Annotated in this window: 52 protein-coding genes, 4 tRNA genes and 1 rRNA gene (2 of these 57 only partly in view); 28 read left to right on the top strand and 29 right to left on the bottom strand. The window is 52.7% G+C overall.

Annotated features, from left to right (window positions below; genetic code table 11):
- From K3T83_RS16360 to K3T83_RS16395, 8 genes are all read left to right on the top strand, one after another.
- A protein-coding gene (locus K3T83_RS16360; protein WP_236064913.1) for a dTMP kinase crosses the window boundary here: on the top strand, window positions 1-83 show its final stretch. Its footprint begins 613 nt before the window's first position; only the last 83 of its 696 coding nucleotides appear in the window; its start codon lies off the left edge, out of view; its stop codon occupies window positions 81-83.
- Window positions 84-804: 721 nt separating this feature from the next.
- Window positions 805-2,757, top strand: coding sequence for a magnesium transporter (gene mgtE, locus K3T83_RS16365; protein ID WP_220204032.1), 1,953 nt, complete (start codon window positions 805-807; stop codon window positions 2,755-2,757).
- Between the two features lie 241 nt (window positions 2,758-2,998).
- Window positions 2,999-3,070 (top strand) — tRNA-Asn (locus tag K3T83_RS16370).
- 184 nt (window positions 3,071-3,254) lie between these two features.
- Window positions 3,255-4,394 carry a sensor histidine kinase gene (locus tag K3T83_RS16375; protein ID WP_220204033.1) on the top strand — a complete coding sequence of 380 codons (1,140 nt, stop codon included), beginning with the start codon at window positions 3,255-3,257 and terminating at the stop codon, window positions 4,392-4,394.
- A 55-nt stretch (window positions 4,395-4,449) separates the two neighbouring features.
- The gene (locus K3T83_RS16380; RefSeq protein ID WP_220204034.1) at window positions 4,450-5,280 is read left to right on the top strand and encodes a hypothetical protein; all 831 of its coding nucleotides are present in this window, start codon (window positions 4,450-4,452) and stop codon (window positions 5,278-5,280) included.
- 477 nt (window positions 5,281-5,757) lie between these two features.
- Window positions 5,758-6,150 (top strand): response regulator, encoded by a 393-nt coding sequence (locus K3T83_RS16385; RefSeq protein WP_220204035.1) that lies wholly within the window; start codon window positions 5,758-5,760, stop codon window positions 6,148-6,150.
- Window positions 6,151-6,167: 17 nt separating this feature from the next.
- Window positions 6,168-6,788, top strand: a complete 621-nt coding sequence (locus tag K3T83_RS16390) for a chemotaxis protein CheW (protein WP_220204036.1) — start codon at window positions 6,168-6,170, stop codon at window positions 6,786-6,788.
- Between the two features lie 18 nt (window positions 6,789-6,806).
- Window positions 6,807-9,212, top strand: coding sequence for an ATP-binding response regulator (locus tag K3T83_RS16395; protein WP_220204037.1), 2,406 nt, complete (start codon window positions 6,807-6,809; stop codon window positions 9,210-9,212).
- Between the two features lie 38 nt (window positions 9,213-9,250).
- Here K3T83_RS16395 and K3T83_RS16400 read toward each other — a convergent pair whose 3' ends face one another.
- From K3T83_RS16400 to K3T83_RS16415, 4 genes are all read right to left on the bottom strand, one after another.
- Window positions 9,251-9,640: a cupin domain-containing protein gene (locus tag K3T83_RS16400; RefSeq protein WP_220204038.1), complete on the bottom strand. Its 390-nt coding sequence runs from the start codon at window positions 9,638-9,640 to the stop codon at window positions 9,251-9,253.
- A gap of 81 nt (window positions 9,641-9,721) precedes the next feature.
- Entirely contained in the window at window positions 9,722-10,330 is a 609-nt protein-coding gene (locus K3T83_RS16405) for a TlpA family protein disulfide reductase (RefSeq protein WP_220204039.1), read from the bottom strand.
- A 61-nt stretch (window positions 10,331-10,391) separates the two neighbouring features.
- Window positions 10,392-11,039, bottom strand: a complete 648-nt coding sequence (locus K3T83_RS16410; protein WP_220204040.1) for an alpha/beta hydrolase — start codon at window positions 11,037-11,039, stop codon at window positions 10,392-10,394.
- A 15-nt stretch (window positions 11,040-11,054) separates the two neighbouring features.
- Complete coding sequence (locus K3T83_RS16415) at window positions 11,055-12,017, bottom strand: ring-cleaving dioxygenase (protein ID WP_220204041.1); 963 nt, start codon at window positions 12,015-12,017, stop codon at window positions 11,055-11,057.
- A 115-nt stretch (window positions 12,018-12,132) separates the two neighbouring features.
- Here K3T83_RS16415 and K3T83_RS16420 point away from each other — a divergent pair, with 115 nt between their 5' ends.
- From K3T83_RS16420 to K3T83_RS16435, 4 genes are all read left to right on the top strand, one after another.
- Complete coding sequence (locus K3T83_RS16420) at window positions 12,133-12,633, top strand: Lrp/AsnC family transcriptional regulator (RefSeq protein WP_220204042.1); 501 nt, start codon at window positions 12,133-12,135, stop codon at window positions 12,631-12,633.
- 125 nt (window positions 12,634-12,758) lie between these two features.
- Window positions 12,759-13,520, top strand: coding sequence for a RadC family protein (gene radC / locus K3T83_RS16425; protein ID WP_220204043.1), 762 nt, complete (start codon window positions 12,759-12,761; stop codon window positions 13,518-13,520).
- A gap of 137 nt (window positions 13,521-13,657) precedes the next feature.
- Window positions 13,658-15,007 carry an MFS transporter gene (locus K3T83_RS16430; protein WP_220204044.1) on the top strand — a complete coding sequence of 450 codons (1,350 nt, stop codon included), beginning with the start codon at window positions 13,658-13,660 and terminating at the stop codon, window positions 15,005-15,007.
- A gap of 128 nt (window positions 15,008-15,135) precedes the next feature.
- Window positions 15,136-16,782, top strand: coding sequence for a molybdopterin-dependent oxidoreductase (locus tag K3T83_RS16435; protein ID WP_220204045.1), 1,647 nt, complete (start codon window positions 15,136-15,138; stop codon window positions 16,780-16,782).
- Between the two features lie 164 nt (window positions 16,783-16,946).
- Here K3T83_RS16435 and K3T83_RS16440 read toward each other — a convergent pair whose 3' ends face one another.
- The 6 genes from K3T83_RS16440 to K3T83_RS16465 form a co-directional block, all read right to left on the bottom strand.
- Window positions 16,947-17,807 (bottom strand): alpha/beta fold hydrolase, encoded by an 861-nt coding sequence (locus tag K3T83_RS16440; protein WP_220204046.1) that lies wholly within the window; start codon window positions 17,805-17,807, stop codon window positions 16,947-16,949.
- 179 nt (window positions 17,808-17,986) lie between these two features.
- Window positions 17,987-18,697, bottom strand: a complete 711-nt coding sequence (locus K3T83_RS16445) for a succinate dehydrogenase iron-sulfur subunit (protein ID WP_220204047.1) — start codon at window positions 18,695-18,697, stop codon at window positions 17,987-17,989.
- Window positions 18,698-18,709: 12 nt separating this feature from the next.
- Window positions 18,710-20,446 carry a succinate dehydrogenase flavoprotein subunit gene (sdhA, locus tag K3T83_RS16450; RefSeq protein WP_220204048.1) on the bottom strand — a complete coding sequence of 579 codons (1,737 nt, stop codon included), beginning with the start codon at window positions 20,444-20,446 and terminating at the stop codon, window positions 18,710-18,712.
- Between the two features lie 28 nt (window positions 20,447-20,474).
- On the bottom strand, window positions 20,475-20,882 hold the full coding sequence (gene sdhD / locus K3T83_RS16455) for a succinate dehydrogenase, hydrophobic membrane anchor protein (protein ID WP_220204049.1): 408 nt from the start codon (window positions 20,880-20,882) through the stop codon (window positions 20,475-20,477).
- 52 nt (window positions 20,883-20,934) lie between these two features.
- Window positions 20,935-21,333: a succinate dehydrogenase, cytochrome b556 subunit gene (gene sdhC / locus K3T83_RS16460; RefSeq protein ID WP_220204050.1), complete on the bottom strand. Its 399-nt coding sequence runs from the start codon at window positions 21,331-21,333 to the stop codon at window positions 20,935-20,937.
- A gap of 154 nt (window positions 21,334-21,487) precedes the next feature.
- Window positions 21,488-21,643 carry a hypothetical protein gene (locus K3T83_RS16465; RefSeq protein ID WP_220204051.1) on the bottom strand — a complete coding sequence of 52 codons (156 nt, stop codon included), beginning with the start codon at window positions 21,641-21,643 and terminating at the stop codon, window positions 21,488-21,490.
- A 95-nt stretch (window positions 21,644-21,738) separates the two neighbouring features.
- On the opposite strand from K3T83_RS16465, the gene K3T83_RS16470 reads away from it, so the two are divergent.
- Window positions 21,739-22,605, top strand: coding sequence for a class I SAM-dependent methyltransferase (locus K3T83_RS16470; RefSeq protein WP_220204052.1), 867 nt, complete (start codon window positions 21,739-21,741; stop codon window positions 22,603-22,605).
- A gap of 68 nt (window positions 22,606-22,673) precedes the next feature.
- Window positions 22,674-23,696 (top strand): hypothetical protein, encoded by a 1,023-nt coding sequence (locus K3T83_RS16475; protein WP_220204053.1) that lies wholly within the window; start codon window positions 22,674-22,676, stop codon window positions 23,694-23,696.
- Window positions 23,697-23,799: 103 nt separating this feature from the next.
- Here K3T83_RS16475 and K3T83_RS16480 read toward each other — a convergent pair whose 3' ends face one another.
- A complete protein-coding gene (locus K3T83_RS16480) occupies window positions 23,800-24,474 on the bottom strand; it encodes a polysaccharide deacetylase family protein (protein WP_220204054.1) in 675 nt (224 codons plus the stop codon).
- A gap of 476 nt (window positions 24,475-24,950) precedes the next feature.
- Between K3T83_RS16480 and K3T83_RS16485 the strand changes: the two genes are divergently transcribed.
- The 5 genes from K3T83_RS16485 to K3T83_RS16505 all read left to right on the top strand — a co-directional run bounded on the left by K3T83_RS16485 (window position 24,951) and on the right by K3T83_RS16505 (window position 29,657).
- Window positions 24,951-26,036, top strand: coding sequence for a glycoside hydrolase family 10 protein (locus K3T83_RS16485; RefSeq protein ID WP_220204055.1), 1,086 nt, complete (start codon window positions 24,951-24,953; stop codon window positions 26,034-26,036).
- A gap of 471 nt (window positions 26,037-26,507) precedes the next feature.
- Window positions 26,508-27,113, top strand: coding sequence for an RNA polymerase sigma factor (locus K3T83_RS16490; protein WP_220204056.1), 606 nt, complete (start codon window positions 26,508-26,510; stop codon window positions 27,111-27,113).
- A gap of 30 nt (window positions 27,114-27,143) precedes the next feature.
- Window positions 27,144-28,061, top strand: a complete 918-nt coding sequence (locus K3T83_RS16495) for a Rieske (2Fe-2S) protein (protein WP_220204057.1) — start codon at window positions 27,144-27,146, stop codon at window positions 28,059-28,061.
- Entirely contained in the window at window positions 28,058-28,489 is a 432-nt protein-coding gene (locus K3T83_RS16500) for a FixH family protein (RefSeq protein ID WP_220204058.1), read from the top strand. Before K3T83_RS16495 ends, K3T83_RS16500 begins: the two co-directional genes overlap by 4 nt.
- Window positions 28,490-28,523: 34 nt before the next feature.
- Window positions 28,524-29,657 carry a LolA family protein gene (locus K3T83_RS16505; protein ID WP_220204059.1) on the top strand — a complete coding sequence of 378 codons (1,134 nt, stop codon included), beginning with the start codon at window positions 28,524-28,526 and terminating at the stop codon, window positions 29,655-29,657.
- Window positions 29,658-29,738: 81 nt separating this feature from the next.
- On the opposite strand, the gene K3T83_RS16510 is transcribed toward K3T83_RS16505, so the two are convergent.
- Complete coding sequence (locus K3T83_RS16510) at window positions 29,739-30,251, bottom strand: NUDIX hydrolase (protein WP_236064914.1); 513 nt, start codon at window positions 30,249-30,251, stop codon at window positions 29,739-29,741.
- A 225-nt stretch (window positions 30,252-30,476) separates the two neighbouring features.
- Window positions 30,477-30,548 (bottom strand) — tRNA-Lys (locus tag K3T83_RS16515).
- Window positions 30,549-30,835: 287 nt separating this feature from the next.
- Between K3T83_RS16515 and K3T83_RS16520 the strand changes: the two genes are divergently transcribed.
- The 3 genes from K3T83_RS16520 to rrf all read left to right on the top strand — a co-directional run bounded on the left by K3T83_RS16520 (window position 30,836) and on the right by rrf (window position 32,128).
- Window positions 30,836-31,321 carry a nucleotide triphosphate diphosphatase NUDT15 gene (locus K3T83_RS16520; RefSeq protein ID WP_236064915.1) on the top strand — a complete coding sequence of 162 codons (486 nt, stop codon included), beginning with the start codon at window positions 30,836-30,838 and terminating at the stop codon, window positions 31,319-31,321.
- A 126-nt stretch (window positions 31,322-31,447) separates the two neighbouring features.
- A complete protein-coding gene (locus tag K3T83_RS16525) occupies window positions 31,448-31,798 on the top strand; it encodes a four-helix bundle copper-binding protein (protein WP_220204060.1) in 351 nt (116 codons plus the stop codon).
- Window positions 31,799-32,011: 213 nt separating this feature from the next.
- Window positions 32,012-32,128 (top strand): 5S ribosomal RNA (rrf, locus tag K3T83_RS16530).
- 115 nt (window positions 32,129-32,243) lie between these two features.
- Here the strand turns inward: rrf and K3T83_RS16535 are convergent.
- The 6 genes from K3T83_RS16535 to K3T83_RS16560 all read right to left on the bottom strand — a co-directional run bounded on the left by K3T83_RS16535 (window position 32,244) and on the right by K3T83_RS16560 (window position 39,192).
- On the bottom strand, window positions 32,244-32,918 hold the full coding sequence (locus K3T83_RS16535; RefSeq protein WP_220204061.1) for a DUF4870 domain-containing protein: 675 nt from the start codon (window positions 32,916-32,918) through the stop codon (window positions 32,244-32,246).
- Window positions 32,919-33,120: 202 nt separating this feature from the next.
- Complete coding sequence (gene lon / locus K3T83_RS16540) at window positions 33,121-35,706, bottom strand: endopeptidase La (RefSeq protein WP_220204062.1); 2,586 nt, start codon at window positions 35,704-35,706, stop codon at window positions 33,121-33,123.
- Window positions 35,707-35,786: 80 nt separating this feature from the next.
- A complete protein-coding gene (gene clpX / locus K3T83_RS16545; RefSeq protein ID WP_308441683.1) occupies window positions 35,787-37,076 on the bottom strand; it encodes an ATP-dependent Clp protease ATP-binding subunit ClpX in 1,290 nt (429 codons plus the stop codon).
- Window positions 37,077-37,125: 49 nt separating this feature from the next.
- Window positions 37,126-38,568, bottom strand: coding sequence for a trigger factor (tig, locus tag K3T83_RS16550; protein WP_220204063.1), 1,443 nt, complete (start codon window positions 38,566-38,568; stop codon window positions 37,126-37,128).
- Window positions 38,569-38,910: 342 nt separating this feature from the next.
- Window positions 38,911-38,982 (bottom strand) — tRNA-Gly (locus tag K3T83_RS16555).
- A 127-nt stretch (window positions 38,983-39,109) separates the two neighbouring features.
- A tRNA-Leu gene (locus K3T83_RS16560) sits at window positions 39,110-39,192 on the bottom strand.
- Window positions 39,193-39,630: 438 nt separating this feature from the next.
- Between K3T83_RS16560 and ppk1 the strand changes: the two genes are divergently transcribed.
- Window positions 39,631-41,811, top strand: a complete 2,181-nt coding sequence (gene ppk1 / locus K3T83_RS16565; protein ID WP_220204064.1) for a polyphosphate kinase 1 — start codon at window positions 39,631-39,633, stop codon at window positions 41,809-41,811.
- Window positions 41,812-42,034: 223 nt separating this feature from the next.
- On the opposite strand, the gene K3T83_RS16570 is transcribed toward ppk1, so the two are convergent.
- The 7 genes from K3T83_RS16570 to K3T83_RS16600 form a co-directional block, all read right to left on the bottom strand.
- Window positions 42,035-42,754: a CHAP domain-containing protein gene (locus tag K3T83_RS16570; RefSeq protein WP_220204065.1), complete on the bottom strand. Its 720-nt coding sequence runs from the start codon at window positions 42,752-42,754 to the stop codon at window positions 42,035-42,037.
- A 418-nt stretch (window positions 42,755-43,172) separates the two neighbouring features.
- A complete protein-coding gene (locus K3T83_RS16575) occupies window positions 43,173-44,747 on the bottom strand; it encodes an amidohydrolase (RefSeq protein ID WP_220204066.1) in 1,575 nt (524 codons plus the stop codon).
- 175 nt (window positions 44,748-44,922) lie between these two features.
- On the bottom strand, window positions 44,923-45,858 hold the full coding sequence (locus tag K3T83_RS16580; protein ID WP_220204067.1) for an alpha/beta fold hydrolase: 936 nt from the start codon (window positions 45,856-45,858) through the stop codon (window positions 44,923-44,925).
- A 377-nt stretch (window positions 45,859-46,235) separates the two neighbouring features.
- Window positions 46,236-47,294: a methyltransferase gene (locus K3T83_RS16585; RefSeq protein WP_220204068.1), complete on the bottom strand. Its 1,059-nt coding sequence runs from the start codon at window positions 47,292-47,294 to the stop codon at window positions 46,236-46,238.
- Window positions 47,295-47,479: 185 nt separating this feature from the next.
- Window positions 47,480-48,145 (bottom strand): ATP-dependent Clp protease proteolytic subunit, encoded by a 666-nt coding sequence (locus K3T83_RS16590; protein ID WP_220204069.1) that lies wholly within the window; start codon window positions 48,143-48,145, stop codon window positions 47,480-47,482.
- A gap of 77 nt (window positions 48,146-48,222) precedes the next feature.
- The gene (locus tag K3T83_RS16595) at window positions 48,223-48,942 is read right to left on the bottom strand and encodes a metal-dependent hydrolase (protein ID WP_220204070.1); all 720 of its coding nucleotides are present in this window, start codon (window positions 48,940-48,942) and stop codon (window positions 48,223-48,225) included.
- 23 nt (window positions 48,943-48,965) lie between these two features.
- Window positions 48,966-49,463, bottom strand: coding sequence for a MaoC family dehydratase (locus tag K3T83_RS16600; RefSeq protein ID WP_220204071.1), 498 nt, complete (start codon window positions 49,461-49,463; stop codon window positions 48,966-48,968).
- 120 nt (window positions 49,464-49,583) lie between these two features.
- On the opposite strand from K3T83_RS16600, the gene K3T83_RS16605 reads away from it, so the two are divergent.
- The 3 genes from K3T83_RS16605 (at window position 49,584) to K3T83_RS16615 (ending at window position 53,347) form a co-directional block, all read left to right on the top strand.
- Window positions 49,584-50,249, top strand: a complete 666-nt coding sequence (locus K3T83_RS16605; RefSeq protein ID WP_220204072.1) for a transaldolase family protein — start codon at window positions 49,584-49,586, stop codon at window positions 50,247-50,249.
- A 744-nt stretch (window positions 50,250-50,993) separates the two neighbouring features.
- Window positions 50,994-52,502: an ATP-binding protein gene (locus K3T83_RS16610; RefSeq protein WP_220204073.1), complete on the top strand. Its 1,509-nt coding sequence runs from the start codon at window positions 50,994-50,996 to the stop codon at window positions 52,500-52,502.
- 110 nt (window positions 52,503-52,612) lie between these two features.
- A complete protein-coding gene (locus tag K3T83_RS16615) occupies window positions 52,613-53,347 on the top strand; it encodes a response regulator transcription factor (protein ID WP_220204074.1) in 735 nt (244 codons plus the stop codon).
- On the opposite strand, the gene K3T83_RS16620 is transcribed toward K3T83_RS16615, so the two are convergent.
- The 3 genes from K3T83_RS16620 to K3T83_RS16630 all read right to left on the bottom strand — a co-directional run bounded on the left by K3T83_RS16620 (window position 53,340) and on the right by K3T83_RS16630 (window position 55,734).
- Window positions 53,340-54,275 carry a metallophosphoesterase family protein gene (locus tag K3T83_RS16620; protein ID WP_220204075.1) on the bottom strand — a complete coding sequence of 312 codons (936 nt, stop codon included), beginning with the start codon at window positions 54,273-54,275 and terminating at the stop codon, window positions 53,340-53,342. The genes K3T83_RS16615 and K3T83_RS16620 overlap by 8 nt on opposite strands.
- Window positions 54,276-54,480: 205 nt before the next feature.
- On the bottom strand, window positions 54,481-55,143 hold the full coding sequence (locus tag K3T83_RS16625; protein ID WP_220204076.1) for a hypothetical protein: 663 nt from the start codon (window positions 55,141-55,143) through the stop codon (window positions 54,481-54,483).
- Window positions 55,144-55,398: 255 nt separating this feature from the next.
- Window positions 55,399-55,734 (bottom strand): hypothetical protein, encoded by a 336-nt coding sequence (locus K3T83_RS16630; protein ID WP_220204077.1) that lies wholly within the window; start codon window positions 55,732-55,734, stop codon window positions 55,399-55,401.
- A 615-nt stretch (window positions 55,735-56,349) separates the two neighbouring features.
- Here K3T83_RS16630 and K3T83_RS16635 point away from each other — a divergent pair.
- A complete protein-coding gene (locus K3T83_RS16635) occupies window positions 56,350-57,168 on the top strand; it encodes a hypothetical protein (protein WP_220204078.1) in 819 nt (272 codons plus the stop codon).
- 223 nt (window positions 57,169-57,391) lie between these two features.
- Window positions 57,392-57,671, top strand: the 5' portion of a protein-coding gene (locus K3T83_RS16640; protein ID WP_220204079.1) for a hypothetical protein. It continues 44 nt past the right edge of the window; only the first 280 of its 324 coding nucleotides appear in the window; its start codon is at window positions 57,392-57,394; the stop codon falls past the right edge of the window.

Raw genomic sequence — 57,671 nt, forward strand, 5'->3', positions numbered from 1 at the left:
ACGTCATCGATGCATCTCTCCCCGCCGAACAGATGCTCGAACAGATCAAACACCAGATCATTCCTCTGTTGCCACATGGGTAAACCACTCATAACATGTAGCTTCTAGCGTTCTTGGGTGCAGTTTCTTCTGCACTCAGGCTTCTCCAGTACAGATCATAAAAACCTATCCTTTATGTGGTAGTAATTAGATTGATATTTTGAGGATTGTGTGGGATTAAGCTAAAGGTACTGTGTACACTATGTCCCTTGTCGATTGGATGACTGCGTGCTATACTTCCACAAGAAGTAAAAATCTTGTTACAAACCCGCTGATATGAACGTGTTCCTTTTGTGGTCTCAGGCATCGTTGATGATGTCGCCCTGGAGTACGCGCTTATCTGTTTTCGGGCAAAGGAGGTGAGGGACATGGACGCTGGCCCCAGTCATAGTAGGCGTATGTTTTTCTCGTGCCTGCTGTTGGGACTGTTCTGCTCCTCATCGAGTAAGTTGCTCGCTCGCATCATTTCCTGATCCCGTCTATCGCCTGCACCTTGCTCGATGAGTGTACATCTCCCCCATAGATGTGATTGATGTCGAGTAAGGACTCTCCCGTTTTGCCAGTAAGTCCTTTCTGCTCTTTAAGCAGCGTCCCCCTGCGTTTTTATCGCATACCAATGTAATCTCAGTTTCACACACTTCGCTCTCTGTAGCTCGCTATGCCTGCATGTGTTGTGACTGCTGTTACATGGGTGGACGACTTTTCCACTTATCCACAGAGAATGTGTATAAGTGGTCGTTGGATTGTACTATCTTCGGGAAGGCGGTGGTTCCATTGATTTTCTTGAGTACTCTGCTCCGTGAGAGCATTCTCGATTTCGACAACCGGCGGGTCGGTTCCGTGCGCGACATCTGCGTCTCGCTCGATGAGACCTTCCCCGTCATCACTGCGCTGGTCGCATCTACCTCGCTCAATAGCAACCGTGACCTGATTATTCCCTGGTCACAGGTCCATAGCATCGAAGAGCCACAGATCACGCTCACGGTCTCACAGGACCAGATCACGCCCTATATTCCAGGTTCCGATGAAATCCTGTTACGACGCGATATCCTCGACAAACAGATCGTCGATACCCAGGGATTTCGCGTCGTCAAGGTGAACGATTTGAAGCTCGCTCAGATCAAGAAAACGGCCCGACTCGTGGGTGTAGATATCAGCCTGGGCGGACTGCTGCGGCGTCTCGGCGTGCAACCTGCCGTTGATGCTCTCAGCCGCGTGACGCCCTTTCAGCTTTCGGAGCGTACGATTACCTGGAACTATGTTGAACCAATTCAAATGGTGCGAACAGGCACCACAACGGGACAGTTGGCTCTGGCCGGCGCCTCAGTTGGCGCGGCAGGCGTGGTTCCACAGGTGCAACTGAATGTGAGCCACACCAAGCTGGCAGATCTGCATCCCGCCGATATCGCCGATATTCTTGAGCAACTCGATCTTGAAGAGGCCGGTGCGATGCTGGAACGCCTGGATATGGAAACGGCGGCTGATACGCTCAACGAAGTCGAGTATCCCTTGCAGTCTGAACTGCTCAGCGAGCTTGATCCCGAGCGCGCCTCCGATCTGCTGGAGCGCCTCGCGCCTGACGATGCCGCCGATATCCTGGCTGATATCCCGCATGAAGAGGCCGAGCGCCTGCTCAATCTGATGCCTACGAATGAGGCTCAGCCTATTCGCGATCTCTTGCGCTACGGCGCTCAGACCGCTGGCGGCATCATGACCAGCGAGATACTGACGCTGCCTCTGACGGCAACTGTGGACGATGCTCTGGCCCGTTTGCGCCAGAACTCCAGCCATTTAGAGATGATTTATTATCTCTACATCGTCGATGAGGAGCAGCATTTGCGCGGCGTGGTCTCGCTGCGTCAGCTGGTGACGGCTGAGCCGGGCGCACGCATGCAAGATCTGATGAACCCCGATGTCATCAAAGTACAGGTCGATACAGATCAGGAAGAGGTCGCGCGCGTTATCGCCAAATATGACCTGCTGGCTGTGCCGGTGGTGGATGCCGAGCATCATCTGGCGGGCATGGTAACGGTCGATGACGTGATCGACGTGATCCATGAGGAGCAGGCCGAGGATTTCTCAGAAATCGCCGGTGCCGATGTTGAGGAGGCCGAAGAGGAAGAGCGTTTCTCGCTCCCTATCGCTCTCAGGCGCACTTCCTGGCAGGTAGTCAATGTCATTGCAGGCTTCGTCCTGGCGCTGTTCCTGTATCGCAGCTTTGCCTCGCTCTTTGTAGGCAATACAGCGGCGTTCGTCTCACTTGTGGGAGCGCATTTCGGAGCGTCGACGCATCTTGCGCCGGCCAGCCTGCTCTGTCTGGCACCGATGCTCTTGCTCACCAGCGGCAGCGTCTCTTCGCAAACGTTGGGTATCGCTGGCTGGAAGCTCCGCACCAAACGTGGCCGCGATTTTCTCCAGGGCTTTTTCCGCGAATTATTGTTCGGGACCATCGGTGGTATTCTGACTAGCATTCTCGTCGGCATCGCCTCCTGGATACTTTTTCAAGGGCCGCTGCTGAGCGTGGTGATTGGCCTCGGTTTTGGCCTGACCCTGCTAGTGGCCTCCATCTGTGGCATGATCCTGCCCAATCTCTTTCAGCGGTTGCATCTGCGCGGCAGCCTGATAACCGCTCCCTTGCTTGATCCAGTGATTGCAGTTATTAGCCTCTGCGTCTTCCTGGCGATTACGTTGGAACTTGTCGCTGAATTTGCCCTATAGCACTTTCAAGATGCAGTTTTCAAGAGGTAATCAAAAAACATAATGGACAGCATGCAACGAGGCGTTGCGTAGGTATTCCCTCCCGATGTGGAGAGTCCTGCGCAACGCTTATTTTTTTACCCCGGTCGTCCCCTGATGCCGACCCGGAGTAATTTCTGTCAATCCGAAAAATTTTCTCCAAAAAGGTATTGACGAAATCCCGCAATTCGTATATACTGGTGGCGTTCCGGTGAGAACGCATTCCTCGATAGCTCAACGGTAGAGCAATCGGCTGTTAACCGATGGGTTACAGGTTCGAATCCTGTTCGAGGAGCCTCTCCAAAAGGCCACCATAATTCGGTGGCCTTTTTTCATGTTGATAGCGCTTTTAGTTGAGCTCTAGCATAGTTGCATGCATACAACAAAGCAGTTATACTGATGCACAGGATACTCGGTTTGCTCTATCGCCAGCATTTTCATTCTCACTCCAGCGGTGAGAACCCTGTATGGGTGGTGTTATGTCCAGAACAGCAGCTATAAATTACCGGCAACTCTTCATCAGCCTGTTTGAGGCACTCCCTCTCCCCGCATTTGTAGTGGATCGCGACCTGCTTATTCACTATATCAATGCACCTGCGCGACAATTCTGTCAGGTTCCCGTCTCCGTCCGCAAAACAAAAATCGACACCGTGCTGCGTGTCCCGGCACTGCTGCAATTGCTCCAGGAGTGCATCCGTACCAGCAACAGCCAGCAGGGACAGTACGAGAAGGGAGATTCGGATATTACCTGGAATATTGCCATCGCGCCCTTGATTCATCAGTCCGTCGCAAAAAAAGCAGAGGCCAATGGAGAAGCAGAGAGCTGCCCCCTCTATTTCGCGGTCACTATCGAAGATCTGTCAGAGATGCACCGTTTAGAGCGCGTCCAACGAGATTTTCTGGCAAATATCTCCCACGAGCTACGCACACCTCTCACCTCCGTCCGTTTGATGACGGAAACGCTGGAAGATGTGATCGAGACCGATCCCGACAAAGCACAGCAATTCATCGAAAAGATCGAGACCGAAATTCAGTATCTCTCCGGCCTGGTCGCCGAACTGCTCGAGCTATCGCGGATCGAATCTGGCCAGATGCCGATGTCGATTGAGCCAGTCGAGGCGGAACGGCTGGTGCGCGAGGTGATGGCTCGCATGCTGCCCCTGGCACAACGTCATCGCGTGCGTATGCTCACCGAGATCGATCTGGGCAAGACGATGGTGGCTGCTGATAGCAAATTGATTACACGCGTCCTCTTTAATCTCGTTCATAATGCGATCAAGTTTACCTCGACCGGTGGCATGGTAGTGATCGGTACCGCGCCGCAAGCCGATCAGCACGCGCAACGCTTCTATGTACGCGATACAGGCGTCGGCATCCGTGAGGAGGATCTTCCACGCGTCTTTGAACGCTTTTTTAAGACGGATCGTGCCCGCTCAAAGGCAAATTTTATGGGTCCAGGCGGCGGTGGCACCGGCCTGGGATTGGCAATCGCCCGTCAGGTGGTGGAGGCCCATGGTGGATACATCTGGGCAGAAAGCGCTTTTGAAGAGGGCAGCACCTTTTCCTTTACCCTTCCCATCGCCGTACAAACAGACAAAGAGCTGGAGAGATATGTCTAGTGAAATGCACGTTGTCGTGGATTCAGCAAGATGACCTGTGCAGGAGTATACTGTCATGGAGACAGAAATAGAACGCCGCTTGCAACGCAGCAGCAAAAAACAATTGGTCTTTCTCATTCAGGAGCTAACAGCGCAACATCCAGAACTATCCGCCGAAATAGATAGCACACTGGAGCGACTTGCTAGCGCAACTGAGGATGAGTACAGCAAACTCAGCGATGACGCTGATGAGCAACAGGAGAATGAATGGGATACGAGCGAAGAACTGGCAACAATGGATTTCGTGCGTGTTCCCGAATTTCCCCCTGTCGATCTTGTCGCCTATCGCGAGCGCTTCGAGGGCTATTTGCTTCGTATCAAACAAAAAAAGTCGCTACAACCCATTTGCGACGACCTGTTCGCCATCTTGAAAGAGGCCCAGCAACGAGCCGACCGCGAAGATTATTATAACGCGCTCGATCTCTATGCCCTGGTACTGGATGAGCGGCTCGCCGAGCGCAACGCCACCCTGACCTCCATCCTCGACAAAGCCATTAACGAGATCATGCCCATGTTGCAAGCCGTCTTAATCAACGTCTGTAGCTGCATCATCGTCACGTCCTCCTCGTTTCTTACTCCCGTGTTGACGCCCGAAATGCGGAAAAACTGGCTTGAGCGCCTCTTCGCCTTCTGGCTGAAACGCCTGGACCGCTATCATGTGGAGGAAGATGTACCTGAGATCCTGATGGAAATGGCCTGGGAGAACGATCTGGGCCTGCTCCGCACCATTGTACAGGAAGAGCTACAGCGCCTCCGTCAGAACGGCACATCCAATATTGTCAATTTTACCCGCCAGTATCGCACGCGTGCTCTGGAGAAGTTCCTCAAAGAACTTCCTCTTGCTTGAATGCCGCGTGCCACGTATGACAGGGGCGATGGCTTGTCCTCGCCCTGTGTCCACCATCGCGGCCTGTGAGCGAGGGCGGGGACAAGCCATCGCCCCTGCCATATACGATCGATTACCATCAGCTTCATTTCCCCAATGCCCCATAATCTACCTATTTTTAACGAAATGTTTCAGGAAAGATATGGGTATTTCTGCGTACAGGTTGCAACCCAGCATCTTTATATGGTAACATTCTCATCAGGGGGATCTCATCTGTAAAGGCTTAGCTTACGTACTTTGCTTTCTCCTTGTTCCGCATTGAAGCATATTGATACAAAGTTGGCGGCGCAAGAAGTGATCTGCGATCCGTGAAAACGGACTATCCCTCGGTTTAGTTCTATGTGAAGCATGTTCCGTTGACTTCGTCTTGTGTATATACAGTGAGTAGAGTGTCGGCTGGACAGGTAGCGGGGTGGTAATGAGAGAGAGGACACATATATGAGTAAACTGGTCATGGTCATTGACGATTCGGCCACTGTGCGCAAAATTGTGGAAACCTGCTTGAGACGAGAAGGCTTCGAGGTAAAAAGTTTCCCGGATGGCGTTGAAGCGATGCGCTGGCTCACCACCGATCCCTCTTCGCGCGTCCCGAATCTCGTCTTGCTCGATATTGGGCTGCCCAAAATGGATGGGTACGAAGTGGCACGCCGCCTCAAAACCAAGCCCCAATTTTCCAATACGGTGATAATTATGCTCTCCCGGCGCGATGGGGTCATCGATAAGCTCAAAGGCCGTTTAGCCGGGGCCAAAGACTATATCACCAAACCCTTTAAGGCACAGGAAATTGTCTCTATTATTCAATCGTACCTGGGTGTTCCGGTCTCTCAATAACCGGCATATGGTGAAGCATGAACTCGCGCCCCCTCACGTCTGAGCCTGCTAATAGCGCTTACGCACAGTTTCTTGAACAATTGAGTAATGAGGAATTCTGGCAATTGGCGACCGATGCTGCCCATATTGCCCCTGTGGCACAGGTCCATCCCGACGATTACCTGGAATGTGTGCTTGAGCATGGCCGCTGCCTCCTTCCCCTGATTGCCCTGCGCGAAATCGCTTCCCCTCCCTACTACTTTTCGCGTTTCCCCACTTCTCCCTCCTGGATGGTCGGTATTGGAGTCTGGCGTGGCGAAACAATTGCTGTGGTTGATCTCGACGCCTACCTTTTTCAACATGCCGCTCGCTCTCCTCATACTATCAAAGACGGTATTCTGGTAGTTGCCCAGCTCGACGACCTCACATTGGGCCTGCTGGTAACTGATGTAGGATCGGTTACGACACTGGACGTTGAACAGGTGGTGTCATTTGAGCAAGTACCCACATGGTACACTCATTTGCAAACCGAGGTCGTCATCGGTGTAAAATGTGATGGTGGTGGCAATCGTCAAACAGACAGTGAGGCTCTGTTGCTTGATGTGCCTGTTCTTGTACATGATATTGTACAGCATTTGAAGAATGATCGCCTCCTATGAGTGGTATAGACCGGGTGTATGAACGATTTAAACGATTTTGATGAAGGTGAGCTTTCTGCCGAAGATCTAGAAATACTACGCGCCTTCGATGCGATGGATAGCTGGGATTCAGCGCCGACTGGCCCCCTGAACGGGGCTACTATTACGCAAGAACGTGCGGCAGGCTCCTCAGCGCCTCAAAACGACGAGGATGCACTGGCCGAAGATGTCTTGCTGCTCTTCATATCGGAAGCGGAAGAAGATATTGCTCATATGCGCCGCACTCTCAGCCTGTTGGAGCAAGACGATCAGATCCAACCATCCCGCTTTATACCGATTAAACGCGCGGCACATAAGATTCGCGGCACATCTGGTGCTGTCGAGTGCTTGTCGATGTCCACCATCGCTCACTATGCCGAGTTGATTGTTGAGAAGATGACCGGCGGTACTCTTTTTCCCGTGATAGGCGTCAATGCCCTGGTGCATATCATTGTCGCCCTGGAATCAACGCTGGAACAGATTGTCAAGCAAGGGAAAGAGCCGCAAGAACCGCTGGCTGAACTGGAGAACGCTCTACGCGATCTGGGCGTTGATCTGCGTGAAGAAGAAGAGGAACAAGAGGTCGAGCAGGCAGTTCAAGAGACTGAAGCCATCAAAATTGATGAGCTAAGGAAGAGCGAACGTGAAACAATGCCGCTGCCCCTCACCTTCGTTCAGGATAGCGCAGCTTTACACGTTCCTCTATTGCGGGTTGACGCGCGACGCGTTGATCAGCTCACGCTCCACTCGGAGTCGCTGGCAGAGCAACAAACGGCGCTGGAAAATGCTCAGCAGGGAGTAGAACTGGCATTGCAGGAGCTACATGCTGCCCAGACGCGCTTGCAGCGCATGGAGCCTGCCCTCTCCTCAATGCTGCTGGACTCCGGTCCATTGCACGCGCCTCCTGAGCCTCCAACGTCATCATTGACCGCGCGCATCCTGCATGAAGCCGCCCGGCGCAACCGCACAAAGCAATCGCACGAGATCAACTCTCACGCCCGCCTCGCCAAAACCTCCGGCTCGGCGACCTGGGATGAACTTGACCTGGAGCGCTACAACGAGCGAGATCTATTGATTCGTTCGCTGCGCGAGGCCGTTGCAGACATGAATCTCGCCTCGTCGAAAGTGCGCACCTCCTTCGCTCATCTCAATCGCATCCTGAGCGAAAGTGTGGCACAGGTCTCCTCCGTGCGCAACGACATCCTGCTGCTCCGCCTGACGCCGATCAGTACGCTGGTCCCGCGCTTGCGTCAGGAAATGACGATGAGCGCGCTGGCTCAGCAGCAACAGATACAGTTTGAGGTTGAGGGCGACGCGACTGAGGTTGATCAGGATATTCTGGAAGCACTCGCCTCACCGCTGGTCCAACTGTTGCGCACCTGCATTGCCGATACCGCGAGCGAGATGCAAGAGCCGTATCGCATCTGGCTACATGCCTCTGGCGGTGGCAACGAGATCTCGCTGGAAATTGGCTTCTCGATGACAGTCCAGGGCGGTGCAGTGGAAGCACTGCGTGAACCGATTCAACGCTTAAACGGCTCCATTTCGCTGCAACGCAACGCAGCTGGTGGCGTCAGCTTTCTCCTTCGCCTACCTCGCTCACATACCACCTCTCATTGCCTGATGGCGCGCGTGGGGCAGGAGCGCATTATGGTTCCCTTCTCCCAGGTCCAGCGCATCAGCGATATGCAGCGCGAGCGAATCGATATGCTCTATCAACTGCATGACTTGCTGGATTTCCCGCCTGATCCAACGCCGCCCGCAGCGCTGCGTCCTGTGCTGATTATGCCCCGCAGCATTTCGCGTAAGGTAATTGGCGTTGCAGTGGATGAGGTTATCGGCGAAATTGAGCTGGTGGTCAAGCCGCTCTCACCCTATTTACAGCGTCCGGGCATCTCTGGCGCGGCTGTCGATGGTGGCGGTTATGTGCTGTTGATGGTCGATCTGCCAGAACTGATCAGCCACTATACGCTTTTCCTGCGTACCGCCGATCCCGCTTCCAGGCGGTCCTCGACCGAAAAGGAGGAGCAACAAACCCGGCAGCCAAACATTCTCGTGGCCGACGACTCTGTTTTCTTCCGTCAATCGCTGCTACAAATGCTCAAGCATGCTAGCTATAGCGTGACCGAAGCTCGCGACGGCCTGGAAGCACTGGAACAACTATTAGAGCACACCCCGGACGTTTTATTGCTTGATATTGAGATGCCCGATATCAATGGCTATGATGTATTGAGCGTTATGCGCCTTTACCCTGAATTGGCCGCCATCAAGGTGGTGATGCTGACCTCGCGTTCCTCCGAAAAGCATCGCCGCCATGCTCGCGAACTGGGCGCGCATGGCTATCTCACCAAGCCTTGCCCACAAGAGGTTTTACTGTCAACAATAGAGGAAATGCTCGCGCTTTAAATCGTATCCCGAAATCTTGAAGAACCTGAAACAAATATCTACTCCACAATCTCGGAGGCAAACTGGCGCGTAATCGCGTTATGCTCAGAGCGAGGTGCCCCATGCAATGCAGCAATCAGCTCGCGTAGCCGTGGAGTCATGATGATGAGGTAGCGTGTAGGGCCTGCGGCCTCATAGTACGTGTGTGGAACTCCAGCTGGCACGAACACGGTTGTTCCAGCCGGAGCCTCAACGATTCTGTCGCTGAACCGGAAGGTCAATGTTCCCTCCAAGATGTGCCAGGCCTCATCATCAGAGTAGTGGATGTGCAGGTAGTCTGGGCCACTTCCGCTCCACTCATGAATATCAAAGGTCAGTCCGATTGCACTGATGGGGTGCTGTCCCTCTCCTCGCGCCTGCTGATCTGCAACGATAATAGGTTGTGTCATAATAGCAATATTGCTCCTTTCATGCGTGTAACTACTTCCTCATTGTGCAACGACGAAACTTCCAGTTACAAGATGCTTGTCTTATCTATCGATCTGGTGCAGAACATCTTGCAGCGTTTCAAAGGAGATGGGGCCGGCTGTTTGCCAGCGAATGATGCCCTGGCGGTCCAGGACGAACGAGGTAGGAATACCACTGACACGGTAGAGGTCGCCAACGGTCAGCCGCTCATCGACCAGGATAGGATAACTCACGCCCTTACGTTGCAGCAATTGCGGGGCAGATAGATCGTTCGCCTCCTCTATCCCTAACACAACAAACTTTTTCCCCGCTGCCTGTTGATCGCGAGCAACCTTCTGTAAATCGGGCATCTCGACAAGGCAACTGGCACAATCGGTGCGCCAGAAGTTGAGCAGGACGGTCTGGCCGCGATAATCGCTCAAACTGATCTTCTGGTCACCCTGCAATTGTGCCAGCGTAAAATTTGGTGCCATATCACCGGTATGATTGCCCACTTGCAGCCCGTCTCCCTGCGAGGTTCGCGGCGGGCCATAAGTATAACTGGTCGATTCGGCAGGCTGCAAGAGGCCAACGGTGATAATAGCCAGCGTGCCAACGACAATGCCGATAATAATGAGTCGCGTGATGATTTTTGCCGTCATGGTCGGCTGCTCACGTTTTTCAGTGCCCATGACCTCTATTATATACTATAGAGCGGCTATACAGCAGCATCAGCGCGACGACCCACCTTGATTATTGGGCGCTAATAAGATCGTTCATCATGCCCTTGACAATCCCTATCTCGTCGCTATTGACGGTGTGACCCATCGCGGGATAGATGCGCTCCGTAACCACCCCTCCAAGGCGCTGGAATACCTCGGCTGAGAGGTCGACCCGCTTTTTGGGAACATGAGGATCTCGGTCGCTGCACCCAAGAAAAACCGGGGTGCCAGCGAGCGATCCCTGATAGTCGCGTGGAGTACTATCGGGACCGATCAGTCCTCCACTTAACCCGGCAATCCCACCATAGCGCCGGGCGTTGCGTGCCGCAAATTCGAGCAAGAGACAGGCTCCCTGCGAGAAACCAAGCAGCATAGTGCGTTCTGGCGGGATGCCCTCTTGTTGCAGACGCTCAATCAGCGATGCGAGAACGACCAACCCGGAAGAGAGTCCAGGCTCGTTGCTGGCAAGCGGGGCGAGAAAGCTGTTGGGATACCATGTGTACCCGGCAGCCTGCGGTGCCAGATACGCAAAACCCGTTCCATCCAGTTCGCTCGTCAGGCTCAGAATATCCTCTGCTGATCCACCTCGCCCATGAACCAGGATCATCGCGGCTCTGGCACGCTCAAACGGCTCACCATCTGTCAGCACTCGCTGTCCTTGATGTGGTCCTGTCTGCATTGTATTCTTCTCCTCTTAACCTTGCTGCGTCTCTTCGTTGCTGACCGGGACATGGATTGGCGGCAAGACCTGTTCGATTTGTGCGCGCTCTACTTCCAGCCAGGGAGGAAGCTTGAGATGGCTTCCCAGCTCTTCGATCGGCTCGTCGCGCGTAAAACCCGGGGGATCGGTAGCGATCTCAAAGAGGACTCCTCCAGGTTCGCGGAAGTAGATCGAGTGGAAGTACTGACGATCTAGCACAGGAGTTACGTCGCTACCCTGATCGAGCAAGTCCTGACGCCATGCCAGCTGTTGAGCATCGTCGGTGGCACGCCACGCGACATGATGGACGGTGCCAACGGCGATTCTGCCACGCGTCTCATGAGCAAGGTTCAACACATCAATAGCTGCCCCCTGACCGACCACATAGCGATAGCGGTTGCCCTCTGGCGCGAGCAGCTGGAAACCGAGCACTTCGGTTAACATCGCGGCTGTTGCTTCCTGGCCCGCCTCTGCCAGCGTCAGGCTATGGAAGCCACGAATAGCATGTTCGACGGGAATTGGGCCATGTTGCCAGACACGACGCTGCTCCGCCTGTTGATGAGTGATCAGTTCGAGAGTCAGCCCATCGGGATCAGTGAAAGAGAGCACCTGCTCACCAAAACGCGTCACCGGCTCCTTGACGTTGACGCCGTGTTCTTGCAAGCGATTGCTCCAATATGTCAGAGAATCGGGGGGAATGGCAAACGAGACCGCGACGATCTGGCCCGTTCCCCAGCGTCCACGCGGCGCACCGGGCCAGGCAAAGAAGGTCAGAATGGTCCCCGGCGTTCCCACTTCATCTCCAAAATAGAGATGATATGCTCCTGGATCATCAAAATTGACGGTCTGCTTGACGAGGCGCTGACCCAGAATGCCAGTATAAAAATCGATGTTACGTTGTGGTTCTCCGGCAATAGCCGTAATATGGTGAATACCTGGAATCTTGATATTGCTCATATAGCTCTTTCTCTCTCCTCCTGCTCTGCTCTCGCATAAGGATGTACTTATACTTTTACTGTATTCGACACAATGGTACAATAACCCTTACAACATTCCAAAAGCAAGGAATTTGTTGGAACAGCGTAAAAAAACAGACCGTATTCGCCTGATGAGAGGAGAAGGACCAGTGTTAGACGAGATAGACCGAATGCTATTAGCTTTACTCAAGCAGGACACCAGGAGGAAGTATAGCGAGTTGGGAGAAATCGTGCATCTCTCACCGCCGGCTGTGCATGAGCGCGTGAAGAAGCTGGAACGAGCAGGCGTGATTCGTGGGTACACGATAGAGATTGCGCCTGATGCACTCGGCCTCTCCCTCTACGCTTTTGTGCGCCTGCGCGTCAGTCGCGTTCCTTGTGAAGAACTGGCCCGCACGCTGCACACGTTTTCGGAGGTGGAGGAATGCTACAGCTCGGCAGGAACAGAGAGCATGATGATTAAAGTGCATACGGCCACGCCCGCTACGCTTGAACTGCTGCTGGATCGCATTCGGCAAATGCCTGGTGTAGAGGGCTTCCAGACCAGCATTGTGCTTGCCACGCATTTTCAGCGCGAAAACATTCCCATGGACTGATAATCGTACAATTTTACTGGCTGTTGCCTATTAGTCCTATGTCATTTTGAAGAATCCAGATATATACTTACTCTATACAGTAGAAATGCAACGTTTGAAGAGAGAAAAGGGAGAGAGTAGTTATTATGTTACAAAGCGCCCTTGAAGTACATGATCTGGACATAGACGGCCAACAGGTAACGACCACGACCATTACACGCTTAGAGTACCACGCCACCGTACACGACATTCCCATCGACGAACGGCCACGCGAGCGTCTGCAAAAGCATGGCGCCGAAGCGCTCAGCACCGCCGAACTGCTCGCCATCATCCTGCGCACCGGGACAACTCGGGACAACGTGATCGAGATGGCAAACAAACTGGTCATCAAATATGGTGGCCTGAGCGGTCTGATGAGCGCCGAATTCCACGAACTCTGCACCGAATATGGCCTGGGACTGGCAAAGGCAGCACAATTGAAGGCCGCGCTAGAACTGGGCAAGCGCCTGAGCCTGCTGGAACCGGAGATGAAGATACAGCTCAAATCTGCTGATGAGGCGGCCCGGCTGGTGCGACTCGACATGATGTATTTAGATCATGAAGAGATGCACATACTGGTGCTTGACACGAAAAATCATCTGGTCGAGCGCGTCAAGCTCTATAAAGGGACCGTCTATAGCTCCGTCACGCGTAGTTCAGAGATTTTCAGAACCGCCATCATACGCAATTGTCCACATATCATCGTCTGCCACAATCACCCATCTGGAGATCCCACGCCAAGCCCTGAAGATATCGATTTTACCAGACAATTAATCAAAGGTGCCGACCTGCTGGATATCGAGCTACTGGATCATCTCATCATTGGCAATCCGCGCTATGTGAGCCTGAAAGAACGCCTGCACTGGTAAGTACAAATGAAATGGTAGAGAAAACTTGTTACCTCTGCCATTTCACTCCATATAGCTTCCTGTCTCTTTTCCATGATTAGGGGCGTAATAGGCATAGAGAAAGATGATTTTACATGCAATGAAAGGGCATCACAATCATGGTGAAGAAACGTGTAGGTGGATTGCGCTGGGCCATCGCGATTTTGCTGGGTATCGGGATCATTATTAACTATTTTGACCGCCTGAATATCTCAGTTGCCGCTGGTCCTTTGACTCAGGAATACCATCTCTCAGCAACGCAGCTGGGCTTCATTCTATCCTCGTATCTCTGGACCTATACCCTGCTTCAGCTTCCCATTGGCGCTCTTCTAGACAAAATAGGCATCAAATGGCTGATGCGCGTTGGTACCGTTATCTGGTCCATAGCAACATTTATGACGGCGATTGTCAGCGGCTATGGTCTGATCATTCTCTCGCGCTTCCTGCTGGGCATCGCGGAAGCGCCAACCTTTCCCGGAGCGTCAAAGGCGACCGGCTACTGGTTTCCAATGAACGAGCGCGGCCTGGCAACTTCGGCTTTCGATGCCGCCGCCAAGTTTTCTAATGTTATTGGTGCCCCACTTGTCGCCGCTGCCATCACAATTTACGGCTGGCGCGCTGGCTTCTGGGTGACTGGTGTATTGAGCCTGATCTACGCTGCTGTGTTCTGGCTTCTGTACCGTGATCCAAAAGAGGCGCGTCGTCTCTCGGAAGAGGAGCGCACTTATATCGTGGAGGGCGGTGCGCAACAGGAAGAACAGACCGGCGCGAGTACGAGCTGGGCAGATACCTGGACCAATATCAGATATCTTTTGCGCCAGCGCAAGATCTGGGCGATGACGCTGGGTTTTGCCGCCTATGGCTATTCCTTCTACCTGCTCCTCACGTGGCTTCCTGGCTACCTTCAGCGCCAATTGCACGTCTCCATCCTCAGTAGCTCCTATGATACTGCTATTGTCTGGGGCGTGGCAACAATTACCGATATTCTGATTGGTGGTTGGCTCGTGGACTATCTGATCAGGCGCGGATACGACCCGTCCAGAGTGCGTAAAACGCTCTTCGCTATCGGGATGATTATCGGTGTAGCTGTGATCGGAGCTGCCTTTACCACCGATCCAACTATCGCGACCATCTGGATCGCGATTGCTCTGGGTGGACTGGCCTTTGCCGCTCCTATCGGCTGGAGCATCCCAGCGCTGATTGCCCCCAAAGGCACCGTCGGAACCACTGGCAGCATCATGAACTTCTTCAATAATCTGGTTGGCATCATCGCCCCGATTGTTGCGGGATACATCGCCGACCGCACTGGTGGCTTTGCTATCAACTTCCTGGTTGCTGGTATTGTGCTGCTCCTGGGCATCGCAGCCTATCTCCTCATGCTCGGCAAGATCGAACAATTGCCCTCGCCAATGGAGAAGAGAAGCCCTGCACCTCCGATTACGACCGGAGCACACAGACAATCAGCATAGTTGTTCGCTATCTCCTGCTGTCTGCTTGCTGCTTGTAAATTGCTATAGCGTGCAACGTGTGTATCTTAAAGCGTATAATCATATAAGGTTTTAAGGTACACACGGTCCTTCTCTGCAAGAGGCATGTTATGAAAATCACGCAACTGTCGCGCAAACAGCGATTTAACAGCGGCTTTCTGGCTGGTCTAGTAGCTGGCATCCTTGCCACAGCACTCATGCTCCTCCTGAGTGCAACGCTCGGCGGTATCTCGCTACCAGAAGTTTTCGGATCGGCCCTTACGCAGTTGATGCCAGCTTCCGTCTTTGATTACCTGCATCAACTGATCGGCGGCGACGCCAAGCACTACTTCTTCTACATCATCCTGATTGGACAATGCCTGGTCTTTGCTCTGATTGGCGGTCTGGCAAGCCTGGCTCTTCCCCTGCCGCCGCTTGCCTCATTGCGCGATGAGCAGGAGCAATGGCTCTGGCCTGCCGGATTGTTGCTGGCCCTGCTACTCTGGTTGCTGGTCGGACTGGTTTTCTTGCCTCTGACGGGTGCAGGTATCTTTGGCGCGCAACTGAATATTGGCACCTTCAATACCCTGCTCAGTCTGGCAGTTGATGGGTTGGCCTTTGGTCTGCTGTTTGTCTTCTTCCAGAACTGGCTGATAATGCGTTACTGGCACTCGCTGGGCACGATGACAGCCGAAGATATGCTGGAGGCCAGCGAGAACCGACGTCAAATCTTGCGGCGCGGTCTGGCCGTCGTTGGAGTAGCAACATTGGGCGTGCTGGCGTGGCGCTTTATTACCAGTGCCGGCACGACGGCCACTACTATTGTTCCAAGAGTTAAAAGCAAGATCATTCCGCCGCCCACGCCGCGTTATGGCACGTTCTCGTCGGTTCCGGGCCTCTCAAGCGAGATTACGTCTAATGATCAGTATTATGTTGTCTCGAAAAATCTGGTCTCCGATCCCACCGTCGCCGCGTCCTCCTGGCAACTGAAGGTCTACGGCAAGGTCACGCAGCCCTACACGCTGACCTATGACCAGATAATGGCGCTGCCCCGAAAGCAACAATATGAGTCGATGATGTGCATCAGCAACGAGGTTGGCGGCCCATATATGAGTAATGCCTTGTGGGAGGGTATTCCGCTTGCCGATCTGCTGACACGCGCCGGAAAGATTGCGCAGGGAGCCAGCAAGGTTGTACTGCATGCCACTGATGACTACGCCGATAGCATCCATCTCACCAAAGCGCTGGAACCAACCACCCTGGTTGCACTGCGTATGAACGATGCCACGCTCCCCCAGGGGCACGGCTTTCCCGCTCGCCTGCTGGTGCCGGGCATCTATGGCATGAAGCATGTCAAATGGATCACGGGCATCGAGGTTGTGGATAATGACTTTCAAGGCTACTGGCAACAACGCGGCTGGAGCGATCCCGCGCCTATTCGCCTGACCTCGCGCATCGATACGCCGCTCACGGGCGCGACGTTGAAGGCAAACAAGGATACCTATATCGCAGGCGTGGCATTTTCCGGCAACAAGGGTATCAGCGAGGTTGATGTGAGCATGGATGGTGGCAAAACATGGTCTGTTGCTACACTCAAACAGCCGCCATCAAATCTGACCTGGGTGCTGTGGGAACTGCCCTGGAAACCAGCAGCAGGCAATCACACCCTGGTTGTGCGCGCCGTCGATATGGAGGGCAACGTGCAAGATCCATCGCCCGCACCACCGGCTCCCGATGGCTCCTCCGGCTACCATACAATTGCTGTCATGGCTCAATGATAGACGGAGGGATCGAAAATGGCAGGGGTGATGGCTTGTCCTCGCTCTGGTTTACCATACGCAATATACGCAAAACGGGCGAGGACAAGCCATCACCCCTGCCATTTTCGATCCAGCCTCTCGCATTCTTACCAAATGCACCAAAAATAGGATATTTCGCCAGATTATCCCTGCAAAAATTCCAACATCCACGCATTGACCGTCTCAGGTTTTTCCTGTTGCACCCAATGGCCGCTATCGGGGATGTAGCGAACCTGGAGATGAGGCACCCATGGCTCCAATCCCTTTGTGAGATCGATGCCCAGCGCAACATCCTGCTCTCCCCAGATGAGTAGAGTAGGCGCTGCGATCACCCTGTTTTGCTGGCTCAACCCCAATGCCTGGAAAAGTGCTCGATAGTAGTTGAGACCGCCGGTTAATGCTCCTGGCTTGCTCATAGCATCCTGATAACGTGCCAGCACACCGGGTGGGAACGCCTCTTTCTGCACGGCGGAGGCGGAGAGCATACGCCCGATCATCGCGGCATGGTTAAGGCCAAGCAGAAATTCGGGCAACAATGGTATCTGGAAGAAAAACATATACCAGCTTTTGCGCAGTTGTTTGAGCGTGCGCATCTCGCGTGCAAAGGCTGCTGGATGAGGCGCGTTCAGCACAATCAGGTGCTCAGTCAGCTGAGGATATTGCAACGCGAATGCCCAGGCGAGAGCACCACCCCAATCGTGTCCAACAATCACTGCTTGCTCGTGTCCCAGCCCTCGCACCAGACCGGCGATATCGCGTAACAGCGTCGAGACATCATAGCCGGTTCGTGGCTTCTCGCTATCGTTATAGCCGCGTAGATCGGGTGCGACGACGCTATAGCCATGTGCGGCAAGAAAGGGGATCTGGTAGCGCCAGGAATACCAGAACTCAGGAAAGCCATGTAGCAGGACGATCAGCGGTCCCGCACCCTGCCTGACATAGTGCATGCGAATCCCATTGGTCATGATCTCGCGATGCTGCCAGGTCTCCTCAGCAATTTTCATGCCATTCCCCTTTCTTCATGAAAAACCCGTAGCGACAATCCTTTGCGGTTGTCGCGGATCGCACATGTTTTTCTCTTTTTTACCTGCGACAACCGCAAAGGATTGTCGCTACGAGATTAATGCATAACGAGCGAAAACTACAAAGATTTTCGCTACGAGGATAAGGATATTACATCCGATTATACCGCGTCTTTCGGATCACCGTAGACAATAGCACGTTTCACCTGCTCGATCAGGTCCGTGACGGGAATGCCGCGCGGACAGGCATCGGTGCAGTTGAAGATCGTGCGGCAACGCCAAACACCATCTCGCTTGCCTAGAATTGCCATGCGCTCGGCTGCTCCCTGGTCGCGGCTATCGAAGATGAAGCGATGTGCGTTAACGATAGAAGCGGGGCCAACCCAGTTGGGATTGCCCCAGATCGACGGACAGGAACCTGTGCAAGCACCACAGAGAATACATTTCGTGCCCTCGTCGTAGATCTCGCGCTCGGCGGGACTCTGCAAGCGCTCGGTGCCTGGCTCGTTGTCGTAGTTGATCAGATAGGGCTTGACCGACTTGTACTTCTCGAAGAACTGATCCATATCGACGACCAGATCTTTAATCACGGGATAGCCCAACATCGGCTCAATGGTCACACGTTCGCCCACATCGCGCATGAGTACTTTGCAGGCCAGACGGTTGCGCCCATTAATTCGCATCGCATCGGAGCCGCAGACGCCATGAGCGCAGGAACGGCGATAGGTGAGCGTGCCGTCCTGCTGCCATTTGATCTGGTTCAGCGCGTCCAGCAGGCGATCAATCGGCTCGACATCAACGCGAAACTCTTCCCAGTACGGCTTGTTGCCCCGCTCTGGATTGTAGCGCTTGATGCGCATCTGTACTCTCATGTACTTCTCCCTCTAGTATTTCCGTTCCTTTGGCTTGAAGATGGGGTCGTCGATCAGGATCACGTCCTTATATTCCAGGCGAACGTCGTGCGCCCCGGTTCCTTTATAGGCCAGGGTGTGTTTGAGCCAGTTGGCATCGTCGCGGTTGGGATAATCCAGGCGGAAATGCGCGCCCCGGCTCTCAGTGCGAGCCAGCGCGCCGTGAATGGTGGCCTCTGCACAATCGAGCAGGAAGCCAAGCTCAACGGCTTCAACCAGTTCCGTGTTGAACTGCTTGCCCTTATCCTGCAACTGCACTTTACTGTACGCATCCTGCAACTCGTCAATCCCCTCAAGGGATTCACGCAGGCCCTTCTCGGTACGCTCCACAAAGACTTTATCGATCATCATGTTCTGAAGATCGCTACGGATGCGTGTCGCCGACTCGTTGCCTGTTGAGCTATAGAGCCTGTCCACCAGTTCGCGCGAATGCTCTTCATATCCAGTAGGTAGCGGCGCGTGGTCGTTCTCAGCAATAAACTTCGCCATATGTTTTCCAGCGCGGCGGCCAAAGACGATCAGGTCCACCAGCGAGTTTGTTCCCAGGCGATTCGCACCATGCACCGAGACGCAGGCCACCTCGCCAGCGGCATAGAAGCCTGGCTGTGGCGTCCACTGATCGTCGATCACGACGCGCGCATCGACATCAGTTGGAATGCCACCCATTGCATAGTGTGCCGTTGGCTGAATGGGGACCGGCTCGGTAATCGGCTCAACGCCCAGATAGTTGCGGGCAAAGTCGGTGATATCCGGCAGCTTCTCGTGAATAACCTTCGCGCCCAGATGCCGTACATCGAGATAGACGTAATCCTTGCCATTGATGCCGCGTCCCTCATTGACCTCCTGCACGATACAGCGCGAGACGATATCACGTGGGGCCAGATCTTTGAGCGTAGGCATGTAGCGCTCCATAAAGTACTCGCCCTTGTCGTTGAGCAGCTTGCCACCCTCGCCACGTGCCGCCTCGCTGAGCAGAACGCCGACTTTATAGATGCCGGTCGGATGGAACTGATACATCTCCATGTCTTGCAGCGGGATGCCACGTCTATATGCAATCGACATACCATCGCCCATGCAGGCAAAGGCGTTGCTGGTCACGCGCCACGCTCGCCCGTAGCCGCCAGTGGCGAAGAGGATCGTCTTTGCATGGAACGTGTGGATCTCGCCGGTGCGAATCTCCAGCGCCACCACGCCACAGGCGACACCATCGTTAAACAGCAGGTCCAGCACCAGAAATTCGTTGAAGAAGCGAACCTGATTTTTGATAGCGCTCTGGTACATGGTTTGCAGGATCATATGGCCTGTGCGGTCGGCAGCATAGCAGGAACGGCGCACTGGTCCCTCGCCAAAGTTGCGGGTATGTCCACCGAAGCGGCGCTGATCAATGCGACCATCGGCGGTGCGGTTAAAGGGCAGGCCGCGATGTTCCAGTTCGTAAACGGCATCGATGGCCTCACGTGCCAGGATCTCCGCTGCGGGCTGGTCAACCAGATAGTCGCCGCCCTTGACGGTATCGTACATGTGCCACTTCCAGTGGTCCTCTTCCTGGTTGCCCAGAGCTGCGGCAACACCGCCCTGCGCCGCACCTGTATGCGAACGCGTGGGATAGACTTTGGTCAGCACGGCGACGCTGGCGTTTGGCAACTGCATTGCTGCCATCAGCCCGGCCCCACCGGAGCCAACAATAACAACATCAAACTTTTGATACATGATCTATGATCCTCACTTCTTAGGCCGGTTACACGCAACTCAGGTTCAGATGGGCCGGTACCTGGAAGGTAATCAGCGTAATCGTTCCAAGCATGAAAAAGGCAATTAACACAAAAACCGACAGCCAGAGCAAAATACTACGTGTCAGTGCCGCATGTACATAGTCGTCAATGACCACACGCAGACCGTTCATGCCGTGAGTCAGCGAGATGGTGAGCAACAGCCAGTCGTAGAGTCGCCAGAACGGGTTGGCGTAACGCGCGGCGATAAAATCGTAGGTCGTGCAAGAGACATCGTTGGTCCAGTGCATAATGAGAAGGTGAATAATGACCAGAAAAAGCAGCAAGATGCCTGAGATACGGAAATAGTACCAGGAAAAGGTTTCAAAACTACCGCCACCGGATGGGCGAGAACCTCCGTACAATCTCGATAACATGCCTAAAATTCTCCTTCATACAGGGGACGCTTTACCGTTCCCTCTATAGCGCTCAGGGATGAACCAGATTTGCAAAAGGCTGAACGAACCACAGCGCCACGCCACCCAGTTTGGGAATGAGAATGACATAGGCGAATGGCAGGAAGACGACGACGGTAAGCACCAGCGCAGCGATGAACATCGCCTGCTGATAGCGCACGCCCTTTTTCCAGAAATCGATCAAAACGATGCGGATACCGTTGAATGAGTGAAATAGCACTGCGGCCACCAGTGCAAGCGAGAGCAAGCGTACGATCACGCTGTCAAATAGGAGGACGCTCTCGTTATAGACTCGCGGACCGAAGCCAATCATCGCGATATCGACGATGTGAACGAACAGGAAGAGAAGAATACCCAGTCCTGACACGCGATGAAACAGCCAGGACCACATACCGGACGGACCTTTATACATCTTTCCCTCGCTTCTGGGGGTGGAAGGTGGGGGCATGAAGCAGGGAGATAGGTGGTAGGGTACGAGACTAAGCAAAATATCTCTAGCATCAGCGCCCTCTACGACCAGGCACCCCACAGTGCATATCTAAATTGGTTGACGTTGTACTTAAGTATTATACTGCACTGCTGGTAAGGGCGCAAACGGTTCGTCGCAGCAAGAGCGAGCGCCAACGCCTCCACCCATTCTCACTCAGCAATTGATAGCGGCAATCCTCCTGACAAACGGCAGAGGCAACACCTGCTTGCATCTGGCTCAACCAAGCACTCATTGATCCTTTTCTATTTATTGTGTATACTGAGCGCAAGAAATGGGGTGTACGAAAAAAGATACATGGTAGCACTCCTTCAAGAAGGGAAAAATGCTATGGATGCCTCTCCCACAAATACCTACATGTTTGACCCTGAGAGCACAGCTGAATTGAGTCGTCTGCTCAACCAGGATCAGTTACAAACGCAGGCAATGGGCGGCCCTTTTGCCGGACTTTCCGAGACAGAAATTGATGGCTTGAACAATGTGCTGGATCTCGGCTGCGGTCCTGGTGGCTGGGTGCTTGACGCGGCCTTCCAGCATTCAGAGGCCGAGGTTGCGGGCATTGATATCAGCCGTCCGATGATCGACTATGCCAACGCACGAGCGCAATCACAGGGACGCACCAACGCCTCCTTCGGCGTGATGGATATTACCCAATCTCTCGATTTTGCTGATGGAGCTTTCGATCTGGTCAATGCTCGCTATCTGGTTGGCGTTCTCTCGCGGGAGCGCTGGCAGCCTTTGCTGGCTGAAAGCCGGCGACTCCTACGACCGGGTGGTATTCTCCGGCTCACCGAGCCCATCGTCTATCCTATGACGACCAGCCCCGCTGCTGAGGCCATCAATCGGCTGCTGCATCAGGCTTTATGGAAACGAGGATATGGCTTCTCACCTGATGGCAAGACGAGCGGCGATGGAGTCTCCTTTTATCTCCCTCGCCTCCTGCGTCAAAGTGGCTATCAAGCAGTAAAGACAATGCCTCATACGCTAGAGATTTCTGATGATACGCCCGTCTGGACTGCCTTTTATCGCAACATGGAAGTGGGATGTCTGATGGCAAAACCGCTTCTGGTCAAAATGGGAGTCACAACTGAAGAAGATTTTGACCAGCTATATCAACAAATGCTGATTGAGTGGAACACCCCTGGCTTTACAGGTCTCTGGCATTTCCTCACCGTCTGGGGATACAAACCGGAATAACGATCAACCAAATACCCACGAGACGCGCAGGGATTTCGCCCATTGGCACGAAAGGTTTTTAGATAACGATGACGATGACTCGCACCACACCCCCACGACCAGTCGATATCGCAGCAGTGTTCCCCGAGCTAGCTCCGCTTGCACGCACCACGACTCGGTTGCACCCGCGTCCAGGCAACCCTACATCCTGGGAGAGTTCGGTTGGAGGCCCGCTGCTGTGGCCGATCGATGACCCGTGGCCCTACTGTGAGGAACCACACTTCCACGGCGAGTCATTGAAGACCCTCGCCGATGTCCGGCTGCAACGGGACATGTTGACCGCTGCCTGGAAGCGGCCCCGCCAGCCTGGTGTCAATCTTCTCACGCCGGAGGAAGACGCCATCATCAAACGCATTCAAGCCGGGCATAGTTGGACTGATGAGCCGATTGCAATGATCCCCGTGGCGCAACTCTACGCACGCGACATTCCCGACCTGCACCCGCCTCCTGGCTGTGATCTGCTTCAGGTGCTGTGGTGCCCGTTTGGTCATGATGATGAGAATCTGCCCAGGGTGAAGCTAGTATGGCGTTCCTCCTCGATAGTTACCTCCTTGCTCTCCAACCCGCCACAACCCGTTGCGGTGGAGTCCGAGGACTATGTCCCAGAGCCTTGTGTCGTCCATCCTGAACAGATCATTGAATACCCTGCCCTCTCTGATCTCGATGAGGCTCTGCGCGAACAGATCAAGGCATGGCAAGAACGTGAGAAGCCAATAGCCGACGTAGGAAGCTTTGCCTATTCATTTGGGCTGTCCGTGGCACCCGGCTGGAAGGTCGGAGGCTGGACATCTTTTAGCTTCCGAGATGCCGAACCAGCGATCTGTTCCTGCGGGACTCAGATGCAGCCCCTGCTGAGGATCGATTCCACCGAGTGGGACGGTGGCAGTGGCAGTTGGATTCCCATCGAGGATCAGGCCCTCAATAGAAATCCTGATACCAGCTACACTCGCCCATGGGAGCCGGTTATGGTCACTATCGGTCGCAGTTACACCATGCAGATCTACACCTGCCCAGCATCGGTTGATCATCCACCAGTCGCCTGGATGCAATGACACTCTGGCTCGCCTGTCCGCAAACAAGAGGAAAGGAAGGAGCGAGGAGGCGCGCTAGACGACGCGACAGGTGCCACTGTTGAGTTCCAATGCCACTGGTGATTTATTTGGTATCGGTCTCGTTGCGATGCGCCAGCATATCAGGGATCGTTACCAGGCGGAAGCCGCGCAACTGCAATCCTGAGATAATATCGGGGAGGGCCGCAACCGTATTCGAGCGATCACCACCGCCCTCATGCAACAGGAAAATCGCACCATTCTCGGCGGCGCTCAGGATGCGCGAGGCGATCACATTCGCGGCAGGTGGGGGATTCTCCCAATCGCTCGCGGCGGCGCTCCAGTTGATGACCGTCATGCCAAGTTGACTGGCGGCACTCACCACATCGGTATTATACTCGCCATATGGTGGACGAAATATAGTCGGTCGCGTTCCGGTCACGTTATAGACGGCGTTCTGGGCCTGGCTCAACTCGCTATAAATGGCTGAGGCCGAGAGGGTTGGTAAGTGCGGGTGTGTGAAGGTATGATTGCCCACTGCGTTTCCCGCCGCAAGATCCTGTTGAAGATAGCCGGGATATTGCGAGATACTCTCTCCAATGAGAAAAAAGGTCGCAGGGACGTTGTAGCGTTGCAGAACGGCTAGCACCTGTGGCGTGTATTGACTGGGGCCATCATCAAACGTCAGGGCAACCTCTGGTAGATTGGGATTGCCGCGCGTGATGACGGCTGGTGTGGCCGTAGTTGCCGCGTGTGTGGTTGTCGAGGAAGTAGTATTCATACGCAAACTCACCGTAGTAATAACATACTGGCACAATCCTTGCAGAAATAAGTATGTCAGCACTTGCAATACGCTAATGAAGATATACCCGACTCATAAGCATGCTGTCAAGCTTTTTTGGAAGAAATGACGAAAGCGCTTGCAAGATTGCTTCGCAAAGAAAGCACTAAAAAACAGTTATGCACGCCTTAATTTTTGTTCACCATCATATGTTTCGCAAATGACGCATTATAAAGTAGCGCTAAACGTGTGGTTTTTAGCAATCAGGATTGACAAATTCACATCCAATACTGTATATCTTTCTTAGTTTATGCAAGCGCTTGCAAGGAAGCTATCACCTCAACGGATAAAGAGATAATGGATATCTCCCCTGATATGTTTGTCCAGGCAAGCGCACAGCATACTCTTAGCGAAAGGGACGATCAACGAGGGTTATCGAAACGTGGATTGTTTTTTCCGACGAAAGGAAAACAAGGATGTTTCATTATTTCAGGCGCAAACCCGTCTTCATCATTGCTATCCTTGCCCTTTGTATACTTTTGCTCGCCGTGTTTATTTTTCGCCAATCGATTTTCCCCCAATCGGCCAACAATGGACAGGCAACCGGCACACTGAGCGCATCGGCAGCGCGCACGGGCCGTATTTTTGGTGCGGCAGTAGCGAGCAGCCATCTCACTGGCGACCAGCAATACGCGAACACGCTGGATACAGAGTTTAGCGGTGTAACGCCCGAAAACGAGATGAAATGGGAGACGACGGAGCCAGAGCGAGGTTCGTTTAACTTCGCTCCCGCCGATATTATTGTTAGCCATGCACAGAGCCACAATATGAAGATTCGCGGCCACACGCTGGTCTGGTACAGTCAACTCGCGCCCTGGGTCAATGATATTGCGACGGGCAGCGAACTGCTCCAGGTAATGAAGAACCATATTGCAAACGAGATGGGCCATTTTAAGGGGAAGATCTGGTACTGGGATGTGGTCAACGAGGCGTTTAACGACGATGGCAGTCGCCGCAGCACCAACAATGTGTTCCAGCAGAAGATCGGCGACAGCTACATCGAGGAGGCGTTCAAGGCAGCTCGATTGGCCGATCCAAACGCAAAGCTATGTTATAACGACTACGACACCGATGGGATTAATGAGAAGAGTACGGCTATTTACAATATGGTGAAAGACTTCAAGGCGCGCGGCGTACCCATCGATTGCGTTGGTTTCCAGTCGCATATGATTGTGGATCAGGTGCCCCCAGACTACCAGGAAAATCTGCAACGCTTTGCCGCCCTTGGCATCGACGTACAGGTCACGGAACTGGATATTCGCATGTCAACGCCTGTCAGTGATGCCGATCTACAATCGCAGGCCGACAACTATCAGCGGGTAGTCAAAGCCTGTCTTGCCGTCTCTCACTGCAACGACATCACCGTCTGGGGCGTTACCGACAAATACTCATGGATACCGCAATACTTCTCCGGCCAGGGTGCAGCGCTCCTCTTCGACGACAACTACAAGAAAAAGGCTGCGTGTAACCTGGTCATTCAGACGCTGACATCAGGCAGCTAAAGGAAAACGGGACTGGGAGGATTGAGGAAAAACTTTATTGCGACGTATCGATCATTAGCACTTGCTGGACGCTCGCTATCCAATCCTCCTATGCAGAGGATGAGCATGTCTCAGGAAGATAGATACTGGCAAAGAAATATATTTACGATCCGCAAAATAGAGGTATATCTCCCTTCCATTCTTAGGGAGTAGAGTGTATAATTGGTATTGGTTAAAAATACCTTTCAATACTTAGCAAAGATTAACATCGCAGAAGTTTTCTAGGTGGGTTGTGTTTCGCCCCTGCATCGGTAGACCTTCAGGGCTTGTGCAGGGGTGTGTAAGCACAACCCACCTTCGTCTTGATCGGCTTCCCATCTATTGTGTAACCCCTGGACGTAGTAATACCTGTCAGGACCAGGATCGTTTGCCTCTCTGGTGAATATCTCCTGGAGGTTCCACAAGGTCGGCCCTGGCAGGGAGCAACGTTTTGTGAACAGGTCATGTGGAAGCTATCAACAGACACATCTTGCAGCGGCGCAAACCAATGGAACATCACCGGCAGAGCAGCATGGGAGCCAGGATGTGCAAGAGTTGCAAACGTTTTACGAGGAGAACCTCGGCCTGATTTATCGTTACATTTATAGTAGGGTTGGTAATCGAGAAGAGGCCGAAGATCTGACCTCACAAACTTTTGTCAAGGCTGTGCGCGGCATCGATCGGGAGCGCAGCCGACAAAGCATGCAAAAATGGTTATTTCAGATCGCTCGCACGACAGTTGCGGACTACTGGCGTGCCTATTATCGTATTTCCGTCAACTCGCTTGATGAACTGCTGGATGCTGGCTGGGAAGGCCCAACCGAAGAGGAACCGCTCCCCATCAATACCGCGCCCAACGAGCGCGTACAACGTATTTTGTTGGCGCTGCCGGAGCATTATCGTGAAATTTTGAATTGCCGCTTTTTGCTGAATCTTTCTATTAAAGATACTGCTCAACAAATGGGTCTGACGGAAGCCAATGTCAAAGTATTGCAGTTTCGTGCGCTCAAGCGTGCTGCCGACATCGAAGAGACGCTCGTAGAAACGACCGGATCGTAGAAACGGCATTATCACGTAGGGGGAGAAACGATGTCAGGTGAAGACCAGGAACGATTTGAAGATTATCTGGAGCTAGAACGCTACATTGAAGAATTGCAGGCAGGTCGTGTTGCACACCCACCCCATGACCTGACGCCAACGCAGGCCCGTATCTATCGCACGGCTGCCCTTTTTCGCTCAGCTTCACCAGACGCCGCCTCGCCACGCCCAGAATTCGCGGAAGCCCTTCGTAATCGCTTGCTGGCACTGGATCAGGAAGACGATGAGGACGATACAGAAAAGATGGTCGCGATAAAGAAGACCGAGGCACCGGCCCCCACTGTTCCACCAATTGAAGAGCCGCTCGCGGTCCCCCTGGAAGCTCCACAGGTAGAAGAACAACCCGCCGAGCCAGAAGTTCCTATGCCGACGAGTAAAGAGATACCCAGGCGCAAAAGCTTCTTCTCGCGCCGCTCTCTCCTGACTGGGAGCGCCGTCGCAGCTGCCTCACTGGTTGTCGGCGGAGGTATCGGCGCAGTAGCCGAGCGGTCCGCTGCAACGCCGCCACCTCCAACTGCGAGGCCAACACCAGGCAACTATGGAGGAACGCCGCTGGTACAGAACGGCGTCTGGCAACGAGTTGCCACCCTTGACCAGATAGGGGAAAATGCGTTACGCTTCACTACAGATACAATCGTTGGCTATCTGATGCGTAGCGATGATGATGAAGATGGCGAGAAGAAGGGCGAGATTATCGCGTTCTCAGCAGCCTGCACGCATATGGGTTGTATCGTGCAATGGGATGGATCGGACCATCAGTTCCATTGTCCCTGTCACGGTGGAGTGTTTACCGAGTACGGGAAACCCTCTCCAAGTAGCTCGTTTAAATATCTCGCTTCCTTGCCCCGTATGACTACACAGGTTCGGGGCAACGAAGTCTATGTCCTGGTACCGAAAAATTCTAAATGAAACGCAATCTACTGATCATTGTTCTGGGCTTTGGCTTTCTCATCTTTATGGCCTGGCTGGGTGGCATTCTGTCGGCAATTGAACCGCGTCAACCGAGCGCGGCGGTACAGACGGCCCGGGCCGGTCCCTATCAGCTTACCCTACAAGTGAATCCCAATCCACCCCTTCCATCGCAACCAGCTACCCTCAGCATTCAGGTTGTACGTCAGGAGAGCAAGCAGTTCGTCTCCAATGCGCAGGTCGTCATCGAAAGCTCTATGCAGACAATGGATATGGGAACCGATCGCGTTAATGCACAGTATCAGGAGAGTGGCCTCTATCTTGCCCATGCTCAGCTTATTATGAGCGGTCCCTGGAGCATTCGCGTACTGGTGACGGAACCGGGATCACATACGGAGAGCGCCACATTTGAGGTGACGGCTCAATAAGAGCGTCCGCACATTCGTAAAGGAGTACCCTATCATGATCCGCAACCACAGGAGGCTTCTCTCTCTCCCGTTCATTCTCTCATTGCTCATTCTCCTGGTCGCCTGTGGAGGCACGACTCAGCAACAGCCGCGTCCAACACCGACGCCAACAATTACGCCCGGAGAGCAGCTTTTACGGAAGGTCGCAAACACGCTCAACTCGGCAAAGACGGTACATGGTGTCTTCAATCTGCAATTAAGCGGCGGAAATATGAACGGCAAGCTTAGCTTTGAGTTGTGGAATGAAACCCCGAACAAGCATCGCAGTGTCGTTCTGCAATCGTCGGTGGCCGAGATCCCCGGAGGCTCCGTAAGCGTGAGCGATGGCAAGCGGATCTGGCAATATGATCCCAACAAAAAGATTGTGTATACCGGACCAGTGCAGGAGAATCAGAACGGCACCGGCTCTACAGGCGGAGGGAGCCAGCAATTGCTCAATCTGGTGCAATCTATCTTCACCCGCAGCGACGGCACATTGAAATCATCATCTGCCACTGTCAACGGGCATCCGGCCTACGATGTCTATATCGTGCCACAGGGGAGCGCTGGTGCAAAGGGCGCGAGTGCCTTCAATTATGAGGGCGACATCTTCATTGACAAGGAGACACAGCTCCCCGTTCAGGTCAAGCTCAATGTGCAGGGGATGGGCAATATCACGCTGGACCTCCCGAAGCTGGATCTCAATCAAACAATCGCGCCTAATACCTTCACCTTCACGACTCCAACCGGGGCAAAAGAGGAACCATTGAAGCAAGGGAACACGGATGGTGGGGACTCGATGACGCTGAAACAAGCATCGGCTCAGGCTGGTTATCATCTCTTGAGCATTCCCAGCAGCCAGAGCAAATATACATTGCAGGGCATCAATGCGCTGGGCGCGCCGGGCAACCAGATCTACACGCTCAACTATAACAAGGGGAGCCTCAGCTTCACCATTGCCGAGGGCAAACCGCTTGCCAACCTGCCTGCGAATGGCGGCAAATCGATCTCTCTGCGTGGCACAACCGCCACCATTTCCAGCGAGAACGGCACAACCACGCTGGCCTGGACAGAGAAGGGGATTGGTATTCGCCTGACAGGTGCATTAAGCAACAATCAGGCTGTGGGGATTGCTAACTTATTGGCATAACTCCCTTGTCGTAGTCGAGCGATTTATCGCGGGGGGAAGCTTGATGCGCGATAAATCGCTCGACTACGACAGAATATATTTTTACAGATCATGATAGAAAATACGAATAAGTTTGGGCAAATCCCCTTTAGCCGGATCTCCTTTCTCTATGCGTTCGATAGCCTCTAATGGGGTGAGCCAGTAGTATGCGACAAAATCCTCACGGTTATAGTCGGGAACTGTCTCCGCTCTTATCTCATAGACCCTCATGAAGGCGGAGACTGCATGCGTATGGGGAGAAAGGTAGCCCAATTCTCGATAGATGATCTGTTTTAGGTCGAAGTTCAATTCCTCTTGCAATTCACGTTGCAAAGCCTTCTCATAGGACTCACCGCTTTGTACGTGACCGCCCATGCTCATATCAAGGCAGAGAGGGAAGAGGGACTTGTGGGCGGTACGTCTTGGAATCCAGAGCTGTCCGTTTTGATTCATTACAAAGGCATTGACAACTCTAAAGTTTGATCGGTTTTCGGCATACATTTCCGTACGTAATTTCTGACCAATGACCTGATCGTTCTCATCGACAAGATCCAATAGTTCATGTGTAGATTGCACGTGCCGCTCCATTTCTGTTGCATGCTTCATCTCAACAATGTATCCAAACACCAGAGGTGTATCGTTAACCGGGTACGTTACCCTGATATGGTGCTGAATATGCGCTGGACGACCTCATCGCCTACATGTATTATGGACACAAATAGGAGCATTGTGCACAGATAGCTGTATTTTGTAATCATTTGCAGAGGGGTAAACAGATGTCGTAAGAGGGGAAAAAATGAATGACCGCGGTGGGACTCGAACCCACGACCAATCGATTAAAAGTCGATTGCTCTACCACTGAGCTACGCGGTCAAATCAGATGCTATCACATCACGGGTCAGTAAACCGACCCATGTGTATAGTATCATATCTGTCAAGCTGTGAAGACGCTTGACACGCCGATCACGATTGACCTTCGCTATTGTAGCCTATTTTGCCGCGCGACGCAATAGGAAAATAGCCCTAATTTCTTCTTTCCCCAGAAATCTAGCGATCTTAAAATCGATGCCCGCCTGCCTGATCGTTCCCGTGCTGTATCCAGCACAGCGCTGTTATTCGTGCTATATCGAGAAGATGATACAGATGAAAGGAGACGAAAGATGCCAGAATCCATGCAAAAGAAAACTGAAGTGCTGGTCTGTGTGGCCATCCTGATCCGTCACGGTGATCGCGTGCTGTTGAACAGGCGGCGCAATAATCGTGGCGCGGGCAGTTGGGCACCGATTGTTGGACATATGCAATATGGCGAAACGCCCGAACAGTGCGCCATTCGCGAGACCAGAGAGGAGACCGGGGTCGAGATTGGCAACGTGAAGTTTCGCGTCATCACCAACGACGTGTTTCAGGCCGAACACGAACACTATATCACGATCTGGATGGAGAGCGATTATGTCTCTGGCAAGCCGCATGTAAACGCACCGGATGAAGAGTCCGATGTACAGTGGTTCTTCTGGCATTCGCTGCCACAGCCTCTCTTCCTCTCGTTGCAACATGTGCTGGATGGTCAGACCTATCCCTCTCAGACCACACACGATAAAGTTGGAGCGGCGATTGAGAATCCGCAACCCCTGCATTACGAACAGTAGAGTTACCAAACCTTCCTCTACGACGTGTTAAGCGATGTATTCTCTTTTCTGTTAAGCGTGGTGTGATGGCACAGCGACGGAATCGAGGGCGCACGGTGTCATCGATATAATGGAGGGAAAAGGTAAATGACTCAGAACGCAGGAAACCAGGCGCTTGCAGGCCAGATGCAGGATTGTATCAACGATTGCCTGAATTGCCATAATGTCTGCTTCGATATGGCAACGCAGGCGCTTCAAAAAGATGCGAATAACGTGAATTATATCAATACCTTGCAGGATTGCGCGGAAATCTGCCTGACCTCGGCCCATTTTATGCTGCGCAGCTCGGCCCTGTACGGCTACACCTGTCAGGCATGCGCAAAAATCTGCACTCATTGCGAGGAGATGTGCAACCAGCAAGGCGACACCGATTGCGCCAACGCCTGTCGCGCCTGTGCCAATTCGTGCCAGCAAATGGTCAAAATGCTCGCCATATAAGCCCATCAAGGATAGATTGCATGGGGCGAGAAGCGCGGGGCGAGCATGCATCAGCCAGAAAAGTCACTGTCATGCTCGCCCCGTATGCTCTTTTGATGGCAGTGAGTGACTTTTCCAGATCGTTCGAAAAGTCGTGGAAAAAAGTGTTGACAAACCGCTAAGGGCATGCTATTATACACCATGTCAAACGGAACCGCTCGTATGCGCAGGTGAACCGGTGATAAAAGCGAAGAGGGTACACCCGTTCCCATCCCGAACACGGAAGTTAAGCTCTTCAGCCCCGACGATACTGTATGGGCAACTGTATGGGAAAATAGGACATCGCCGTTTCACCCGCTCACACGGGCGGCTCTTTTTTATCCTCCTCCCTATTCTATTGATCTTTCCCCAAAAGCAAAATAACCTGGGATAGTGCCCAGGTTATTTAAACGGTTGTATGGTTGTATTACATTGTGGTGCCTTGATTGGCGTAGCGCTCGGCATAATCGCCGACCACAGGCAACTTGAAGTATTTACCCTGGAATGCATTAATCATCAGGACAATCCAGACAACGAAGGCTGCGAGTCCCACTATAGACCCGACGCAACCTATCGCGGTCGCAAATGCTGAATAATGCAGCGCAGCAACCACAATATTTATCAGAATATTGAGGACCGTTACTCCACCGAAAAAGATGATCGACTGCATGGCATGGAAACGAACGAAACGATTCTGCTTCTCCATCAGGAAGAAAATGAGACCGGTGATCCAGAATAGGACATAACTCAAACCAGCAGCCACGTTTTGCGACATGCCCATCGATGTTGGCCCCTGTTGAGGCGTGCCATAAGGAGGCTGATAGCCCGGTCCAGGCTGTTGATAACCGGGTTGCCCATACCCTGGCTGCTGATAACCGGGTTGCCCATAGCCCGGTTGACCATACTGCTGTTGACCATAGCCCGGCTGCTGTTGATAGCCTTCCTGACCATATCCTGGCTGCTGAGTGCCATAGCCTGTCCCATATTGCTGCCCGCTGTAAGGATCGGTTGGCGGCGGCTGTTGTGGCTGCTGATAGCCGCCACCATACTGCCCTGAACCAGGATACTGACCTTGATTGGGGTCTTGCCCTTGATAATTCATGATTCCATCCTTCTCTTGTAAAATCTTTATGAGGTCATCGTATGAGAGACTTTGCAGCTTTCCCCATCTGGAAAACGTTGATAGCTCACACTTTTGTGCCATTCGTCCCCTTACAAGATCAGGGACTATCGTTTCGGGACGCCTTTGCGCCCCGTCATCCCTACTACTCTACTTATCTATAACGAAGCAGGCTGCAAATTATCTAATCAACTTCTTCCTGTCTCGCTCGAATACGCGAGTGTGGCGGAAGAGATTCATCATGTTGATCCGATTGCCCGGATTGTTGTTCCCCTTCCGCATCTCTCTCTCCCTGCTGCTCCTGAGCCATCCCCGAACGCCGTAAATTGTTATCGTGCACTAGCGGGACGCGCTCTTCCAGACGCAGCGGGAAAGGCTCATTCGGCTCCTCCTGAGGTTCAGGAGGCAGCAACGCCGCCTCAACAACCTGGTCCATTGTGTCTACAATCACAAAGTTGACACGCTGCCGAATTTTTGCCGGGATCTCAGCCAGATCCTTTTTGTTTTCCGCCGGGATGATGATAGTCGTAATGTTCGCTTGCTGAGCAGCCAGAACTTTTTCTTTGAGTCCACCAATTGCCAGGACACTGCCGAGCAAAGTGACCTCACCGGTCATTGCCACATCTCCACGCACCGGACGGCGCGTGAGTGCGGATATCAAGGCAGTTGCTATAGTAATTCCTGCTGACGGACCATCTTTCGGAATAGCCCCTTCGGGGAGGTGAATATGGAGGTCCGTCATATCCTGGAAGTTCGGGTCTATATTCAGTTCGGTGGCTCGTGTGCGAATATAGGAGAGGGCCGCGAGAGCAGATTCGCGCATGACATCGCCCAGTTGCCCGGTCACTTGCAAATCGCCCTTTCCGACCATCGTTACTACTTCGACGGGTAATAGAATACCACCGTTTTCTGTCACAGCCAGCCCCATCGCAGAGCCTATCAGCATCCTCTGCTGCGGTGGGGTCGCGTTATAGCGTGGTATACCCAGGTATTGTTTCAAGGTATTGGCGGTGAGCTTCACGTGCGTATTGGGCTTTTCCAGCACGCGCCGCGCCACTTTGCGGCAAATATGCGCCAATTGCCGTTCCAGATTGCGCACACCTGCCTCTCGCGTGTAATCGGTGACGATATGCTGCATCACCGCTTGCGAGACCTTTAATTGATCGGGCGCTAACCCGTGTTCGCTCAGCACCTTCGGCAGCAGATGCCGTGTTCCAATGTTGATCTTTTCATCCAGCATATACCCGGGCAACTCGATGATATCCATACGATCCGCCAGAGGGCGCGGGATCTGATATTTCACGTTGCCGGTGCAGATGAAAAACACCTCAGAAAGATCGAAGGGCAGATCCAGGTAATGATCTACAAAGGTCGAGTTCTGCTCTGGATCGAGCACTTCCAGCAGAGCGGAGGCCGGGTCGCCGCGATATTCAGAGGAGAGCTTATCGATCTCATCAAGCAGGAATACAGGGTTGCGTACTCCTACCGTCTTCATGCTCTGAATGATACGACCGGGCAGCGCTCCTACATAGGTGCGACGATGACCGCGAATTTCCGCCTCATCGTGGACGCCACCAAGCGAGATGCGCGCAAATTTACGGCCTAGCGCTCTGGCTATCGAATAGGCCAGAGACGTTTTGCCAACTCCCGGAGGGCCGATAAAGCAGAGGATCTGGCCCTGGCCTTCCCCTCTTACCTGACCACCACGACTGACAAACTGCTGACGCAGTTGTCGCACCGCCAGAAAATCGATAATGCGCTCTTTCACAGGTTCGAGGCCGTAATGGTCCTCCTCCAGAATGCGGCGTGTATGTTCGATATCGAAGATCTCATCGCTGCGCTCCGTCCAGGGGAGGGCAAGCAGCCAGTCTATATATGAACGAATAACGGCCACTTCCGCCGATTGAGAGGGCGTGCGTTCCAGACGATCAATCTCTTTATGGACCCTGATGCCAACCTCAGCTGGCAGCGACTTCTCCTTCAGCTTCAAGCGTAGCTCATCGGCCTCTGAGGAAGTTTCCATGCCTAGCTCTTCTTGAATTGCACGCAATTGTTCGCGCAGGTAGAACTCTTTCTGTGTGCGATCAACCTGAGAACGTACCCGGCTGCGAATGGTCGTTTCGAGTTCGAGAATCTCGATCTCGTTACCGATAATCACGCAAATCTTTTCCAGACGCTCCAACGGATCAAACGTCTCCAACAGATCCTGCTGTTGCTGCATATCGGTAACGATATGTGCGGCCAGCGTATCTGAGAGGCGGGTGGCTGTTTTGAGCGCGACAATGGAATTGATATCCTCCACCGAGAAGCGGCGGCTCAACTGCGCATAACGTTCAAACAAACTGGTTGCATGGCGAACAAGGGCATCGGCCTGCGGACCTTTGACCTGGGTTTCTGTGGTGCTGCTCACCAGCACGCGGAGAAATGGCTCAGCTTCCTGGTACTCATCAACATGGACGCGATTAATACCGCGCACAAGGACTTGCAGGCTGCCATCCTGTTGCCGATGCATTGTGGAGACTTCAACAAGGGTACCTATATCATAGATATCTTGTGGCTGAGGATCATCAATTTCGGCGCTGCGCTGGGTTGCAGCGATCAGCAGCCGATCAGGGCGCATCATTGCTTCTTCAATCGCACGAACGGATTTTTCCCGCGCGATAGGCAATGCCAGACGATTGTGGGGAAACGCAACGAGATTTTTTAACGCCACCAATGGATAGGCATCATGATTATCCTGTACAATTTCTGGGCGTTCTTGTTCATTCATTGGTCTCCGCCTGTCTCTCCAGTATGGTTTTTCAGTAGGGACAACTCAACGATTCAAGAAAAATGATGAGCCTGCGCAGGCTAGGCAGACTCATCTTCAGAATATGCTGCGGTTCTATCACTGCGCGTCACCAACAAAGGTTTATGACGCGACGTTATGACATCCCCGTTTACAATCACCTTCTTTACATCCGCACGCGAGGGTATCTCGTACATGACATCCAGCAGGACATCTTCAACAATACTGCGCAAGCCTCGCGCTCCGGTCCGTTGCTTGAGTGCGCTTTCTGCTGCGGCATCAAGCGCCTCGTTGGTAAAGACCAGATCGACGTGATCGAGCTGTAAAAATTTCTGATACTGCTTGACGATTGCGTTCTTCGGCTCGGTAAGAATGCGGATCAGCGCCTCTTTATCCAGGCTATCCAGCGAGACAGTCACCGGCAAGCGACCGACAAATTCAGGGATCAGACCGTATTTCAAGAGGTCGTCGGGGATCAGATGCGTCAGAATCGACTCATCTTCCTTCGCCTCTGCATCTTTCGCTTCCTGCCCACGCGCACGGAAGCCAATGGTCTTATTGCTGCCGAGGCGCTGCTCCACCGTTTTGTCCAGACCTTCAAAGGCGCCACCACAAATGAACAGGATATTGGCGGTGTTGATCTGGATGAAGTCCTGATGAGGATGTTTGCGGCCTCCCTGTGGTGGCACATTCGCAACAGTTCCTTCAATGATTTTGAGGAGAGCCTGCTGGACCCCTTCGCCCGAGACATCGCGCGTAATCGAGGGATTGTCAGATTTGCGAGCAATCTTATCAATCTCATCGATATAAACGATGCCACGCTCCGCGCGCGCGACATCAAAATCGGCGGTCTGGATCAGACGCAGGAGAATGTTCTCAACATCCTCGCCGACATATCCGGCCTCGGTCAGAGCAGTTGCATCAGCAATGCAGAAGGGAACATCCAGAATCTTCGCGAGCGTCTGGGCCAGGAGCGTTTTGCCACAACCAGTTGGGCCGATCATCAGAATATTACTCTTGCCCAGTTCCACATCATCGATCTGCATACCGACGCCGATGCGCTTGTAGTGGTTATAGACCGCTACCGAAAGCGTCTTCTTGGCGCGTTCCTGGCCGATGACATAGTTGCTGAGTTGTTCGTAAATCTTCTTGGGTGTCGGTATCTTGCCTGTTTGCAAGCGTGGCTTGGCAACTGTGGCTTGCTCTTCCTCGATGATTTCTCGACAGAGATCGATGCACTCATCGCAGATATAGACCCCACCAGGTCCGGCAATTAAACGCTGGACCTGATCTTGACTTTTGCCGCAGAACGAGCAGCGGTATGTCGTACGCATATTTTTTGAGTTTGCCACGTCTGTCACCTTTCGTGCAAGTGCAACACTGCACCTGATGATTGCATTCCTACTCTACGGTCTCAGCCTTAGATTCGCCTGCTGTTGCAGACGCCTCGGCCTCACCTTGCGTCTCAACCGCAGTAGCTTCGCTTGCTGCACGGGCAGCTTCCTCAGCATTATTCAGGGTTGCCTCTTCATCAGCCTGCTCAGACACTTCCACTTCCTCACTATCGGGATCAGGACCGGCGATAATCTCGGTTAAGCGTTGCAACGTCTTCTCACGTCGATAGCTGCTTGCCAGCGCTCGAATCTGCTCCTCAGTCCTGGGCAACGTCTGACCCGCCTGAGAATACAGGGCAAACAGACCTTCGATCTCCTCCGCCGTCACATTGATATCTTCCTGTTGAGCAATTTCATCCAGCACCAACTGGCGTTTCACGCTCTTCTCTGCGTCAGGACGGATCTCTTGCAGATACTCCTCGCGCGATTTGCGCATCATGGTCAGGTATTGATCCACCGAGATATGCTGTTGCTCCAGCATATGCCCAAACTGATGCAGCATATCTTCGGCCTGCTCATCAATTAAGAGTGGATGGATCGAAAATGTGCTTTGCTCGATCAGGGCATCTACAATTTTATCACGTAGCTCGTCGCGATTGCGTCGCTTTTTGCTTTCGACGATGTTGTCGCTGATGGCCTTGCTCAAGTCTTCCATCGTCTGGTATTGCCCATCGCTGACCTTTTCGGCGAAGGCGTCGTCCATCTCTGGCAGCTCTTTCACTTCGACTTTATGCAAAGTGATCTCGTAATTGGCATCCTTCCCGGCCAGCTTCTCGTTGCTGTAGTCGGCGGGAATGATGACGGTGAACGATTTGCTCTCGCCTGCCTGCATGCCAACAACCTGTTCGTCCATGCCGGTAAACAGGCCGTTGCGCTCCTTGGTCAGCTCGAATGGATTGTCCTTGAGGTCAGAGATATTCTGATCCCCAGAGGTTAGCTTGAGGTCAACCGTCACGCGGTCGCCATAGTCGGCAGGGCGCTCTACGATCTTCCAATCGCTCACGCGCTCGCGCAGGGACTCGATTTCTTTGTCCACCTCTTCGGAGGTCACGCTGGCGTCTTCGCGCTCGAAATGGAGCGATTTGTAATCGCCAGGTACAGCCGGTGTCAGGACGGGAACAGTCAGACTGAAATGGTATGGCTGCCCCATTTCAAACTCGGGGGCATCAAGTTTGGGTTGGGAGATCGGCGTAAGATCGTGTTCTCTCAGAGTGCTGCGATAAGTCTCCGAAATCAGGTCGTCGAGACCTTCCTGGTAAATGTATTCTTTCCCGCCTAGCTTGCGCTCCAGCAAAGAACGTGGCGCTCTGCCGCGACGAAAACCCTGTACGTCAATCTGCTTAACTAATTTCTGGTATGCCTTATCTGAGGCTTTTTGCATCTCGTCCCAGGTCACATCTACATCAAGGACGGCCTCACTCGTCGGCAGCTTTTCAACAGAGACCTTCACAATTCCTCCAGCAGGTTATGCTCTGCAATTCTCTATTAATAATTACTAGTGGTACAGACGTGTGTATACTATGTATACTAAAAGGGGCTGTCAAGCATACCCCTATTGTTCGTTGAGATCTATAAGTAAGATCTTTGCGCAAAAAAGACAGTGGGAAGTACAAAGAGGCAATCACCACCCATAGACCACCCCACAACAGAGCTAGTAGTTCGAGCAAATTTGCATGCTGCAAAGCGTTGTGATCTATGTCTCGTGTGGGTCGCGTACATATGCACTTGCCCATTAAGAGGGGCCGCTCTTTACATTTCGGCAAAATCACGGCCCTCTGCCTAGACAATTCGGAGCGGGAGACGGGATTCGAACCCGCGACATCTTCCTTGGCAAGGAAGTGCTCTACCACTGAGCCACTCCCGCTTAATTGTGCATTGAGAGGACAGAATTTCAAGTCTCCCTACTTTAAGCTTATCTACCTTCAACTTCCGTTTCATGGGTTAAAATATGGAAACCCGCTTGATTCCAGTCCTTTCCATGCAACAGGTAGTGGGCGGTGAGAGACTCGAACTCTCACGGTTCATCACCAACAGATCCTAAGTCTGCCCTGTCTACCAATTTCAGCAACCGCCCATTCTTTCAAACGTTCTTTCAAACGAACGTAAAAAATTCCAGGTTACATGGTTCTCACTTGTGGATAATACATCAGCGACAGGGGTACTGTCAAGACAAATTTCCAGTTTTACCATTCAAGGCTACCGCTGTTCTCTCCGCACCTTCCGGTTCTTTGCATTCTTATACAAGAAGATGATACAATGAGACTTGTAGCAGCCTCTCGATAACTACTCATCTTATTTCTGCTTCAGGTCTCCTTGACCAGAGAGGGAAGCGAAATCACATTTTATCACGTTTCCAAAAGTATGCACACAGTATTCATCAAACAGGTGCATACAAATCTCCATATCAGCATACGGATGTGGAAAGAAGCCCGGGCCTGGAGCTTATAGCTGACGTCAAGGCCCAATTGTAACATCATCAACGTAGAACTACAAACAGGGAATGCAAGACCATATGGACCAGAAAATATCGACACTATCCTCAACAGAGCTAGAAAGACCAGATCTGTATATCAATCGTGAGTTAAGCTGGATTGAGTTCAATCGTCGTGTGTTTCAGGAGGCGCAGGACAGCCGCCATCCGCTGCTCGAACGGGTGAAATTCATCTCTATCTTTGAAACAAATCTCGATGAGTTTATTATGATTCGACTCGCGGGCCTGAAAGATCAGGTTGTGTCGAGAACTGCACCACGCAGCCCTGATGGTCGCACAGCCGAGCAACAGTTAATCGCCGTTCGTCAACGCCTGGCTCCGCTGGTACAGGAGGTTCGTCAGTACTGGCGCAATGAGTTGCTGCCCCTGCTGGCCGGACAGCATATTCACATTCTTGATTACGAGCAATTGAACGATGAGCAGCGCTCAACCATGCGCGATTACTTCGAGAACGAGGTCTTCCCGGTCCTCACACCTCTGGCGGTTGATGCGGTCCATCATCCATTCCCGCATATCTCGAATCGTAGCCTCAATCTAGCTGTTGTGATCAGTGATCCCGCGCACGGGGAAGAACTGTTTGCCCGTGTGAAGGTGCCGCCGCCACCGCTGCTGCCGCGCCTGGTTCCGGTCACAGTTGCAGCAGAAGATCCACAGGTCGTTGCGTTTGTCTGGTTAGAACAGCTGATAGCGGCCCACCTGGGTATGCTCTTTCCAGGCTTTGAAGTCTGGGAGTCGTACCCCTTCCGCGTCCTGCGTGATGCCGATATAGAGCTACAGGAGGACGACGCCTCCGACTTGCTCGAATATATCGAGCAAGAAGTGAAGGAGCGCCGCTTTGGTGCGGTAGTCGATCTGGCGGTCAACCCTTCGATGCCGCCGCGTATCCGTAGCCTGTTGCTGGATGGTCTGGAAATTGGCTCGCGAGATCTTTCAGTGATCGATGGTCCGCTGGGACTGGGCGATGTGATGGAGCTACATTCGCTGGAGCGCCCGGAGTTGAAAGATACGCCGTTCACACCCCGGGTGCCAGGATTTTTGCGCAAAAAAGGTGAGCATCATCCCAGAACCGCCGAACTCTTCGAGGCGATCAAAGATCACGATCTTTTACTGCACCATCCTTACGATAGCTTTAGCACAGTGGTCGATTTTATTCGTGCCGCCGCCAACGATCCACATGTGCTGGCCATCAAGCAAACGCTCTACCGCGTGGGGGTCAACGCCCCGGTTGTCAATGCGCTACTCGAAGCAGTCGAGAACAACAAGCAGGTGGCGGTTCTGGTCGAATTGAAGGCCCGCTTCGATGAGGAGAACAACATCGAATGGACCAAGAAGCTGGAGCGCGCAGGCGTACATGTGGTCTACGGTCTCAAGGGATTGAAAACGCATGCAAAAGTTGCAATGGTTGTGCGCAAAGAGGAGCGAGGTTTGCGCCGCTACGTGCATCTGGGCACCGGCAACTATAACGCGACAACCGCTCGCATTTATGAAGACCTCTGTTTGCTCACCTGCCAGCCGGAGATCTGTTCCGACGTGACGACTCTCTTCAATTCGCTCACGGGCCACTCGCGACAAAGTATGTATCGCAAATTGCTGGTTGCACCACTGGGATTGCGTCGTGGCATAACAGAGCGGATCGAGCGCGAGATTCGCTTGCATGAGCAATATGGCAACGGGCGGCTCATCTTCAAGACCAACGCGCTCACCGATCCCGCGATGATCCGTCTACTCTATCAGGCATCACAGGCAGGGGTGCAGATCGATCTCATTATTAGAGGGATGTGTTGTCTGCGTCCGGGCATCGAGGGAGTTAGCGAGAACATTCATGTGCGCAGCATTGTTGGACGCTTCCTGGAGCATAGCCGGATCTATTACTTTGGCAACAACGATCAGGAAGAGATCTATCTGGGGAGTGCCGATTTGATGCAGCGCAACCTCAACAATCGCGTTGAGGTTGTCTTCCCCGTCGATTCGCCCGCGTTTCGTAAGGCGCTTAAAGAGCATGTGCTGGACCCTGTACTACATGATACAGTCAATGCCCAGCGCTTGCAGCCTGATGGCACCTACGTTCCCATCTTGCCCACCCCAGACGAGGAGCCGTTTGATAGCCAGGATTGGTTTATCACGCATCCCCTGATTGAAGAAGAGGATGAGGACGAGATTCAGGAGACAACCACCATCAGCGCCATCCCTTCTAGAGCATAGGAGGCCGGGCGATGGGGAAAACTGGGCGAGGACCAGCCATAGACGAGCGGCCTCCCCATCTCATTTCGCGGATGTAGAAAATAAAAAATGCCGGGGTATCTACGACCCGGCATTTTTTATTTTCTTAATTGTGATTGATATGTTGGGCAATTTCGCGTCTAGGGCAGAGGCGATGGCTGGTCCTCACCCTGGGGTGCCACTCATGCATCAGGCTTCCCGGCTTCTACACACTCACAAACGAGACGCCAGGACCAGCCCTGAAGGTGGCTCTGGTAACAGCAGAGCCGTTACCACCCCAGTTCATATTGCTGGCGACGACGCCGCCATTGTCTTTGACCTGCTCAACAACGCCCACGTGTCCAAGTCCGTAGGCACCCTGAGTCCAGGGCTGCAAGACGATAATAGAGCCAACCGATGGCTTGCTGGAGACTTTCCAGCCATACTGGTAGGCACGCGAAACCCACTGCCAGGCATTCGCATTGGTGGTCCAGGGCACATATTTCCCGGTCAATTCATGATAGCGCTGATTGGCGAACCATGTACACTGTGCATAGGGGAAAAAGTTACCAGTACCACTTTTGGCACTCAAGGTGATGTTGCTGTTCACCTGTTTTCCGCCGTTTGAGGTGGATTTGCCCGGAATACAAATATGCTGATTGATGTACAAAACATTCGCGTTGGCAAGCTTGTTGTAAGATGCCAGGCTTTGCCAGGAGGTATTGTAGCGGGACGCAATGGCTCCCAGCGTATCCCCTCCCGCAACCTGGTACATCTGATCTCCTCCCGAACAGGGCGATTGAGCAAACGCTCCCAATAGATCGCTTCCAAAGGCGCTGCTCAACAAGGCTCCAGCCAGAATAGCCATGACAACCAGATGTGCGCCGATGATGCTGACGAGCCGACGCCCAGAAAAGTAGCGCCGTGTCTGTGCGTTCAAATACATAGGGTCTCCTCTTCTCCTCTACTTCACTACAAGACAACTTAGGCTTCGCAGCCCCAAACATTTCAATGTCTGTTGCTCTACATATTAACGCATCCACAATAATAGATCGGCATGAAACACTATGGACCATAGGAGAAAAAGACTAGATACGGTTAAGATAATATGGTACAAAGGATACGAAAAAATATGGCTATAACGGAAATATATATTTTTCTCATTAATCCGTATTTGCTCTATTCATCATATAATGTCACTACCATGATGATGAGGTTTTATCCATGAAGCCGATAATTGGTACATCCGGCAAATGTTCCGGGGAGAACCTTCTCTCTCCCTGGAACATTTGCCGGATGTACCAATTATCGCTTGATTGCGAACGACGGGATCACCGCGCAGCAACAAATTAATATTGATATTTTTATAGCTCTCCGTAAACTATCTTTCCCCCAACAATCGTCGCCTGCACACCATTTTCTGTCATTTTCTCTTGAGGGGTGTTCAGGACGTTTTCGCGTAATACCACTGCATCGCCGAGCTTGCCAACTGAGAGAGAGCCTTTGCGCTGCTCCTCCGCACCAGCGTAGGCTGCGCCCATTGTATAGCCCCACAGGGCATCGCGCACGATCAATGCCTGATCGGGCAGCCAGGATGGGCGCGTTTTTGAGGGATCGCGCCGGGCGGTGGCGGCATAGAGGATGGTCAGGGGATCAAAGGTTTCGACGGGGGCATCTGAGCCGAGGGCCAGCGGAATGCCCATATCATGCATTGTACGATAGGCATAGGCGCGGCGATGGCGCTTTCCCCAATAGCGCTCGGCGATATCACGGTCGGCGACGGCATGATAGGGCTGGATCGAGGCGATCACTCCCAGACGGCGCATGCGTTCCAGATCTTCAGGGGCAATCAGTTGCACATGCTCCAGACGATAGCGCAGCCCCAAAGCGGGGTTCGTCACGGTTCCCTCTTCGGCAAGCATCTGTTGCGCGCGTTCAATGGTGTTGAGCGCCACCCGCGCGGCACGATCACCGATGGCATGGACAGCGATGGTCAGGCCCATTTCGGTTGCGTCGCTCACCACGTCCTGCATCTCCGCCTCTGGAATCGTCAGGATGCCATAGTTGCCGGGATTTCCCTCAAAGCTTTCGAGCATAGCGGCGGTCTGAGAGCCAAGCGTGCCATCGGCAAAGATTTTGATGCCACCCACACGCAACAGGTCGTCCTCGTCGTTCTGAATGCCCTGTTCGCGCAATCGTGGCAAGAGCTGGCGCGGCAGGATCATTTGCACCCGCAAGCCCAGTTTGCCCTCGTCGCGAAATTGTCGGAAGAGGTTGAGCGAATCCTCGCCCTCAATATCGTGAATCGTGGTGATGCCTGATCGCTGCAACTGCGGCAGGATGCGTTCGAGCATGGCTCTACGCAAAGCTTCGTCAGGCTCCTCAATGACATCATAGACAAGGCTGGTGGCTGCCGCTTCCTGCAAAATACCGGTTGGCTCGCCTGATCCGTTGCGCAGAATTGCCCCGGTAGCGGGATCGGGCGTCTCCACAGTGATGCCTGCACGTTGCAGGGCCAGAGAGTTGACCCAGAGCAAATGACCATCTTTGCTCCAGAGGGCGACGGGATGGTCAGGTGCCACGGCATCAAGCGAGGCTTTTGTAGGAAAATTGCTATTGGCCCAAAGATTTCTATCCCATTGCCCGCCCTGAACCCAGCGACCCGGCGGCGTCTGAGCGGCTCGCTGGCGTACCAGCTCCGCTACCTCATCTTCGCTAATGCAGGCGGTAGCATCGATATGATAGGCACGAAAAGCGGTGCTGACGAGGTGGATATGGGCATCGATAAAGCCGGGGAGGACCGTTTTGCCCTGAAGATCGAATACCTCACTAAAACGTCCTCCCACGCGCCGCACCTCGTCGTTCGTCCCCACCGCCTCGATACGACCACTCGCGCTATCGATTGCTATCGCCTGCGCGATGGGCTGAGCTGCATCCATCGTATATATCGTTCCATTTACATAGAGAATTTTCGTCATAGCCTTTAAAACCCCGATTTAAAGTCCTAAATTGTATGCTTCCCGTAGCGACAATCCCTTGTGGTTGTCGCTTTCCACATCGTAATTTGTATACGTAATTTGTCCATTTATCCGCGACAACCGCAAAGGATTGTCGCTACGTGGGATTTTCGCCATCGATAAAGCTTGCAATGGTTTGTGCAAGCTGTTGAGGACGTTGTAACTGGATATCGTGGGCAGCATCGGGCATCCAATGAACGGCGCAGTTCTGAATGGTACTGGCAACCTGCATCGCGATATAACCTTTGGTAGCAGCAAATTCGTTTGCCAGTTCCAGACGTTCCGGTGGCTCTTCACCCGGCTGTGGTCGAGCAGCAGCCGGAACCAGCAAGACGGGACAGGTCAGCTTACTATAGTAGGAGAGAGCACGATCCTCCCAGAGCGCCTCGCGGATCTGGCGCTGGTGCTCCGGGCGCAAACGGGTCTCGACGCTGCCATCGGGCTGTTCGCGCACATAGGTACTCAAAATAGTCTCTACATCTGGATACAGGCCATCACCGATCTCTTCACGAATACTTCTGATAAATTCTTTAAAAGATGGATAAGTATCAGCAAAAGATTTTTCTCGCAAGAACCGTTCACGCGTCATACCGGGCCAGTGCCTCGGCTCGATATGTGGGCAATCAACTAGCGAGAGATGGCTGACCAGGGCCGGATGGCGCGCGGTCAGTACCAGGGCCAGCCGTGCTCCCCAGCCATGTCCCACAAGCGCCACCTGTCCCAAACCCAGGCCAGCCATTCCACAAATGATATCTTCGGTCATTGTCACCAGATCATAACCATCTTCAGGCTGATCGCTCAATCCATGTCCGCGCAGGTCAAAGGCAATTACGAGGTGCCGACTATACAAATGCTCTGCGACCATCTTCCAGGTATCGGCAGTTGCTCCCAGCCCATGAATCATCACAAGGGGAATTGCGTCGTCGTCGTGCCTTTCCTGCGACTGCGGAGGAAGTAATTGTGCTGAGTCCCACTCCAGATAGTGGAGCCGGATATCATCAACATCAATAAAGGCGCTGCGTGGCTCTATCATGTGCATACCTTTCTAGCCTGATATATGCGCTTCCTGCCTGATAAAGAGACTTCCACCAACCCGCACTAAAGAACGAACATTGCTTGCTTCTTGCAAAGCGGCTCCTTTTTTCGCTAACCATATGGAGAGAAAACATGAAGGAGCCAGAAAAGAGTACGACAATACAAACGGGGGGTAGGTAATGCGCAAGGTGCCAGACAATGCAATGCTCCTTACCGAATAAGCAGATGATTATCTCTACAATAGTGAGAGAAATGGTATCAATACTATTGTACCGCATGAGAATGGAAGATCATATAAGGGTTAACCCGATAATCCTCCCGTCGTAGTCGAGCGATTTATCGCGCATGCGCGGAATTACGCAATAAATCGCTCGACTACGAAACGTCTGGGAACGTGGAGTGCTGTGATTTTGTCAGTGGCCGAGTTGCTCGTAGTACTTTATAGCGCGTATCCCCTCCCACCTCTTCCACATCTTGAAAGCAGGCACGCAAAACCGGCTCGTATTTCAGAAAGCGGTTCGCGACCAGATAGAAGCGCCCCTGCGGACGCAGTGCCTGTGCCGCCTCGCGTATAAAGCGTTCGGCAATGGCGGTTGTCTGTATCCCGCCCTGATGAAAGGGCGGATTGGTCGCAACGAGGTCGAAGCGCTGCGTCAAAACCGCTTGAGCGCCGTCGCTGGCCGTGACCAGTATATTCGTCAGTTTGCTCTCTGCGACCGCCTGCCGACTCGCCGCCACCGCTGCCAGGCTCACATCTACCATCGTCACACTCCCTTTACTGGCAAGGTGTGCGATATGCAGCCCAATCAAACCAGCACCACAGCCGATATCCAGCGCTTCGTCGGTGGCATGAACCTCCAATGCGTCCAGTAGAAGTCGCGTCCCCTCATCAAGCTTATTGTCGGCAAAAACACGTATAGTTGCGTTCTCTATTGTCTCTGAAGCAGTTGTACTTTTGTGGGCCAGCAGCACTCGCTGCCCTTTGCTGATCTCCAACGTCTCGACTGAGCCAAAGAGTTGCTCTATCCGTTTCGCTATCGTGAGGATGCCGCGATCTTTTGCGCCTACGACATAGAGCCGTCCACCCACTTTGAGCGCGTGCAGGGCCACTTGCAGGCCATAATGCATCCAGCTATTGTTCGGCTGATAGAGCAAGTTCATCACGGCCACATCGACCGTTGCGGGGATAACCCGTTCGCTATAATCGTGGAAGGCGACGTGTTGTACGGTATGAGCATGATTAGCAAGGGAGAGCAGTTCGTGAGCGAGCGAGACGTTATCTTCTGCCAGCGTCACGCCTCCACCAGCCAACGATGAGGTGAAGCGCTCGACAAGCTGCCGGACGAAGGGGTCAGCGGCAGAATTGAGGATCAGCATGTGATCTTCAAGCGAATATTGCACCGTCTCGCAAAGCAAACATTGTTCGCGCTTCATTCATGATCCTTTTTGTGAATAGGGGTAACACGGTTAAGGCAGAGCAACCCGGGCGAGGACCAGCCATCGCCCCTGCCATATCCAATTTCCCGGAATCTGTCTCGTGTATGGCAGGGGCGATGGCTGGTCCTCGCCCGGGTTCCCGTTGCACTGGTTTACGGTTGAGAACGCCCTATATAATCAAGCTACGATTCGCGCGCCCGCTCCTCGATCTTGTCAAGTTCCATCACCTCGTCAACCAGACCATATTCGGCGGCCTGTTGCGCTGAGAGGTAGTAGTCGCGGTCGGTATCACGCGCGATGCGTTCGAGCGACTGCCCGGTGTGTTTGGCGAGGATCTCGTTGAGAACCTGGCGCAAACGGATGGCCTCGCGAGCCTCGATCTCGATCTCCGCAGCCTGGCCTCGTGCGCCGCCCAATGGCTGGTGGATCATCACCGTCGCGTTGGGCAGGCAATAACGTTTTCCCTTCGCGCCACCCGCCAGCAGCACGGCACCAAAGCTCATCGCCATACCAAGACAGATGGTGGTGACGGGCGATTTAATCGTTTGCATGGCATCATAGATCGACAGACCAGAATAGACCTCTCCACCGGGAGAGTTGATGTACATATAGATATCTCTTGTTGAGTCCTCGCTTTCGAGGTACAACAACTGAGCAACGATAGCACTGGCAATCTGATCGTTAATAGGAGTACCTACGATAACGATACGATCTTGCAGCAGGCGCGAGTAGATGTCCCACCTTCGCTCTCCACGCGGAGTTGATTCGATCACATAGGGAATGAAAGCTTCGGGTCTCGCTCTGCCTGCGCCATATAAAGGGCTATTTGAGGAGGAAGCTGCGCTCATATTGACTCCTTTTTCGAGAAAACACCCATATCAAGCTTGATTATAGCAAACCTGGCAAGGGGTTGTACATATTTTCTCTACTTGATCGTCTGCCCTGGAGTCATCTCGATCACCTCGACACTCTCCAGGCCCAGTTTGCGTAGTTCGTCCTTCAGTTGCGCGGGCGTGCCAATCAGGATGGGGAAGGTGCCGTAGTGCATCGGGATTACATGCTGGACACCGAGCAGGCGCGTTGCTAGAGCAGCTCCCTTTGGTCCCATTGTATAAAAGTCGCCGATTGGCAGCATCGCAATGTCGGGCGCGTAAAGTTCGCGGATCAGTTGCATATCGCCAAAAGCACAGGTATCGCCAGCGTGATAGAGCTTGAGGCCGTTCTCCAGCTCTATCACAAAGCCAACGGGATCGCCTCCATAGACGGTCTGATCGCTGCCATCGATGCCCGAAGAGTGAAATGCCTGTGTCATGGAAACTGTGATGCCCTGGACGTTGACGCTGCCTCCGATATTGAAGCCAACCACATTCTCGACCCCCTGAGAGCCGATCCAGGTTGCTGTCTCCACGATAGCCAGCACCTGCGAATGATACTTTTTCGCAGTCGGCACCACGTCGTTAATATGGTCGGAATGGCCGTGCGTGACCAGGATCAGATCGACCTTGTCAAGCTGTTTAGCCTCGGCGGGACTTTTCGGATTGCCCTCGATCCAGGGATCAATCAAAATAACTTTGTTCTGGGGCGTCGTCACCTTAAACGTGGCATGCCCTAGCCATGTAATCTGTGCTCCATTCAGCTGTGCCATAAGAGTTTCTCCTTTGTATGCTATTACTCCATCGTCAGGCGTGTAATCTGCGGCGCATGGCCTCGTTTATACACCATAATGGTCCGTTTAAACGTAATGACGATTTTGCCTTCTTGATTATAGCCGCTGGTCTTGACTGTGACAATCCCAACATTTGGGCGTGAGCGCGACTCACGCGTTGCCAGCACCTCCGATTGTGAATAGATAGTGTCGCCTTCAAAGACCGGATGAGGGAGGCGCACTTCATCCCAGCCAAGATTGGCAAAAACGTTCTGCGAGATGTCCGCGACGCTCTGCCCTGTCACCAGCGCCAGCGTGAAGGTCGAGTCCACCAGCGGTTTACCAAACTCGGTTTGCGCGGCGTAGTGATGGTCGAAATGGATAGGAGCGGTATTCTGTGTCAGCAACGTAAACCACATATTATCAGTGGTCGTCACCGTGCGTCCCAGCGGGTGTTGATAGACATCGCCGACCGCAAAATCCTCGAAAAAGCGGCCTCGCCAGCCCTCTTTGATTGGCATTGAGATAGCACTCCTTCCCGATAACGGCTCTCCTGTTGTTATACAATATTTGCAAACAAAACAACACGTCTGCAACAAAGATCTTCTATAGAAGAGTTACAGGGGATAGGAGCAGCAATTATGGCCCTCTACATCGATTGTGCATACATTGATGATATCGTTGAAGTTGGACGCACGGTGCCACTGGCAGGCGTCACGACCAATCCGTCAATTATGCTGGCAGCCTGCGAACGTGGGCAGCGGCTCACTCCGTCTCAACTCCTCTCCGCATTGTTGAGCAAGCAGCCGGGACTGGTTTTCATCCAGCCGGGGGCAGCCAGAGAAGGAGAGATGCTTCAAGAGGCTCTCGCGTATATCGCAGCCGAGCCACAGCGCGTCATCCCCAAGATACCGATGACGAAGACTGGCATGCGTGTGGCACGCGCCCTCAAAGAGCAGGGGCATCGCGTGGCGTTCACCGCCGTTACTTCAGTTGCCCAGGCGTATTGCGCGGCACTAATCCAGGCCGATTACATCATCCCATACTACAATCGCCTCGCCCGTTCAGGAGCCAATGCCAGTGAGCGTATTGCTCAGATCGCGAAACTGTTTCAGAGCCAGCACCTCTCCTCGCGTATCCTGGCTGCGAGTATTAAGTCATCTTTAGAAGCTGCGGAGGCGCTCCAGGCTGGTGCGCACGATTTGACTGTGCCCTCGGAGGTTTTACTTTCCCTGCTCACAGACCCCGAAAGCGAGCGGGCGGTGGAGAAGTTTACGCAGGATTGGCAAAGAATGAAAAATTTGTAATTTGAATGCTTTTCCACACTTCTTTCTAGATGAATTTTTGTTCATCATACACGCTTATCAATTCATGGGTTCGTCATGACTTTATGTTATAGTATTGGCGTAGGAAACGAGAGGTAATAACCTGGTAGATGGCACCAGGGAAATGATGGAAGTGCGGAAATTTGGGAAACAGTTCTGCTCATGATCGAAGGTAGAAGATGCGGATGGAATATTCGATGGGATGCTAGTAGAAGGTGTGGATGAGACATTTATTTTTAGAGGTGAGATAAGATGAGATCATGGTCGAAGGATGGCAGGGAGAGAAGAGGTGTGTGCAAGAACTTGCCAGTATACCAGGAGTACTGTCTTCTGATCTCCTGGGGTGGCCGTGATGGGGAAAAGGGATAGAGGACGGTACGGTAAGTTGAGTGGGGGAGGACTGACAGGATCACTTTCACACGTGTATCGTGGAACTTATTGGGGAAGATGGAGGAGGGGAGGAATGTCTCAGAAAGAAGCTCGGCGGGTACGTTCCGCCGAGCTTCTTTCTGTCTGCATTCTTCTCCTAAAACTGTAGGGATGGTGGCACAAGATTATTATTGTGTGCAGAGCGAAATCGACACAATTTTGTAACACTTTGATCATATGCTATCCACAGCAATGTGCTATGCTGTACAGGTAGAAAAACAAACACCTGTAATATATATTGGAAGCACATATTGAAAGCATCATGATTGTTCAATATTGATGACCGAGGGCCGCTCTATGATTCCCAGTTTGCACCGCCTTACAACACAGAAACAAACCTATACCAGCATTGGCTACCTGCTGCTCTCCTTCCCACTGGGTATATTCTACTTCGTCTTTCTCGCCGTCGGCCTCACAGTTGGGATCGGGACGCTGGTTATCTGGCTGGGCGTTCCCGTCCTGCTGTTCGTAATGTGGTTCTGGTGGAAGCTAGCCGCAATGGAGCGCGCAATGGCGATAAAATGGCTCAAAGTGGATATCCCGCCAATGGAGGGGCAGGTTGACAACACAAAGCCGCTCTGGGATCGTGTTCGCACTCATCTCAGCAATAGTGTCACCTGGAAAAGCCTGCTCTATCTCTTCCTCAAGCTGCTGATTGGCTCCATCACATTCTGCATTACCCTCAGCGCCCTAGTGATGGTGATCGCACTGCTGTCGGTGTCGCTTTCATTGGGTGCGGTCTTCTCGCCCTTCGTTTTTCTGTTCCTCTCCATCACAGGAGCTTTTCGCAGATCTCGTTCTACTCTTATATCGCAATCCATGAAGCTCACACCGCCTCAGCGCCCTCTCACTATCGGTCGTGTGCTGCACATATCATTGATGGCTGGAGGTCTCGTCTTCGTACCTCTCTATATCATCAATGGCATGGCCTGGGGGTGGGGACAGATTGCGCGCTCGATGCTGGGTTTAAGCGATAAGGATCTGAGGCTGGCGGAGGCAAGGGCGCTGGCGGAACAACAGCGTATTAGAGCAGAGCAGGCCGATCAGAAGCGGCGCGATCTGATTATCAACGTCTCGCACGAGCTACGCACCCCGGTTGCCAGTATCCGCGGTCATCTCGAATCGCTCTTAAACGGCTTTAGCGAAGATGGCAGCGGCAAAATGCCTTCACCGGAGGCGTTACAGAAATACCTCACCATCGTTCATCGCGAGTCTGTGCGGCTCGGCTCGCTTGTTGACGATCTGCTCTCACTGGCAAAGACGGAGGCCAACGAACTGAGCCTGAACATCTCAGCGGTTGAGGCAGGAACGGTGGTCGAGGAGGTCTATCAGACGTTGATGCCGTTGGCACGTCGCGATCGGCAGATCACGCTCGTTCGTGCTGTCACGCCCGGGTTGCCACCAGTGCTGGCTGATCGTCAGAGGCTCATCCAGGTTATCCTCAATCTTGTGCGCAATGCCATCACCTACACACCTAATGGAGGGATTGTTTCCATCTCGCTCGAACCAGCCGGAGCAAATGCGCTCGCCCTCTCCGTTGCGGATACCGGCATCGGCATTCCACCGGAGGATCTCGGTCGCGTCTTCGAGCGCTTTTATCGCACCGATGCCTCGCGCTCACGAACATCTGGCGGCTTTGGCCTGGGATTATCCATCGTTAAAGATTTCGTTACGGCCATGCACGGCTCAATCACCGTCGAAAGCAAGGTTGGAGAAGGAACCCGTTTCTGCGTCCTGCTCCACGTGGCGTCTGCTGCTCAACAACCGCCGCAAAATCCGGTACAACGTGCCATGCAGCAGGCATAAATACCGCAACGTGCTATGTATCCTGCCCTCTTGTATACAAACGGTATCGGTTGTACACTAGGGAGAGTATAAAACTCTGCAACCGGGTAAACACCATAGAGGACGGTATAATGGCACGCATTCTTGTCGTTGAAGATGAAATCGACATTTGTAATCTATTGCGCAACGAGCTAGAGGCCGAGGGACATACTGTATTTCAGGCGTTTGATGGCACTATCGGCCTGAATCTGGTTGAGCAACATAACCCCGATCTCATTATCCTCGACTGGATGTTGCCCGGCCTGGATGGGCTTTCGGTCTGCCGCCGCGTCCGACAAAACCATCTGACCCCGATTATTATGCTGACGGCGCGCAATGAGGAAGTGGATCGTATTCTTGGCCTGGAAGTGGGGGCTGACGATTATGTCAGCAAGCCGTTTAGCATTCGCGAGGTACAGGCTCGCGTCCGCGCGCTGCTACGACGTGTCGAGCTTGATAGCCGCCTGGCACCGACTCCTTCGCCCGTTGGTGGGAACGCGTTGGCTGCAAATATCGCTGCCACTCCAGCTGCCCCGGCACCGATCGTGCATGGTCCGTTGCGCATTTACACCGCTGAGCGTATCGTGCAACTTAATAATGCGGAGCTTGACCTGACCCCGAAAGAGTTCGATCTGATTGTTCTGCTCGCCTCGCATCCCGGTCGCGCCTTTAGCCGCGAATTTCTGTTACAACAGCTCTGGGGATATGACTATGACGGCTTTGATCGCACCGTCGATACTCATATCACCCGCCTGCGCAAAAAGCTTGGGCCTCTGGGAGAGAAGATCGTCACCGTCTGGGGCGTTGGCTATCGCTTCGTTATCTAAACGGCACACGCCACTCTTGCAACCACTTTTGCGTCTGATGATCGCGCAAACGAATCAACGCCTGCTCCGGGAAAAGGCGCACAGCAAAGGTCGGGAGAACATTCGGAGTATCGGGCACATAGGTCACATGCCCCTTATTGAGGCTCGGCCCCGTATGGGTTCCCGTATACCAGGGCGACATCAAATGTACAAACGTCACCTGATGCTCGCCCAGTTGCTCGGTCTTCACCAGATTTGGAGCCTGCCAGCCCGAATGCGTGTGGCCGCTGAACAGGAGGCAGGCGTTGCGATGGCGAGCCAGGATAGCGCGCACCTCCTTTGAGTTTTCGAGCGAGAAGAAATGCTGGAGCGAATTATAGTCGCGATGCCGCTTAGCATCACGGTCCAGCACAGTATCATACAATGGACAGTGCAGGAAAATAACCGCTGGCAGATTGGCATGAGCAGCCAGGGTCATATCGAGAAAGGTTAACGCCTCCTCGGAGAGATAGACATATTTGGGATTTTCCAGCGTCAATGGATCTGGATAGTCAAGCATGATACAAATAGTCTCACCTGCCTGCCAGCTATAACGCAAAGGCTTCTCCCAGATTTGCGTATAAATGCTGGCCATCAGCGCGGGATCTTCTCCGTTAGGGCCATAGTATTCATGATTGCCCACGCCTGGATAGAAGGGGATCGAACCGAGCTGCTCCTCAAGACTCTTTTTCGCCAATCGATGATTATCAATGAAGCAGGTATCAACAATATCGCCGGGCGAGACACAGAAGGTGGGGGTGCCCTCTTCGCCGCTCCACAATTCATGGAGATCGTTATACATGAGGGAGAGGCGTTTTGTATGGAGTTCGTGCCAGGCGGGTATCGTGCGATAATGCAAATCGCCAAAGGCCCAGAAATAGAGCAGCTGCCCTGCTTGTGGAGAGTTCATGGTACGTTCTTCATCCTTTTCTAGTTGAGTATATAGAGATATTGTAACAGATGAATTTTAAGGATGTGTGAAGAACAGACAGTAATGGCGTCTCTAACTCTTAAAATAAGGATGTAAAACAAAGGGCATAGTTGAAATGCGCGCTTCCTGTGATTCGCACCTCAACCATACCCTCTGTCTTATGTCAAAGTTGACAGCAGCTGCCTCATTGCGAATGGAACGTGGTGCCATCATTGATGAATCTGACCTGTTGATTCTGGATATGTACGACTAAATCGGGCTTCCCATCGCCATTGAGATCGCGGATCTCGCCCGTCACCGGCGTTAAATCCTGGCCGTCACCGTAGAGAGTCGGACCAATAAAGATGCGCGAGCGGCTGGGATCGCCGCCAGGAATTTCAATAATTTGCACATGCCGACGTAAATTCATAAAGATAAAATGGGTTGGATTGCTTGCACTATCGCCATGCCCTACCACAGCATCCAGTTGTGAGGTTCGCGGTCGCCCATAATGCTGATCGTCCTGATACGTGTTCCACCACGTACTGACGAGGCTGAAGCTCATAATCAAGATAATCGTAATAATCATACCGATCAATGTAGGGACGAGTGGGAAGCGCCTCTGCCCGTTTCTCTCGCGAGTGGGCGCAATGGCCTTAGAAGCAATACCCTGCGTTGCCTGGGAACCTGAACGCCGCCGCTGGATAAAGGCTCCCTGCGAAATTGGCTCATCAGCAATCTCGCGTAGAGCAGATGACGGTTTATAGCGCCTGACACTGCTGGGCATGCGGGTCTCATAGAGGGAGGCATCATCCATCACATCGTCTGCAATGGGTTGAGACTGCCTCCTGGTATGTGCCATATCCATGTCCGTTCCTCCTATCTAGCAACTGTTGAAAGTCATAAGCCATATACCAGGTCTGGTCTATTTCTGGCTCCATTAATTAGAACAGAATTTCTTTAAGTATATCAGAATAAATGTTCTAGTCAAGTGGTATGAGAGCAGACCTCGCCAAATGAACTCCCAACATAGGCAAAATGGCATAGATGTGCATGGCGGTTCGAGAAAAATTGCTTGCGTGTTGTTTGTGTCGTTCCTTCCCTTACATCATGAGTTATGCTTTCAAACTCCCTTTCCCCACATTTCCGGGTCAAGGCCACTCCAAACGGCAAAATCCTCATAGCGTGATGTAAGGGTACGCAGAAGATATGTTGTGAACTCATCGTACTGTGCTTTGTCGAGGATGCTCAGCTCTCTCATCAGCCTCAGGAGAGAGATTATCTGCTCACAGATAAGTACATTGGTAATAGCTGCCCGCATTTTTTCATCCTTGATATTTGAGGTAGCGTCAGCCGCAGTAGCCTGATGCAAAAGCATATGGCTTATTGATTCCTGGAAATCGCTAGAAATCCTATCTTGTAGATCTTGCATAGCTTGCAGAAAACTTTTATCTTGCATTAAATTTTCTCCTGAATAAGTGTATGCGCATATACAACTTTCTTTCTGGTAATAGTACATATCGAAGGTAAGCTACGAGAGATAGATGGCCTGCATTCCAAACGTTTTCGTTATTTTGCATTCCGGCACTATAGCTTTCGAAAAAAAGCAATGGGTAGACCTGATATCGCTATATATTATAGCGGATAAGTGGTCTATAGAACCATACTATTTTCCGTTTCCAACATAAGGTGAGACGATCTCTTTCCTGAGGTCAGAGATCTTTTTCTAATCATTCTTCTCCAAAATACACTAGTATAAATTAACTATGCACGACCTCCTCCATCAAAATAATAACGATTATCACAGCAGGGAAACGGCATTTTCTGAAATACAAATCCTCATTATCGCAACCTTTTTTGGAAAAGAGATCGCCGTAGTTGCATCAAAATAGAAGATCAAATACAGCTTCTCTTGAGCTAGCACTATTTTTTTTGACTCTATATAATGATCAAGGGAGTACGGATGAAGGTTCGGATTCCTTAATCCTGCCTGAAGCCGCTTAAACATTTTTTGTGTTTTTGTTTTTCTCCCAACGTATAAAAACGTTAATGTAACCATTAAAAGGAGACTTTTATGCCAACACCTGTAAGAGACGCGATACGTGAGCGAGCCGAAGGTCAGGAGCAGGGTGGAGCGGAAGGAATGCCATTCTTGCTGGCCGCCCTGATGTCTCGTCGTGAGGAGCGCGAAGAAGGCCGAGAGGTCGCTCATCCCCTCTTGCTGGCCGCTTTGATGTCTCGCCGTGCGGAACAGGGAAAGATCCATCCCCTCTTGCTGGCCGCTTTGATGTCTCGTCGCCAGGAGCGTGCTGAAGAAGGCATCAGCCCGATTGTGTTAGCTGCTCTTGCGGCTCGTCGTCAGGAAGAAGGCGAAGAGCAAGAGGGGCAGATTAGCCCTATTCTGTTAGCCACTTTGATGTCTCGTCGTGCAGAACAGGGGAAGATCCATCCTCTTCTGCTGGCTACCTTGATGTCTCGTCGTCAGGAAGGTCAGGAAGGTCAGGAAGGGCAGATCCATCCTCTTCTGTTGGCCGCTCTGATGTCCCGCCGCGAAGAGCGCGAAGAAGGTCGAGAGGTCGCTCATCCCCTCTTGCTGGCCGCTTTGATGTCTCGCCGTGCGGAACAGGGAAAGATCCATCCCCTCTTGCTGGCCGCTTTGATGTCTCGTCGCCAGGAGCGTGCTGAAGAAGGCATCAGCCCGATTGTGTTAGCTGCTCTTGCGGCTCGTCGTCAGGAAGAAGGCGAAGAGCAAGAGGGGCAGATTAGCCCTATTCTGTTAGCTGCTCTCGCATCTCGTCGTGAGGAGCGTGAGGAGCGCGGAGAAGGCATCAGCCCGATTGTATTAGCTGCTCTCGCATCTCGTCGTGAGGAGCGCGAGAAAGCAACCGTATAGATCAAGGCACAGATGTCTTTTTGCCACATCTCTTAATGAGGGACGGAAAGATTTTCTGACCTTCTAGTGTGATAAAGGAATATTCGGCATGATGTCTGCTCATCTATTTGCCCGAATACCTTTGTCACACTAGGTGCGCGTTATATCTGATCTTTCGCTAGGAAAGGACAACATCATGACAGCGAACTCCGAACAAACAGCAGCACGAGAGCATATAGATCCTATGATCGAAGCTCTCATTAAAGGATTGATAGAAACTGCATCGCATCCGAAAACAGGATCACGGACGGAAGATGCAATCACGGATGCTCTGACAGATGCATATATGGCGTCTCTGATCCCATCATCAGGAACAGCATCCCAGACATCATCAATTGAAACAGCCATGCTTGCTGCCGCCCTTGCCCCAGCATTGGCAGAAGCTCTTGCTCCGGCGTTGGTAGAAGCCCTTACGCCTGCACTTGTGAAAGCGCTAAATACCATAGTTGCATCAAAACAAACAG

It is taken from the genome of Reticulibacter mediterranei (assembly GCF_016587455.1).

Excerpts from the sequence above, each read along its gene's own strand:
- K3T83_RS16590 (WP_220204069.1), bottom strand. The coding sequence starts at position 48,145 with ATGAGCGCAGCTTCCTCCTCAAATAGCCCTTTATATGGCGCAGGCAGA.
- K3T83_RS16470 (WP_220204052.1), top strand. The coding sequence starts at position 21,739 with ATGGATGCCTCTCCCACAAATACCTACATGTTTGACCCTGAGAGCACA.
- K3T83_RS16635 (WP_220204078.1), top strand. The coding sequence starts at position 56,350 with ATGCCAACACCTGTAAGAGACGCGATACGTGAGCGAGCCGAAGGTCAG.
- K3T83_RS16380 (WP_220204034.1), top strand. The coding sequence starts at position 4,450 with ATGGAGACAGAAATAGAACGCCGCTTGCAACGCAGCAGCAAAAAACAA.
- K3T83_RS16610 (WP_220204073.1), top strand. The coding sequence starts at position 50,994 with ATGATTCCCAGTTTGCACCGCCTTACAACACAGAAACAAACCTATACC.
- K3T83_RS16535 (WP_220204061.1), bottom strand. The coding sequence starts at position 32,918 with ATGAATTATCAAGGGCAAGACCCCAATCAAGGTCAGTATCCTGGTTCA.
- K3T83_RS16600 (WP_220204071.1), bottom strand. The coding sequence starts at position 49,463 with ATGCCAATCAAAGAGGGCTGGCGAGGCCGCTTTTTCGAGGATTTTGCG.
- K3T83_RS16445 (WP_220204047.1), bottom strand. The coding sequence starts at position 18,697 with ATGAGAGTACAGATGCGCATCAAGCGCTACAATCCAGAGCGGGGCAAC.
- K3T83_RS16375 (WP_220204033.1), top strand. The coding sequence starts at position 3,255 with ATGTCCAGAACAGCAGCTATAAATTACCGGCAACTCTTCATCAGCCTG.
- sdhC (WP_220204050.1), bottom strand. The coding sequence starts at position 21,333 with ATGTATAAAGGTCCGTCCGGTATGTGGTCCTGGCTGTTTCATCGCGTG.
- K3T83_RS16485 (WP_220204055.1), top strand. The coding sequence starts at position 24,951 with ATGTTTCATTATTTCAGGCGCAAACCCGTCTTCATCATTGCTATCCTT.
- K3T83_RS16605 (WP_220204072.1), top strand. The coding sequence starts at position 49,584 with ATGGCCCTCTACATCGATTGTGCATACATTGATGATATCGTTGAAGTT.
- K3T83_RS16615 (WP_220204074.1), top strand. The coding sequence starts at position 52,613 with ATGGCACGCATTCTTGTCGTTGAAGATGAAATCGACATTTGTAATCTA.
- K3T83_RS16475 (WP_220204053.1), top strand. The coding sequence starts at position 22,674 with ATGACGATGACTCGCACCACACCCCCACGACCAGTCGATATCGCAGCA.
- K3T83_RS16435 (WP_220204045.1), top strand. The coding sequence starts at position 15,136 with ATGAAAATCACGCAACTGTCGCGCAAACAGCGATTTAACAGCGGCTTT.
- K3T83_RS16625 (WP_220204076.1), bottom strand. The coding sequence starts at position 55,143 with ATGGATATGGCACATACCAGGAGGCAGTCTCAACCCATTGCAGACGAT.
- K3T83_RS16580 (WP_220204067.1), bottom strand. The coding sequence starts at position 45,858 with ATGATAGAGCCACGCAGCGCCTTTATTGATGTTGATGATATCCGGCTC.
- K3T83_RS16465 (WP_220204051.1), bottom strand. The coding sequence starts at position 21,643 with ATGAGTGCTTGGTTGAGCCAGATGCAAGCAGGTGTTGCCTCTGCCGTT.
- sdhD (WP_220204049.1), bottom strand. The coding sequence starts at position 20,882 with ATGTTATCGAGATTGTACGGAGGTTCTCGCCCATCCGGTGGCGGTAGT.
- K3T83_RS16575 (WP_220204066.1), bottom strand. The coding sequence starts at position 44,747 with ATGGATGCAGCTCAGCCCATCGCGCAGGCGATAGCAATCGATAGCGCG.
- K3T83_RS16585 (WP_220204068.1), bottom strand. The coding sequence starts at position 47,294 with ATGAAGCGCGAACAATGTTTGCTTTGCGAGACGGTGCAATATTCGCTT.
- K3T83_RS16525 (WP_220204060.1), top strand. The coding sequence starts at position 31,448 with ATGACTCAGAACGCAGGAAACCAGGCGCTTGCAGGCCAGATGCAGGAT.
- K3T83_RS16495 (WP_220204057.1), top strand. The coding sequence starts at position 27,144 with ATGTCAGGTGAAGACCAGGAACGATTTGAAGATTATCTGGAGCTAGAA.
- sdhA (WP_220204048.1), bottom strand. The coding sequence starts at position 20,446 with ATGTATCAAAAGTTTGATGTTGTTATTGTTGGCTCCGGTGGGGCCGGG.
- K3T83_RS16405 (WP_220204039.1), bottom strand. The coding sequence starts at position 10,330 with ATGGGCACTGAAAAACGTGAGCAGCCGACCATGACGGCAAAAATCATC.
- K3T83_RS16505 (WP_220204059.1), top strand. The coding sequence starts at position 28,524 with ATGATCCGCAACCACAGGAGGCTTCTCTCTCTCCCGTTCATTCTCTCA.
- K3T83_RS16395 (WP_220204037.1), top strand. The coding sequence starts at position 6,807 with ATGAACGATTTAAACGATTTTGATGAAGGTGAGCTTTCTGCCGAAGAT.
- K3T83_RS16390 (WP_220204036.1), top strand. The coding sequence starts at position 6,168 with ATGAACTCGCGCCCCCTCACGTCTGAGCCTGCTAATAGCGCTTACGCA.
- K3T83_RS16430 (WP_220204044.1), top strand. The coding sequence starts at position 13,658 with ATGGTGAAGAAACGTGTAGGTGGATTGCGCTGGGCCATCGCGATTTTG.
- K3T83_RS16480 (WP_220204054.1), bottom strand. The coding sequence starts at position 24,474 with ATGAATACTACTTCCTCGACAACCACACACGCGGCAACTACGGCCACA.
- radC (WP_220204043.1), top strand. The coding sequence starts at position 12,759 with ATGTTACAAAGCGCCCTTGAAGTACATGATCTGGACATAGACGGCCAA.
- K3T83_RS16620 (WP_220204075.1), bottom strand. The coding sequence starts at position 54,275 with ATGAACTCTCCACAAGCAGGGCAGCTGCTCTATTTCTGGGCCTTTGGC.
- K3T83_RS16500 (WP_220204058.1), top strand. The coding sequence starts at position 28,058 with ATGAAACGCAATCTACTGATCATTGTTCTGGGCTTTGGCTTTCTCATC.
- K3T83_RS16520 (WP_236064915.1), top strand. The coding sequence starts at position 30,836 with ATGCCAGAATCCATGCAAAAGAAAACTGAAGTGCTGGTCTGTGTGGCC.
- lon (WP_220204062.1), bottom strand. The coding sequence starts at position 35,706 with ATGAATGAACAAGAACGCCCAGAAATTGTACAGGATAATCATGATGCC.
- ppk1 (WP_220204064.1), top strand. The coding sequence starts at position 39,631 with ATGGACCAGAAAATATCGACACTATCCTCAACAGAGCTAGAAAGACCA.
- K3T83_RS16400 (WP_220204038.1), bottom strand. The coding sequence starts at position 9,640 with ATGACACAACCTATTATCGTTGCAGATCAGCAGGCGCGAGGAGAGGGA.
- K3T83_RS16440 (WP_220204046.1), bottom strand. The coding sequence starts at position 17,807 with ATGAAAATTGCTGAGGAGACCTGGCAGCATCGCGAGATCATGACCAAT.
- K3T83_RS16415 (WP_220204041.1), bottom strand. The coding sequence starts at position 12,017 with ATGAGCAATATCAAGATTCCAGGTATTCACCATATTACGGCTATTGCC.
- K3T83_RS16385 (WP_220204035.1), top strand. The coding sequence starts at position 5,758 with ATGAGTAAACTGGTCATGGTCATTGACGATTCGGCCACTGTGCGCAAA.
- K3T83_RS16630 (WP_220204077.1), bottom strand. The coding sequence starts at position 55,734 with ATGCAAGATAAAAGTTTTCTGCAAGCTATGCAAGATCTACAAGATAGG.
- K3T83_RS16410 (WP_220204040.1), bottom strand. The coding sequence starts at position 11,039 with ATGCAGACAGGACCACATCAAGGACAGCGAGTGCTGACAGATGGTGAG.
- K3T83_RS16570 (WP_220204065.1), bottom strand. The coding sequence starts at position 42,754 with ATGTATTTGAACGCACAGACACGGCGCTACTTTTCTGGGCGTCGGCTC.
- K3T83_RS16595 (WP_220204070.1), bottom strand. The coding sequence starts at position 48,942 with ATGGCACAGCTGAATGGAGCACAGATTACATGGCTAGGGCATGCCACG.